This window comes from Pseudogemmobacter bohemicus (genome assembly GCF_003290025.1).
Taxonomy (GTDB): Bacteria; Pseudomonadota; Alphaproteobacteria; order Rhodobacterales; family Rhodobacteraceae; genus Pseudogemmobacter; species Pseudogemmobacter bohemicus.
Window position 1 is genome coordinate 445866 of sequence record NZ_QNHG01000004.1, and the last position, 56453, is coordinate 502318.

The 56453-nt window shown below is 62.8% G+C and carries 57 protein-coding genes, 3 tRNA genes and 3 pseudogenes (2 of these 63 cut by a window edge); 31 read left to right on the forward strand and 32 right to left on the reverse strand.

What is annotated here, in order from left to right; all coding sequences use genetic code 11:
- The 9 genes from DRF71_RS21210 to DRF71_RS21240 form a co-directional block, all read left to right on the forward strand.
- Window positions 1-68, forward strand: partial view of a hypothetical protein gene (locus DRF71_RS21210; RefSeq protein WP_112312519.1) — the 3' end only. The gene continues 154 nt to the left of window position 1, outside the view; only the last 68 of its 222 coding nucleotides appear in the window; the start codon falls outside the window, past its left edge; the stop codon is at window positions 66-68.
- 97 nt (window positions 69-165) lie between these two features.
- Window positions 166-330, forward strand: a complete 165-nt coding sequence (locus tag DRF71_RS27680; RefSeq protein WP_157971228.1) for a hypothetical protein — start codon at window positions 166-168, stop codon at window positions 328-330.
- Complete coding sequence (locus tag DRF71_RS21215; RefSeq protein WP_112312520.1) at window positions 330-599, forward strand: hypothetical protein; 270 nt, start codon at window positions 330-332, stop codon at window positions 597-599. The genes DRF71_RS27680 and DRF71_RS21215 overlap by 1 nt, the downstream gene beginning before the upstream one ends.
- Window positions 600-637: 38 nt before the next feature.
- Window positions 638-1867, forward strand: coding sequence for a tyrosine-type recombinase/integrase (locus DRF71_RS21220; protein WP_112312521.1), 1230 nt, complete (start codon window positions 638-640; stop codon window positions 1865-1867).
- A complete protein-coding gene (locus DRF71_RS21225) occupies window positions 1864-2616 on the forward strand; it encodes a hypothetical protein (protein WP_157971229.1) in 753 nt (250 codons plus the stop codon). The genes DRF71_RS21220 and DRF71_RS21225 overlap by 4 nt, the downstream gene beginning before the upstream one ends.
- Window positions 2603-2725, forward strand: coding sequence for a hypothetical protein (locus tag DRF71_RS29105; RefSeq protein WP_269814394.1), 123 nt, complete (start codon window positions 2603-2605; stop codon window positions 2723-2725). The genes DRF71_RS21225 and DRF71_RS29105 overlap by 14 nt, the downstream gene beginning before the upstream one ends.
- On the forward strand, window positions 2722-2961 hold the full coding sequence (locus DRF71_RS21230) for a hypothetical protein (RefSeq protein ID WP_112312523.1): 240 nt from the start codon (window positions 2722-2724) through the stop codon (window positions 2959-2961). Before DRF71_RS29105 ends, DRF71_RS21230 begins: the two co-directional genes overlap by 4 nt.
- Window positions 2958-3587 (forward strand): HNH endonuclease signature motif containing protein, encoded by a 630-nt coding sequence (locus DRF71_RS21235; protein WP_232831620.1) that lies wholly within the window; start codon window positions 2958-2960, stop codon window positions 3585-3587. Before DRF71_RS21230 ends, DRF71_RS21235 begins: the two co-directional genes overlap by 4 nt.
- On the forward strand, window positions 3580-3825 hold the full coding sequence (locus DRF71_RS21240; RefSeq protein ID WP_112312524.1) for a hypothetical protein: 246 nt from the start codon (window positions 3580-3582) through the stop codon (window positions 3823-3825). The genes DRF71_RS21235 and DRF71_RS21240 overlap by 8 nt, the downstream gene beginning before the upstream one ends.
- Window positions 3826-3935: 110 nt before the next feature.
- Here the strand turns inward: DRF71_RS21240 and DRF71_RS21245 are convergent.
- Together DRF71_RS21245 and DRF71_RS21250 are read right to left on the reverse strand one after the other, a co-directional pair.
- Window positions 3936-4012: transfer RNA gene (locus DRF71_RS21245), tRNA-Arg, on the reverse strand.
- Between the two features lie 58 nt (window positions 4013-4070).
- Window positions 4071-5474 (reverse strand): sensor histidine kinase, encoded by a 1404-nt coding sequence (locus DRF71_RS21250; protein ID WP_232831621.1) that lies wholly within the window; start codon window positions 5472-5474, stop codon window positions 4071-4073.
- Window positions 5475-5882: 408 nt separating this feature from the next.
- On the opposite strand from DRF71_RS21250, the gene rpmH reads away from it, so the two are divergent.
- The 13 genes and pseudogenes from rpmH (at window position 5883) to DRF71_RS28795 (ending at window position 15797) form a co-directional block, all read left to right on the forward strand.
- A complete protein-coding gene (gene rpmH / locus DRF71_RS21255) occupies window positions 5883-6017 on the forward strand; it encodes a 50S ribosomal protein L34 (RefSeq protein WP_092895917.1) in 135 nt (44 codons plus the stop codon).
- Window positions 6018-6058: 41 nt separating this feature from the next.
- A complete protein-coding gene (gene rnpA, locus DRF71_RS21260; RefSeq protein ID WP_112312526.1) occupies window positions 6059-6589 on the forward strand; it encodes a ribonuclease P protein component in 531 nt (176 codons plus the stop codon).
- Window positions 6586-6882 carry a membrane protein insertion efficiency factor YidD gene (gene yidD / locus DRF71_RS21265; protein WP_112312527.1) on the forward strand — a complete coding sequence of 99 codons (297 nt, stop codon included), beginning with the start codon at window positions 6586-6588 and terminating at the stop codon, window positions 6880-6882. The genes rnpA and yidD overlap by 4 nt, the downstream gene beginning before the upstream one ends.
- The gene (locus DRF71_RS21270) at window positions 6879-7235 is read left to right on the forward strand and encodes a fluoride efflux transporter FluC (protein WP_112312528.1); all 357 of its coding nucleotides are present in this window, start codon (window positions 6879-6881) and stop codon (window positions 7233-7235) included. Before yidD ends, DRF71_RS21270 begins: the two co-directional genes overlap by 4 nt.
- The gene (locus tag DRF71_RS21275; RefSeq protein WP_112312529.1) at window positions 7232-8284 is read left to right on the forward strand and encodes an RluA family pseudouridine synthase; all 1053 of its coding nucleotides are present in this window, start codon (window positions 7232-7234) and stop codon (window positions 8282-8284) included. Before DRF71_RS21270 ends, DRF71_RS21275 begins: the two co-directional genes overlap by 4 nt.
- Before the next feature lies 1 nt (window position 8285).
- Window positions 8286-8993 carry an ATP12 family chaperone protein gene (locus DRF71_RS21280; RefSeq protein WP_112312530.1) on the forward strand — a complete coding sequence of 236 codons (708 nt, stop codon included), beginning with the start codon at window positions 8286-8288 and terminating at the stop codon, window positions 8991-8993.
- Window positions 8994-9222: 229 nt separating this feature from the next.
- Complete coding sequence (locus tag DRF71_RS21285; RefSeq protein WP_112312531.1) at window positions 9223-10239, forward strand: amino acid ABC transporter substrate-binding protein; 1017 nt, start codon at window positions 9223-9225, stop codon at window positions 10237-10239.
- A 143-nt stretch (window positions 10240-10382) separates the two neighbouring features.
- Window positions 10383-11972: an amino acid ABC transporter permease gene (locus tag DRF71_RS21290; protein ID WP_112312532.1), complete on the forward strand. Its 1590-nt coding sequence runs from the start codon at window positions 10383-10385 to the stop codon at window positions 11970-11972.
- 1198 nt (window positions 11973-13170) lie between these two features.
- A pseudogene (locus tag DRF71_RS21295) lies at window positions 13171-13815 on the forward strand (amino acid ABC transporter permease); the annotation flags it as partial.
- Window positions 13816-13826: 11 nt separating this feature from the next.
- Entirely contained in the window at window positions 13827-14597 is a 771-nt protein-coding gene (locus DRF71_RS21300; protein ID WP_112312533.1) for an amino acid ABC transporter ATP-binding protein, read from the forward strand.
- 121 nt (window positions 14598-14718) lie between these two features.
- Window positions 14719-15039, forward strand: coding sequence for a hypothetical protein (locus DRF71_RS21305; RefSeq protein ID WP_112312534.1), 321 nt, complete (start codon window positions 14719-14721; stop codon window positions 15037-15039).
- 90 nt (window positions 15040-15129) lie between these two features.
- Window positions 15130-15285 carry a hypothetical protein gene (locus tag DRF71_RS27685; RefSeq protein WP_157971230.1) on the forward strand — a complete coding sequence of 52 codons (156 nt, stop codon included), beginning with the start codon at window positions 15130-15132 and terminating at the stop codon, window positions 15283-15285.
- A gap of 125 nt (window positions 15286-15410) precedes the next feature.
- Entirely contained in the window at window positions 15411-15797 is a 387-nt protein-coding gene (locus DRF71_RS28795) for a hypothetical protein (RefSeq protein ID WP_232831622.1), read from the forward strand.
- 209 nt (window positions 15798-16006) lie between these two features.
- On the opposite strand, the gene tuf is transcribed toward DRF71_RS28795, so the two are convergent.
- From tuf to secE, 14 genes are all read right to left on the reverse strand, one after another.
- Complete coding sequence (tuf, locus tag DRF71_RS21315) at window positions 16007-17182, reverse strand: elongation factor Tu (RefSeq protein ID WP_112311926.1); 1176 nt, start codon at window positions 17180-17182, stop codon at window positions 16007-16009.
- Between the two features lie 76 nt (window positions 17183-17258).
- Complete coding sequence (gene fusA, locus DRF71_RS21320; RefSeq protein WP_112312535.1) at window positions 17259-19382, reverse strand: elongation factor G; 2124 nt, start codon at window positions 19380-19382, stop codon at window positions 17259-17261.
- A gap of 9 nt (window positions 19383-19391) precedes the next feature.
- The gene (gene rpsG / locus DRF71_RS21325; protein WP_112312536.1) at window positions 19392-19862 is read right to left on the reverse strand and encodes a 30S ribosomal protein S7; all 471 of its coding nucleotides are present in this window, start codon (window positions 19860-19862) and stop codon (window positions 19392-19394) included.
- Window positions 19863-19882: 20 nt separating this feature from the next.
- The gene (rpsL, locus tag DRF71_RS21330) at window positions 19883-20254 is read right to left on the reverse strand and encodes a 30S ribosomal protein S12 (protein WP_092895889.1); all 372 of its coding nucleotides are present in this window, start codon (window positions 20252-20254) and stop codon (window positions 19883-19885) included.
- A gap of 290 nt (window positions 20255-20544) precedes the next feature.
- Window positions 20545-21414, reverse strand: coding sequence for a DMT family transporter (locus tag DRF71_RS21335; RefSeq protein ID WP_112312537.1), 870 nt, complete (start codon window positions 21412-21414; stop codon window positions 20545-20547).
- Between the two features lie 153 nt (window positions 21415-21567).
- Window positions 21568-25806 carry a DNA-directed RNA polymerase subunit beta' gene (gene rpoC / locus DRF71_RS21340; RefSeq protein ID WP_112312538.1) on the reverse strand — a complete coding sequence of 1413 codons (4239 nt, stop codon included), beginning with the start codon at window positions 25804-25806 and terminating at the stop codon, window positions 21568-21570.
- Complete coding sequence (locus DRF71_RS21345) at window positions 25803-26183, reverse strand: hypothetical protein (protein ID WP_157971231.1); 381 nt, start codon at window positions 26181-26183, stop codon at window positions 25803-25805. Before DRF71_RS21345 ends, rpoC begins: the two co-directional genes overlap by 4 nt.
- Window positions 26184-26263: 80 nt before the next feature.
- A complete protein-coding gene (gene rpoB, locus DRF71_RS21350; protein ID WP_112312540.1) occupies window positions 26264-30400 on the reverse strand; it encodes a DNA-directed RNA polymerase subunit beta in 4137 nt (1378 codons plus the stop codon).
- Window positions 30401-30646: 246 nt separating this feature from the next.
- Window positions 30647-31018: a 50S ribosomal protein L7/L12 gene (gene rplL, locus DRF71_RS21355; protein WP_112312541.1), complete on the reverse strand. Its 372-nt coding sequence runs from the start codon at window positions 31016-31018 to the stop codon at window positions 30647-30649.
- A gap of 82 nt (window positions 31019-31100) precedes the next feature.
- Window positions 31101-31616: a 50S ribosomal protein L10 gene (gene rplJ / locus DRF71_RS21360; RefSeq protein ID WP_112312542.1), complete on the reverse strand. Its 516-nt coding sequence runs from the start codon at window positions 31614-31616 to the stop codon at window positions 31101-31103.
- Window positions 31617-32134: 518 nt separating this feature from the next.
- Entirely contained in the window at window positions 32135-32833 is a 699-nt protein-coding gene (gene rplA, locus DRF71_RS21365; protein ID WP_112312543.1) for a 50S ribosomal protein L1, read from the reverse strand.
- Between the two features lie 5 nt (window positions 32834-32838).
- Entirely contained in the window at window positions 32839-33291 is a 453-nt protein-coding gene (gene rplK, locus DRF71_RS21370) for a 50S ribosomal protein L11 (RefSeq protein ID WP_112312544.1), read from the reverse strand.
- 105 nt (window positions 33292-33396) lie between these two features.
- Window positions 33397-33930 carry a transcription termination/antitermination protein NusG gene (gene nusG / locus DRF71_RS21375; RefSeq protein WP_112312733.1) on the reverse strand — a complete coding sequence of 178 codons (534 nt, stop codon included), beginning with the start codon at window positions 33928-33930 and terminating at the stop codon, window positions 33397-33399.
- A 183-nt stretch (window positions 33931-34113) separates the two neighbouring features.
- On the reverse strand, window positions 34114-34305 hold the full coding sequence (gene secE / locus DRF71_RS21380; RefSeq protein ID WP_112312545.1) for a preprotein translocase subunit SecE: 192 nt from the start codon (window positions 34303-34305) through the stop codon (window positions 34114-34116).
- Window positions 34306-34754: 449 nt separating this feature from the next.
- Here secE and DRF71_RS21385 point away from each other — a divergent pair, with 449 nt between their 5' ends.
- From DRF71_RS21385 to DRF71_RS21395, 3 genes and pseudogenes are all read left to right on the forward strand, one after another.
- Window positions 34755-35048, forward strand: coding sequence for a hypothetical protein (locus DRF71_RS21385; protein ID WP_112312546.1), 294 nt, complete (start codon window positions 34755-34757; stop codon window positions 35046-35048).
- A 414-nt stretch (window positions 35049-35462) separates the two neighbouring features.
- Window positions 35463-35600 (forward strand): annotated as a pseudogene (locus tag DRF71_RS21390) (IS3 family transposase); the annotation flags it as partial.
- 1 nt (window position 35601) lies between these two features.
- The gene (locus tag DRF71_RS21395) at window positions 35602-36135 is read left to right on the forward strand and encodes a tyrosine-type recombinase/integrase (RefSeq protein WP_332872075.1); all 534 of its coding nucleotides are present in this window, start codon (window positions 35602-35604) and stop codon (window positions 36133-36135) included.
- Window positions 36136-36179: 44 nt separating this feature from the next.
- Here DRF71_RS21395 and DRF71_RS21400 read toward each other — a convergent pair.
- The 6 genes and pseudogenes from DRF71_RS21400 to DRF71_RS21425 all read right to left on the reverse strand — a co-directional run bounded on the left by DRF71_RS21400 (window position 36180) and on the right by DRF71_RS21425 (window position 40260).
- Window positions 36180-36255, reverse strand: a tRNA-Trp gene (locus tag DRF71_RS21400).
- Window positions 36256-36291: 36 nt separating this feature from the next.
- Entirely contained in the window at window positions 36292-36441 is a 150-nt protein-coding gene (locus tag DRF71_RS28800; protein WP_232831623.1) for a hypothetical protein, read from the reverse strand.
- Window positions 36422-37534, reverse strand: a complete 1113-nt coding sequence (locus DRF71_RS21405) for an integrase (RefSeq protein WP_232831624.1) — start codon at window positions 37532-37534, stop codon at window positions 36422-36424. Before DRF71_RS21405 ends, DRF71_RS28800 begins: the two co-directional genes overlap by 20 nt.
- 325 nt (window positions 37535-37859) lie before the next feature.
- Window positions 37860-38239 (reverse strand): annotated as a pseudogene (locus tag DRF71_RS21415) (hypothetical protein); the annotation flags it as partial.
- 383 nt (window positions 38240-38622) lie between these two features.
- Window positions 38623-39096 carry an Hsp20 family protein gene (locus DRF71_RS21420; RefSeq protein ID WP_112312734.1) on the reverse strand — a complete coding sequence of 158 codons (474 nt, stop codon included), beginning with the start codon at window positions 39094-39096 and terminating at the stop codon, window positions 38623-38625.
- Window positions 39097-39309: 213 nt separating this feature from the next.
- Window positions 39310-40260 carry a trypsin-like serine peptidase gene (locus DRF71_RS21425; protein ID WP_112312549.1) on the reverse strand — a complete coding sequence of 317 codons (951 nt, stop codon included), beginning with the start codon at window positions 40258-40260 and terminating at the stop codon, window positions 39310-39312.
- Between the two features lie 302 nt (window positions 40261-40562).
- Here DRF71_RS21425 and DRF71_RS21430 point away from each other — a divergent pair, with 302 nt between their 5' ends.
- The 5 genes from DRF71_RS21430 (at window position 40563) to DRF71_RS21450 (ending at window position 46625) form a co-directional block, all read left to right on the forward strand.
- Window positions 40563-41450 (forward strand): LysR family transcriptional regulator, encoded by an 888-nt coding sequence (locus DRF71_RS21430; RefSeq protein WP_112312550.1) that lies wholly within the window; start codon window positions 40563-40565, stop codon window positions 41448-41450.
- 272 nt (window positions 41451-41722) lie between these two features.
- Window positions 41723-42940: an FAD-dependent oxidoreductase gene (locus DRF71_RS21435; RefSeq protein WP_269814397.1), complete on the forward strand. Its 1218-nt coding sequence runs from the start codon at window positions 41723-41725 to the stop codon at window positions 42938-42940.
- The gene (locus DRF71_RS21440) at window positions 42930-43364 is read left to right on the forward strand and encodes a YbaN family protein (protein ID WP_112312552.1); all 435 of its coding nucleotides are present in this window, start codon (window positions 42930-42932) and stop codon (window positions 43362-43364) included. The genes DRF71_RS21435 and DRF71_RS21440 overlap by 11 nt, the downstream gene beginning before the upstream one ends.
- 95 nt (window positions 43365-43459) lie before the next feature.
- A complete protein-coding gene (locus DRF71_RS21445; protein WP_112312553.1) occupies window positions 43460-44656 on the forward strand; it encodes an efflux RND transporter periplasmic adaptor subunit in 1197 nt (398 codons plus the stop codon).
- Between the two features lie 10 nt (window positions 44657-44666).
- Window positions 44667-46625 carry a MacB family efflux pump subunit gene (locus tag DRF71_RS21450; RefSeq protein ID WP_112312554.1) on the forward strand — a complete coding sequence of 653 codons (1959 nt, stop codon included), beginning with the start codon at window positions 44667-44669 and terminating at the stop codon, window positions 46623-46625.
- Window positions 46626-46835: 210 nt separating this feature from the next.
- Here DRF71_RS21450 and bfr read toward each other — a convergent pair whose 3' ends face one another.
- From bfr to DRF71_RS21490, 9 genes are all read right to left on the reverse strand, one after another.
- Window positions 46836-47321 carry a bacterioferritin gene (gene bfr, locus DRF71_RS21455; RefSeq protein WP_112312555.1) on the reverse strand — a complete coding sequence of 162 codons (486 nt, stop codon included), beginning with the start codon at window positions 47319-47321 and terminating at the stop codon, window positions 46836-46838.
- A gap of 155 nt (window positions 47322-47476) precedes the next feature.
- Entirely contained in the window at window positions 47477-47734 is a 258-nt protein-coding gene (locus DRF71_RS21460) for a (2Fe-2S)-binding protein (protein ID WP_112312556.1), read from the reverse strand.
- 20 nt (window positions 47735-47754) lie between these two features.
- Window positions 47755-48999, reverse strand: coding sequence for an imelysin family protein (locus DRF71_RS21465; protein ID WP_112312735.1), 1245 nt, complete (start codon window positions 48997-48999; stop codon window positions 47755-47757).
- A 523-nt stretch (window positions 49000-49522) separates the two neighbouring features.
- Window positions 49523-49897, reverse strand: coding sequence for a LysR family transcription regulator (locus DRF71_RS21470; RefSeq protein ID WP_157971233.1), 375 nt, complete (start codon window positions 49895-49897; stop codon window positions 49523-49525).
- A gap of 65 nt (window positions 49898-49962) precedes the next feature.
- Window positions 49963-50109, reverse strand: a complete 147-nt coding sequence (locus DRF71_RS27690) for a hypothetical protein (protein WP_157971234.1) — start codon at window positions 50107-50109, stop codon at window positions 49963-49965.
- A 280-nt stretch (window positions 50110-50389) separates the two neighbouring features.
- Window positions 50390-50465: transfer RNA gene (locus DRF71_RS21475), tRNA-Arg, on the reverse strand.
- Between the two features lie 371 nt (window positions 50466-50836).
- Entirely contained in the window at window positions 50837-52846 is a 2010-nt protein-coding gene (locus tag DRF71_RS21480; RefSeq protein ID WP_112312558.1) for a M3 family metallopeptidase, read from the reverse strand.
- Window positions 52847-53037: 191 nt separating this feature from the next.
- Window positions 53038-53814, reverse strand: a complete 777-nt coding sequence (locus DRF71_RS21485; protein WP_112312559.1) for an amino acid ABC transporter permease — start codon at window positions 53812-53814, stop codon at window positions 53038-53040.
- Window positions 53815-53892: 78 nt separating this feature from the next.
- Window positions 53893-54624 (reverse strand): transporter substrate-binding domain-containing protein, encoded by a 732-nt coding sequence (locus DRF71_RS21490; protein WP_232831640.1) that lies wholly within the window; start codon window positions 54622-54624, stop codon window positions 53893-53895.
- Between the two features lie 275 nt (window positions 54625-54899).
- Here DRF71_RS21490 and DRF71_RS21495 point away from each other — a divergent pair, with 275 nt between their 5' ends.
- Window positions 54900-55493, forward strand: coding sequence for a 5-formyltetrahydrofolate cyclo-ligase (locus tag DRF71_RS21495; protein ID WP_112312560.1), 594 nt, complete (start codon window positions 54900-54902; stop codon window positions 55491-55493).
- A gap of 75 nt (window positions 55494-55568) precedes the next feature.
- On the opposite strand, the gene DRF71_RS21500 is transcribed toward DRF71_RS21495, so the two are convergent.
- On the reverse strand, window positions 55569-56453 hold the 3' portion of the coding sequence (locus DRF71_RS21500; RefSeq protein ID WP_232831626.1) for a HesA/MoeB/ThiF family protein. 150 nt of this gene lie beyond the right edge of the window; the window shows 885 of its 1035 coding nt (coding positions 151-1035); its start codon lies beyond the right edge, outside the window; its stop codon occupies window positions 55569-55571.

Sequence of the window (56453 nt, forward strand, 5' to 3'; positions counted from 1 at the left end):
AAAGCAGCGGCGGCATGATGGCCAGCATGGCCGCAGGCCTCGCCGTCACCATCGGCTGCCCCGACTGACCCTTCCCGGGGTCGCCCGGCGGTTGCTGCTCGCCCCGCCCCCTTCCCGGTCCCGCGCGTCGGGCGACACGCGCCAGACCTGCCACAGGAACCAGCCATGCAGGCCATTCTTCTCGGCTTCAGCTTCATCTTCACCGTCGCGGCGATCCTGATCCTGCGCCACGCCCTGCGCCTGCGCCGCCACCATGACCGCGAGCCGGAAAGCCAGGATGATTTCACCCTCGCCATGCAGAGCTGGTCAGATCTGGAGGGCAATCGCTGATGTCCCTGCCCGCTTTCATCACCTCTGAACAGGTCGCTGGCGTGATCGGCCTTCCCGATGCCGGCGCCTTCCTGCGGATCCGCCCCCGGCTCGAGCGTGAAAACCTCTTCCCCCTGCCGATGCCGACCAGCCGGCGCCCGATGCGCTGGCGCCATGACGAGGTCGCCGCATGGGTGGACCGCATGGGCCGCAGCACCGGCCCCGAAATCGACCCCGACGACATCGCCACCGGCCGTGTCGTCATGCTGCAGATGTCGCGCACCGCCTGAGACCACAGCCTGACAACAGGCCCGAAAGGAAAGACCCCATGGCCCGCCGCCCCGAAGATCCCCCCGTCATTGCGCCAAAGGATGGCCTGCGCCAGCGCCGGCGCAGCGACGGAGAATGGCGCATCTGGTGGGAACCGACCAAACGCCAGCGCGAGATCGGCGCGAAGCCGGTCGAATTCCAGGCCCGCCAGCCCGGCCATGCGCAGCGCGAAGCCACGCGCCTCGCAAACGAATGGTCCGCCCGGGCGGAAGGCAAGCCGGTCACCGCCCGCCGCGACGGCCGCTCGACCTCGGCCCTGATCGAGGACTATCGCCGCAGCCGCCACTACACGCAGCTGCGCGAGACCACCCGGCGCAGCTATGACACTGATCTGCGCGCGATCGAGGATAAATGGGGCCCGCAGCCGGTCTCCCTCTTCGATCCCGTGATGATGGATCAATGGTATGACGCGCTGCTCACCGCCAAAAGCGTCACCCGCGCCCGCGCGATCCTGACCATGATGCGCACGCTGCTGAAACATGCCGAGCGCCGGGGCTGGCGGACGAAAGGTTCGAACCCCGCCCGGGATCTCGACATGCAGCGCCCCGAAGGCCGCTCGCGCGTCGGCACCTGGGCCGAGCTGGACGCCCTGCTGGACGCCTGCCGCCAGCTCGCGCGGGGATCGGACGCCGCTGGCCGCATCACCTGGCGCGGCATGCGCCTTGCGATCCTGCTGACCACCCTTGCCGGCCAGCGCCAGACCGATGTGCGCGAGGCAAAGCCCGACGGCTTTGGATCTGCCATGATGCAACTGGCCGGCATGCCGGCGCCGCGCCGGATCTGGGTCTGGGCGCTGATCCGCTCGAAACGTCAGAATGAGGGCCAGATCGGGCTTCACCCGATGATCGTGCCGGCGCTCCGCCTGCAGCTGCGGCTCGCAGCCGATGGCCCAGGCACCCTGATCTGGGATCAGGCCACCGGCAACCCGCTTTCCAAGCGCCTCATGTGGGATCGCTGGCAGAAGATCCGCGACCTCGCGGCCGAGACGGTGCCCAGCGTGACGACCATCCAGTGGCGCGACCTGCGCCGCACCTTCGGCAACCTCGCCCGCGCCGGCGGCGCCGACAAAAGCGACGTGGCGGATGTCCTCGGCAACACCGCCGACACCGATGCGACCCTCGCGAAAATCTACATGGAGCCGCAGGTGGCCACCACCTGGCGCGCCGCCACCGCCATCGCCCGGCCAGCGCCGGTTGAACAGGAAACCCCGAAAAGGAGGAAAGCGTGATTGGATTTGAGCACTACGTTTCCGGAAGCGAGATCGGGTTGGATGCCGATGATGTCATCACCTGGCTCCTGACCCAGATAATCGACCCGATGCGCAAGGGGCAGTCTCATACCATTGCAACCTGGCTGAAGGTCGCAGGGCAGCGCCCGGGCGCCGCGCGCCGGCTCTTTGGTGAGGATGCGTTCGCGGGTGATGCCGATCGGGCGAAGATCGCGAACCGCTATCTGGCGGCCTATGGGCTGCGCGTGATCGGCTCGGCCGAGGCGCCGGTGCTGTTCGTCGCCACTAAGCAGATGGCGGGGCTGAAGGCGCTCTTTGAGAAGTCGGACTGGGCGGGTGGCGCCTGGACGCAGTCCCTGCAGCGCGTGCCGGGTGCTGCGGCCTCGACGACCTCGCGCTACCTCGAGGGGATCCAGACGCGCGGCTTAGAGATCCCATTTCAATCAATGCCGAGCCTTATGGTCAAGGATACACCAACGCGTGACACCCCCCCCAGCTGGGGCACCCGCCCCTTTGCCGAGCTCTACACCGCCGCGAACGCGCTGCGCACCCTGATCCGTCAGGAAGGCAGCCCCCTGATCCAGTCCGCCTGGGACGAGGTCGAGCCCTTCTTCGATGTAATCCTCGCCCGCCCGGCGCCGGCCGCGCCGATCGATGGCACCGCCCCGCGCTTCGACTGGCTGAACGAGGCCCATGCGCAGGCGCTCGACGCGATGGCACAGGAGGGCGCAGATCATGGCCAGCATTGACCACATGGTTCGCTCCGAGATCCGCAAGCTCGCCCGCCAGGGCAGGCTGCTCGAAACCTTCCACGCCCGCACAGTCGAGGCCGCGAAGGCGAAGGGGGCGACGCAATGAGCGGTAAGCTTGCCGACCTGAACAACCACCTCTTCAGCCAGCTGGATCGTCTGTCTGCCGGCGACATCTCGGCCGAGCAAATCGCGACTGAGGTGAAGCGCACCGAGGCGATGGTGGCGATTGCCGACCAGATCACAACCGCAGCCGATCTTCAGCTGAAGGCCGCGAAGCTATTTGGCGACTACGGTGCCGCTGTATTGCCGCATCTGCCGATGATCGGAAAGGCCCAGGAGTGAAAGGCCATCCTATCACCTGGTTCCCTGAGGAGATGGCCTGGCTCGAGGCACGCCAGGACTGGCCGCGCGCGGAACTGCACAAGGCCTTCTGCTGGTTCTGGAAACGCGATGACTTGACCGTTCACGCGATCAAAGCCCTGTTCCAGCGCAAAGGGTGGAAGACGGGCCGCACCGGCTGTTTCGTGAAGGGGCAGACGCCCCCGAACAAGGGCAAGAAGATGCCCCACAATGAGAACAGCGCCCGAACGCAGTTCAGGAAAGGGCAACGACCCCACACATATCGCGGCCCGGGGCATGAGAGCATCGACAACAAGGACGGCTATGTCTGGCTTATTGTCGAGGAAACAAACCCGCATACCGGCGCTGCGACGCGCCGGGTGCAAAAACACAAATGGCTATGGGAGAAGCTCAACGGCCCGGTGCCCGAAGGCCATGTCCTGAAGTGCCTCGACAGCGACAAGACGAATTGTGACCCGTCGAACTGGGAAGCCCTGCCGAAGTCCATGCTGCCCCGCCTGAGCGGCAGATGGAACCTCGGCTACGACGAAGCCTCGCCAGAGGTGAAGCCGACGATCATGGCGATCGCGAAGCTTGAGCAGAAGGCGCGTGACCTAAAAAATGGCTGAGCCCGCCCGCATCGAGATCCGCGGCAAAAACGTGGACTTTTACATACTGCAGAACGACCAGATCCTGCCGCGTCGGTTCTGGTCCTATGACAGCGCTGCTGTCGCAGCTCAGCGCCTGGAAGAGAAGCAGCTGCACCGAGGCGCAATGATCCGCCCCTGCATCTGCTGCCTTCAGATCTTCAGCTCGAGCCACCGTTTCAATCGGCTCTGCACCCGCTGCAGCGAGGAGATCGCCTGATCTCTGGTCTGGGGGTCTCCGGACAGTATTGGCGTCCGACGCCGGACACATCGGATCATCGGACGGAACAATCCAACCCATTCCGTAACTTACTGATTTTCTGGATAAAATGGCGGACCCAGAGCGATTCGAACGCCCGACCCCCAGATTCGTAGTCTGGTGCTCTATCCAGCTGAGCTATGGGTCCGCTGTGAGGCGGGTATCTAGAGGGCGCCGCGCGACGATGCAAGAGACAAAATGCAGTCTCACTCTATTTGCTGTGGATCGGCGATCACCGGAACTTTCGGGAGGTGGATCATAAACTCAGTTCCCTCGGAATCGCTGTGCAAAAGCTCGATCCGGCCACCATGGCCGCGTACCAGCTCGGACGAGATCGCGAGGCCAAGCCCGGTGCCGCCTTTGCGTACGCCACCCTGAAAAGCCGCAAAAAGATGCTCGCGCGCTTTTGCGGGCAGGCCGGGGCCGGTATCGCCCACCCGAATCCACCACTCAGAATCGCTCTCGCCGGCAGAAATCTCGATCGTACCGGCCTGTCCGGTTGCCTCGATGGCCTGGCGTGCATTGCGGATCAGGTTCGAAATTACCCGGTAAAGCTGCTCCCGATCCGCGCGAAGCGTCAGATTCGGTGCGATATCTGTAAGCGCGGCCACCAGCGCATCCGGCGGCGCCTCGGGCGATGCGGTCTCGCTCCTGGTGAGGCCCTCGCCCTCGGTCACCTCATGAACAAGCCCGGCCAGCGGAAAGCGGGTCAGCTGCGGCGGTGCCTCTTCCGCTTTGCCGAAGGTCAGCGTCGCCTCGCAAAGGCTGACCGCCCGGCTGATCGAACCGACCAGCTTCGGGGCCGAGCGCGCCACGACCGGATCGGCGCTGCCTTCGATCCGGTCGGCAAAAAGCTGCGCCGTGGTCAGGATATTGCGCAGATCATGGCTGATCTTCGCCACCGCACCACCCAGCTGCGCCAGCCGTTCGCGCTGCTTCAGCGCGCCGGTCAGCTGTCGCTGCATCGTGGCCAGCATTTCCTCGGCCTCGCGCAGTTCCTCGACCCGGGCCGAGGGCTCAATCACGGTGCGCGCATCCTCGGGCGCCTCTGAATAGGCCTTCATATGCAAGACCACCCGGCGGATCGGATGCACGATCAGACGCTGCGCCGCGAGGAACAACAGCACCGCCATCACCGCCGAAATCAGCGCCGAAAACAGCAAAAGCCGCCAGGCGTAAAGCAACATCGCCTTGCGCAGCGGCTCTTGCGGCATGGTGATTTCGATCAGCTGGCCGCCCTCCTGCACCGGGCTGCCGATCACCCGCACCACCCGGCTATCCCCATCGAAGAGCGTCGATAGCGCGTCGCGGATCAGCTCCCACGGGCCGGAAAGCCGCAGGTCGTAATCGGCATGGACCGGCTCGGGGACCGGCGAGGACAGCACCAGCTCGCGGATATCGTCGCGCCGCAGCACCACGTTATAGACCCCGGCATTGGCCAGCAGCTCGGCCTCCAGCTCGGGCGAGACGCCACTGTCGGAAGCCAGCTGGGTCAGCGCAGCGATCTGGGCCTGGCGCAGCCGTTCCAGCAGGAAATCGGCACGGTAGCGGGCCAGTGAAGGCACAAAAATCAGCACATCGGCCAACAGCACGAAAATGACTGTCAGCATGAGGAAACGGCCGGACAAGGTCCGTAAAAACCGCCGCCGCCGCTGCTTCTCGGTCACCCTGCCCTTCCTTCCGGCCCGGCCATCGCATCTGTGGGGCCGCATGGCCCCGTTATTTCAGGCAGATATCTAGCAAATCCCGGGCCGGTTGCACAGTATGGGAAGACTCATGGAAAAGCCGCAAATGGCGCGGTTTTCCCCTGGTTTTCGGTCGGGAAGCGTTGACTTGGGCGCCGCCTGCCCCTATAGGCCGGGCTTCAGGATCAATGTCAGCGAATCCCGCGCCGGCCTGGCGCCAGTGGGAAGAGTGCTGCGGGCATCCGAATGAGATATGGCCGCAAGGCCCGAGGATATGGCCGCAAGGCCTGGAAACAGGCCCATGGCCACAACAAACGCAGAAGGAATGCCGCAATGAAGCGCACCTATCAACCCTCGAAGCTGGTTCGCGCCCGTCGCCACGGCTTCCGCGCCCGTATGGCCACCAAAGGCGGCCGTCTCGTGCTGGCCGCGCGCCGCGCCAAGGGCCGCAAGGTTCTTTCGGCCTGATCTGCCGCCGCCCTGCATCCGCAGGGCAGGAGGAACGGAACATGGCACCGCCGGAGGCAAAGGGCATGAGGCAATTCGCCGGACAGCCCGAAGAGCCTCCGGCGGTTTCCGTTTTGGAACATCCACCTGCTTGCGGATTGGGGATTTCCGTGACGGAATTGCAGAAATCGAACAATTCGGCCCTGGTGGTGATCCCGCAGCGCAAGGATTTCCTCAAGGCGGCCTCGGCGCGGCGTCAGGCGACCTCGTCCTTCCTGTTGCAGGCGCGCGACCGTCGTGATGGCGATCCGGTGACCCGGATCGGCTTTACCGCATCGAAGAAGATCGGCAATGCGGTGGCGCGCAACCGGGCCAAGCGGCGGATGCGCGAAGTGGCGCGGGCGGTGCTGCCCGATCTTGGCCGGGCCGGCTGGGATTATGTGCTGGTCGCACGGCCCGGGGCGACCATCGCCCGCCCCTTTACCGGACTGATCGACGATCTGCGCGGCGCTTTTGCATCGGTCCATCGGGAACGCCCCGCCCGTGCCTCCGGCGGATCCGCAACCGCAACGCCCGCAGGAGAGCGGCAATGACACCGCTTGCCTTTGCCCTCTCGCTTCCCGTCCGCGCCTATCGGCTGCTGCTGAGCCCCTGGGTCGGCCATGGCTGCCGGTTTCAGCCAAGCTGTTCGGCCTATGCGATGGAGGCATTGTCGCGTCATGGCGGCCTGCGCGGAGGCTGGCTGACTGCGCATCGTCTCTGCCGCTGTCACCCCTGGGGTGGCCATGGTTACGACCCGGTGCCCGGCGCCGACCCGGAATTTGATGAAATGTTGGAAAACTGTAATTCCTCTGCGCAAAACCCGGCTGTGAAGGAGCAGAAATGACGCATTTTTCTGGTCTTGCCGCTCTCGCCCTTGGCGGTGCCGCCGGCACCCTGCTGCGCCATTTCGCTGTCGCCACCTTGGGCGCCCCCTGGGCCGTGGCCGCGATCAACGTCACCGGCAGCTTTCTGATCGGCCTCGCCTGGGTGCTGATCGGCCAGCGCGAGCTGATCGGCCCGGCTGTGATGACTGGCCTTCTGGGCGGCTTCACAACCTTCTCGGCCTTCTCGCTCGATACGCTGAAACTGATCGAGGCCGGCCGCCTGATCGAAGCCCTGGCCTATGTCGCGGCATCCGTCATTCTTTCCCTCTTCGCCGTCACCCTCGGCGTCACACTAGCGAGGCAGCTGTCATGAGCGGCGTTCAACTGATCCAGGTCACCGAGGACGAGGGTGAGCAGCGGCTGGATCGCTGGCTGAAAAAGCGTTTTCCGCAGATGACGCAGGGCGCAATCGAAAAGATGTGCCGCACCGGGCAGATCCGTATCGAAGGCGGCCGCGCCAAAGCGGCCGACCGCGTCCAGCCCGGCGAGACCATCCGCGTGCCGCCGCTGCCTGTGGCCGAGGCCCCGATCCGCGAACAGACAAAGGGCGTCTCTGACGCCGATGCAAAGATGATCCAGGCCTGTGTGCTCTGGAAGGATGAGCATATCATCGTGCTCAACAAGCCGCCTGGCCTGCCCTCGCAAGGCGGCTCCGGTCAGGGCGACCGCCATGTCGACGGGCTGACCGAGGCGCTGAAATTCGGCTATAAGGACCGGCCGAAACTGGTGCACCGGCTGGACAAGGACACGTCCGGCATCCTGCTGCTGGCCCGCACCGACCGCATCGCGCGGGCGCTGTCCGAGGCGCTGCGCCACCGGCTGACGCGCAAGATCTACTGGGCGGTGGTCGCCGGGGTGCCGCATCCGAAACAGGGCTCGATCAAGTTCCATCTGATGAAGGCACCGGGGCGTGGCCGTGGCGGCGAGGGCGAGAAGATGATCGCCATCCATCCCGCCCAGGCCGGCGATTACCCCGACGCGAAACGCAGCCAGACCGATTATTTCACCCTCTGGTTCCTTGGCACGCGGCTGTCCTGGATGGCGCTGGAGCCGGTCACGGGCCGCACCCATCAGCTGCGCGCCCATATGGCGGAAATCGGCCATCCCATTCTGGGAGATGGGAAATATGGCGGCTCTGACATGGATAATGCGGGCGATGGCTGGGGTGCCGGCATCGGCGGCGATCTTTCAAAGAAGCTGCATCTCCATGCCCGTTCAATCGGCTTCGAACACCCGATCACGAAGAAGGAGATGACCTTCCAGGCGCCATTGCCCGAGCATATGAAACGCACCTGGAAGGCGCTGGACTGGAAAGAGGACGATGTGCCTGCCGACCCGTTCAAGACTTTCGGGGGGCGTTGAGATGAGCGCCTGGGCCCCGAAACGGTTCTGGAAAGAGACGGTCGTTACAGAGACGGAGGGTGGGTTTACCGTCCATCTTGACGGGCGCCCGATCCGCACGCCGCAAAAATCGGCGCTGACCGTGCCGACGCGGGCCATGGCCGAACTGATCGCTTCGGAATGGGAGGCGCAGCAGGGCAAGATCGCCCCCGAGACCATGCCCGCCACCCGCGCCGCCAATTCCGCGCTCGACAAGCTGAGCGTGCAGCGTGAGGCGGTGGTTGCCATGCTGGCGGCCTATGGCGAGACGGATCTGCTGTGCTACCGCGCCGAGCGGCCGCTGCAACTGGTCGCGCGTCAGGCCGAGATCTGGAACCCGCTTCTGACCTGGGCGGCGGAAACGCTGCAGGCACCGCTGCAGGTCACCGAGGGCGTGCTGCCGGTGGCCCAGCCCGCCGCCAGCCTTGCCCGGCTGACCGCCGGGATCGCCGCTCTGGACGATTTCCGGCTGACCGCTTTCCATGACCTCGTGGCGATTTCGGGCTCGCTGGTGCTTGCGCTGGCGCTGATCTCCGGCCAGATTGACGTTGCGGAAGCCTGGGCCGCCTCGCGCCTTGACGAGACCTGGCAAAGCGAACAATGGGGCATCGACGAGGAGGCGGCGGCAACCGAGGCCGCAAAGCGCGCTGCCTTTGAGCAGGCGTGGCGATTCTACGGATTGTGCGGGTAACAATTCAGGCCAACTTCCCGCGAAAGCCCGTTTCGGCAGCATTTTTCCGGCGCAAAGCCCGGAAAAACGGCGATTTTCCCGCATTCTTACCTCACCTATTGACCGATCTGTAACCTTGCTCTGAAAATATGCTCATCGGGCGATCAAAGACCCGAGAGACAGCCTGCACATACCAGGCGACACCCCCGCCGCGGATCAACCGATGGCGGCAGCTCAGGAAGAGGTAATTATGAAGAAATCAGCAATCATCGGCGCGCTCGCGGCCAGCACCTTGCTTGCCGGCGCGGCCAGTGCTGCCACGCTCGATGATGTGAAGGCGCGGGGCGAGCTGAATTGCGGCGTCAATGTCGGCCTCACCGGTTTCGGCATGGCGGATGCGAATGGCACCTGGGTCGGTTTCGACGTCGATCTGTGCCGCGCTGTCGCCGCCGCCGTTCTGGGCGACCCGACCAAGGTGAAATTCGTCCCCACCACCGGCGAGACCCGTTTCACCGCGCTGGCTTCGGGCGAGATCGACCTGCTGGTCCGCAACTCGACCGCCACCTTCACCCGTGACGTCGATCTGAAATTCGATTTCGTCGGCATCAACTACTATGACGGCCAGGGCTTCATGGTCAAAAAAGAGCTGGGCGTTTCTTCGGCGAAAGAACTCGATGGTGCCACCGTCTGCATCCAGACCGGCACCACCACCGAACTGAACCTCGCCGATTTCTTCAAGGCCAATAACATGACCTATACCCCGGTCACGGTTCAGGACGATTCGGAGGCGCAGCGCCAGTATCTCGCCGGTGCCTGCGACGCCTATACCACCGATGCTTCGGGCCTGGCGGCCGGCCGCGCCACCATGGCGGATGCCGATAACCATATCATCCTGCCCGAAATCATCTCGAAAGAGCCATTGGGCCCGCTGGTCCGCCATGGCGACAACGTCTGGGGCGATATCGTCCGCTGGACCTTCAACACCCTGCTGATCGCCGAGGAAAAAGGCATCACCAAAGCCAATATCGAAGAGGTTGCCGCCTCTTCGACCGACCCGGAAGTCCGCCGTCTGCTGGGCCTGGAAGGCGATATGGGCAAGATGTTCGGTCTCGACAATGAATGGGCCAAGCGCGCCATTGCCGCCAACGGCAATTATGGCGAGATCTTCGAGACCAATCTCGGCACCGGCACGCCGATCGGTCTGGCGCGCGGTCTGAACGCGCTCTGGACGCAAGGCGGGCTGCAATACGCCTGGCCGATGCGCTGATACTGCCCCGGGGGCGCGTCTGACCGACGCGCCCCTGCTTCTTTACCGGAACAATTCAGAACAACCACGACCAAGGGCTGCCGCGCAGGCGTCAGCACCATAACCGGCACAAGCCGGAACAGGGTCGGGCTCAGGGGGAATACATGGCCTTTGCCACCAGTCGGGCGGAGGCGTCGAAGGGCGGATTCCGCCTTTCGATGCTGATTTACGACACCCGCTTCCGTGCCATCACGCTCCAGGTGGTCGCACTGATCCTCTTTCTGCTCTTCATCGGCTGGCTGACGGATAACGTGATCCGCAACCTTGATGCCAAGGGCAAGGACATCAATTTCGGCTTTCTCTGGGTCCGGGCCGGCTATGATATCGAACAGACCCTGATCCCCTATACCAACGATTCCAGCCACGGCCGCGCCGTTATCATCGGGTTGCTGAACACCCTGGTGGTGGCCTTTTTCGGCTGCATCCTCGCGACCGTGATCGGGGTGATTGTTGGCGTGCTCAGGCTGTCGAACAACTGGCTGATCTCGCGGCTGATGACGATCTATGTCGAGATCTTCCGCAACGTGCCACTTTTGCTGTGGATCCTGCTGACCTTCGTGGTGATTTCCGAGACCATGCCGGCACCGGCGGCCTTCAAGATCACCCCGGCGATTCTCGAAAGCCGTGCCGCGCTGGAAGGGATCGAGGCCCAGGCCGGCGGCAACGGGTTCTGGTCGCGTATCACGGGGCTCCAGACCCTTTCCCTGCCCTTCTTCCTCTGGCTGCTGGCCCTTATCGGCATCTCTGCCTCTGCCTGGCAATATGCGCGCAGCCGGCTTGATGCCGGCAAGGCGGCGCTGATCGCGGCAATCCCGGCGGTTTTGTGGATCGTGGCGGCGCTGACCGTCTTCAGCCCGTCCCTTTCGCCGGTGCTGGCGGACAGCGAGGCCAGCGCCATCGGCCCGACCGAGCCCGCTGCCTCGAAATTCTTCTTTGATTCCATCGCGCTGACCAATCGCGGCACCAATGTTCCGGCGCCTTTGCTGGATCGCCCGCTGGGCGGCACCGAAATCGTCTCCGTGCCGGTGAATTACTCGGTGCTGGCGGTGATTGCGGTGATCATCGTCTCGGTGCTTGCGAACCGTTCGGTGATCCGCCGCGCCAATAAGCTTCAGGAGACCACCGGCACCCGACCCACCACCTGGTGGATATCGCTGCTGATTCTGTTCCTGCCGCTGATCCTTTTGCTGGTGGCACTTGGGTTGCATTGGGAAGTGCCGGCTTTCCCGGTCAATGACGAGGGGGTGAGCCAGGGCTTCAACTTCCGGGGCGGCATCCAGGTGATGCATTCCTTTACCGCGCTTCTGATCGCGCTGTCGCTCTACACCTCTGCCTTCATCGCCGAGATCGTGCGCGCCGGTATTCAGGCCATTTCGCGCGGCCAGTCCGAGGCCGCCGCCGCCCTGGGTCTGCGCCCGGGTCGCACGATGAAACTGGTGATCCTGCCCCAGGCGCTGCGGGTGATCATCCCGCCACTGATCAGCCAGTATCTGAACCTCACGAAGAACACCTCGCTGGGGATCGCGGTCTCCTACCTTGATCTGCGCGGCACGCTGGGCGGCATCACGCTGAACCAGACCGGACGCGAGCTGGAATGTATGCTCCTGATGATGCTGATTTATCTGACGATCAGCCTGATCATCTCCTCGGGCATGAATGCCTTCAACTCCGCCGTGAAGCTGAAGGAGCGCTGAGATGACCGATACATCCCATCTCTGGGTCCGTGAGGAAATGCTGCGCCCCGAGCCGCCGCCTTTGCGCGAGGCGGGGCTGGTGAAATGGGTGCGCGAGAACCTGGTCTCCTCGCCCGTCAACACGCTGCTGACCGTGGCCGGATTGCTGGTCGCGGTCTGGGGCATCTGGACCGCTTTCCCCTGGTGGTGGCATTCGGTCTGGAACGCCAGTTCACTGGGCGAATGCCGCGAGATTGTCGCAGCGGCAGGCGGCGAAAGCGGCGCCTGCTGGGCGGTGATCAAAGCGCGCTGGCATCAGTTCCTGTTCGGCTTTTATCCGCCCGAACATTATTGGCGCCCGATCCTGACCGGCGGGCTGCTCTTTGCCGCGCTGGCGCCGGTCCTGTTCTGGAATGATCGCAAAAGCGCCCATATGGTCGGCTTTGCCGGCATCGCCACCCTCGCCGCGCTTTATGCGGTTTCCGCCAACAGCCTGGCCTTTGCCGCCACCGCCGTGATCTTCGCGGTGATCTGGGTGGCGGCAAGCCTGCGCCCGGCCTCGTTGATCTGGGTGACGGGGCTGTTTCCCTTCATCTCGATCTGGCTGATCTGGGGCGGCTCGTTCTGGAACCCGGTCAATCAGCTGCTGGCCATCGCGCTTGGCGCCCTGGTGGCCCGGGTCTATTACAACAATACCAGCAAATGGCTGAATGACGCCTTCGCTCTGGTGATCGCACTGGCGGCGGCTTACGTCGCCTCGGTGGTGATCGGCTATAGCGATGCCATCTCGACCGATTTCTTCGGCAAGCTGCGCGAGGCGAGTTTCTGGCAGGGCTTTGGCCAGCAAAGCGACAATGTCTTTTCCATGGTCTTCGGCGCCCTCGCCTCGGTCCTGGTGATGGCGCTGACCGCTGCGATCTGGCTTTTGCTGGCGATCACGTATGTGTTCAGCGCGGTGCTGAATTACAATCTCGCCGATCTTGCGGGGCTGATCTGGGGCGAGACCCCGCCGGAATGGGCGGGCTCGGCCTGGGCTGGTATGATCAGCCTTGGCGCATTGCTGGCCTTCGCGCTGGTCTTTGTCGCGGCGCGCAACCGTTCGGTGGTGATCGGCATCCTCGCCGGCCTGCTGGCGGGCGGAGGCTGGCTTTTGTACCAGGCGCCGAAAATGGTCACCTATATGGCGACCGATCTGCCGCTGACGATTGCGCCGGTCAGCTCGAATATGATCGGGGGCTTTTTGCTCGCGCTGATCATCGGGGTGACGGCCATCGCGGCCTCGCTGCCTTTGGGGATCATGCTGGCGCTTGGGCGGCGGTCCGATATGTGGCTGATGAAGGTGCTCTCGGTCGGCTTTATCGAGTTCATCCGGGGTGTGCCGCTGATCACGCTCCTCTTCACCGCATCCCTGCTCTTGCAGTACTTCCTGCCGCCGCAGACCAATTTCGACCTGATCCTCAGGGTGATCATCCTCGCCGCGCTCTTCTCGGCCGCCTATCTGGCCGAGGTGATCCGCGGCGGTCTCGCAGCCCTGCCCCGCGGCCAGTATGAGGCCGGTGACAGCCTTGGCCTGACCTATTGGCAGGCACAGCGCCTGATCATCATGCCCCAGGCGCTGAAGATCTCGATCCCCGGCATCGTCTCGACCTTTATCGGGCTTTTCAAGGATACAACGCTGGTTTCCTTCGTCGGCCTCCTCGATCCGCTGAGGGGGGTCACCACCACCGTGCGCGCCGATATCAACTGGAAGGGCATCTACTGGGAGCCCTATATCTTCGTCGGCGCCATCTTCTTCATCATCTGCTTCGGCATGTCGCGTTACTCGATGTATCTGGAACGCAAGCTGAAAACCGATCACCGGTAAGGATCTGATCCATGACAACCGCACAGAAACAACTGCAGATCCCTGGCGAAATCGCCATTGAAATCCGCAAGATGAATAAATGGTATGGCCAGTTCCATGTGCTGCGCGACATCGACCTGACGGTGGCGCGCGGCGAGCGGATCGTGATCTGCGGGCCTTCGGGCTCGGGGAAATCCACCATGATCCGCTGCATCAACCGGCTCGAGGAACACCAGTCCGGCGATATCATCGTCGACGGGACCGAGCTGACCAATGACCTGAAAAACATCGACAAGGTGCGTTCCGAGGTCGGGATGGTGTTCCAGCATTTCAACCTCTTCCCGCATCTGACGATTCTGGAAAACTGTACCCTGGCGCCGATCTGGGTCCGAAAAATCCCGAAGAAACAGGCGGAGGAAACCGCGATGCATTTCCTCACCAAGGTGAAGATCCCCGATCAGGCGTTGAAATATCCGGGCCAGCTTTCGGGCGGGCAGCAGCAGCGCGTCGCCATCGCGCGCTCCCTGTGCATGCGGCCCCGGATCATGCTCTTTGACGAGCCCACTTCGGCGCTGGACCCCGAGATGATCAAGGAGGTGCTCGACACGATGATCGAGCTCGCGGAAGAGGGCATGACCATGCTCTGCGTCACCCACGAAATGGGCTTCGCCCAGGCGGTGGCGAACCGGGTCGTCTTCATGGATCAGGGCCAGATTGTCGAGCAGAACGCCCCGAAAGAGTTCTTCTCGAACCCGCAATCCGAGCGGACCAAGCTCTTTCTCAGCCAGATCCTCGGTCACTGATATCCGCTCCCTTGCACAGAAAACCCGCCCCACGGGCGGGTTTTCGCTTTTCACAGGAATTTTCCTTACAATCACGGGCTTGCCGGGTCAGTCTGCCGCGATACTGAAGAAGGAGCCTCCCATGTCCCGCCTCTCCCCGACCCTTTCTGCCCTCGGCCTGAGCCTGATCGCGCTGCCCGCTTTCGCTGCCCTCCCCCCCTATTATGATCGGGTCGAACAGATCCAGACCATCCTCTCCAGCGAAGCCGTTGCCGATCGCCTGGGTGGCCGCCCCATTGATTCGCTCGACTATGAGCGCCAGGAATCCGATGGCAGCGTGAATTGGGAGATCGACACCAATGGCTGCGACATTGATATCTGGCTGGTACCGCAGCCGATGCCCGAAGGCATGACCGGCAAGGTGACCTATGAGGTTCGCACCCCGATTGGCCGCTGCGACTGATCTCTGTGCCCGATTACTGGCCGCCCTTGCTGTATCTGCGGCAGGTCTCAGCGTGAGAACCACTGCAGCAACCCGCCCGGGAGGCTTTGAATGGGCGACGAAGCGGAAATCCAGGCGAAAATCAATGAAATCAACGCCCCTCTGTTTCAGAATTGTCCCCGACAAATCAGGAACAAAGGGGGGGAAATTTCAACCTCTGTCCTGGCGCGAATCGCGACATTCGACACTGTTCGTCACTCAACCTGAGGGGTGATGCAAAAATTTGGCGACAGGCATGGGCAACATCATCTCTGTCACAGCATCGCATCGCTGCATCGCCCCGGTAAAACACTGCTCATGCTGCACGCGATAGCGTAGCAATAAGTGTGACCATGGACGACAGCATCAAACGCTGGACGGCAAAGCGCAAAACCGCGCTGGTGATTGAGATCATTCTGGGCAAGACGACGGTGGCAGTGGCAAGCCTGTCCTCCGACTTTTCCCCTTCGGAGATTGAGGTCTGGGTGGGCGACGCCAGACGGGGGATGGAGAATTCCCTGCGCGCGATCCGGGTCGCGAATGCGGGTGAGTTGGCTGCCCCACGAGAGGAAGGGCCGCGTGCGATTGCCGCCTTGCATCAGGATCTGGCGGCGCAGCAAGACAAGATCGAGCGTCGTATCGAGGTGGCCAGGGCGGAGCGATCTTCACGGATTTGCAATCCGTCCTTGCGGCTCGAGCCACCAGGGGATCAAACCAGGGATAGAACGGCCGATCATTGAGCTGGCTCCTTCTGGCTGCGGCAAACAATCCGGCGCGCCCCAGCACGCACCACCCGCGCCTCTGGCCACTGTGGACCGCTCTGCGGGGAGTATTTGGGTCAGGAGGAAAGCGGCATTTCCTCTTGACCCAAATACTCCCGCCGGAGGCATCGGACGGAAAAGGCCGCCCCGTGGGGCGGCCTTTGGATCATCGGGCCTCAGGCCTCAGATCACTTGAGGATTTTCGCAACAACGCCGGCGCCGACCGTGCGGCCGCCTTCACGGATGGCGAAGCGCAGTTTCTCTTCCATCGCGATCGGTGCGATCAGTTCGACTTCGAACTTCAGGTTGTCGCCCGGCATCACCATTTCAGTGCCTTCCGGCAGCTTGACCATGCCGGTCACGTCGGTGGTCCGGAAGTAGAATTGCGGACGGTAATTCGCGAAGAACGGGGTGTGGCGGCCGCCTTCTTCCTTGGTGAGGATATAGGCCTCAGCCTCGAAAGTGGTGTGCGGGTTGACCGATTTCGGCTTCGCCAGAACCTGACCACGCTCGACGCCATCACGGTCGACGCCGCGCAGCAGCGCGCCGATATTGTCGCCGGCCTCACCGCGATCCAGCAGCTTGCGGAACATTTCCACACCGGTGCAGGTCGATTTCGAGGTCGGGCGGATGCCGACGATCTCGACTTCGTCGCCAACGTTGATCACGCCGCGCTCGATACGGCCGGTCACAACCGTGCCGCGGCCCGAGATCGAGAACACGTCTTCGATCGGCATCAGGAAGGGCTGGTCAACAGCGCGTTCCGGGGTCGGGATGTAGCTGTCGACGGCCGCGATCAGCTCGCGGATCGAATTCTCGCCGATTTCCGGGTTGGTGCCGTTCATCGCCGCCAGAGCCGAGCCCTTGATGATCGGGATATCGTCGCCCGGATATTCGTAGGACGACAGGAGCTCGCGGATTTCCATCTCGACGAGTTCCAGCAGCTCCGGATCGTCGACCTGGTCGACCTTGTTCATGTAGACGACCATGTAGGGGATACCCACCTGGCGGCCAAGAAGGATGTGCTCGCGGGTCTGCGGCATCGGGCCGTCAGCTGCGTTCACAACGAGGATCGCGCCGTCCATCTGGGCCGCGCCGGTGATCATGTTCTTCACATAGTCAGCGTGGCCGGGGCAGTCGACATGGGCGTAGTGACGGGCTTCCGACTCATATTCGACATGAGCGGTCGAGATCGTGATGCCGCGCGCGCGCTCTTCCGGTGCTCCGTCGATCTGGTCATAGGCTTTGAATTCACCAAAATATTTGGTGATCGCGGCCGTCAGCGTCGTCTTGCCGTGGTCAACGTGGCCGATCGTGCCGATATTGACGTGCGGTTTGTTCCGTTCAAACTTTGCCTTTGCCATTTGGCAGCTCCTTCAATTCATATGCCGCGAGATCACGGCCATTGGGTGTGGAGGGCGCGGACGCCCTCCCGCCGGATCAGGCGTGTTTCTTCTGGATTTCCAGCGACAGGTTTTCCGGCACGGCGTCGTAATGGTCGAATTCCATCGAGAACACCGCGCGGCCCGAGGACATGGAACGCAGGTTGTTGATATAGCCGAACATATTGGCCAGCGGGACCATCGCGTTGATCACATTGGCATTGCCACGGGTATCCTGGCCCTGCACCATGCCGCGACGCGAGGTCAGATCGCCGATGATGCCGCCGGTATATTCTTCCGGGGTCACCACTTCGACTTTCATCACCGGCTCAAGCAGCTTTGCACCGGCTTTGCGCAGACCTTCGCGCATTGCAGCACGCGAAGCGATTTCGAAGGCCAGAACGCTCGAGTCGACATCGTGGAAAGCACCGTCGATCAGAGCGACTTTGAAGTCGATAACCGGGAAGCCTGCCAGCGGGCCCGAATCCATAACGGATTTGATGCCTTTTTCGACGCCGGGGATATATTCCTTCGGAACCGCACCACCAACGATCTTCGACTCGAACGAGTAGCCTTCGCCCGGCTCGGTCGGTGAGATCACCAGCTTGACGCGGGCGAACTGACCCGTACCACCGGTTTGTTTCTTATGCGTGTAGTCGATCTCGTATTCCGACGAGATCGTCTCACGATAAGCCACCTGCGGCTGACCGATATTCGCCTCGACCTTGAACTCGCGACGCATACGGTCGACGAGGATGTCGAGGTGAAGTTCGCCCATGCCCTTCATGATGGTCTGGCCCGATTCCAGGTCAGTTTCCACGCGGAAGGAGGGGTCTTCAGCAGCCAGACGGGCGAGAGCGATGCCCATCTTTTCCTGGTCAGCCTTGGTTTTCGGCTCGACAGCGATCTCGATAACCGGGACCGGGAAGGTCATGGTTTCCAGAACGACCGGGTTTGCCGGGTCACAAAGCGTGTCGCCGGTGGTGGTCTCTTTCAGACCGCCAAGCGCGATGATGTCGCCTGCGAAGGCTTCGGTGATTTCCTCACGCTCGATGGCGTGCATCATCATCATACGGCCAACGCGCTCTTTGCGCTGCTTGGTCGCATTCATCATCGCGTCGCCCTTGCCCAGCTTGCCCGAATAGATCCGGGTGAAGGTCAGCGAGCCGACGAAGGGGTCGTTCATGATCTTGAACGCGAGGCCCGAGAAGGGCTGATCGTCATCTGCCGAACGCGCGATATTGCGCTCTTCAGCTTCGTCACCCGGTGCAAAGCCCATATAGGCCGGCACGTCGAGCGGCGACGGCAGGAAGTCGACCACAGCGTTCAGCAGCGGCTGCACGCCTTTGTTTTTGAACGACGAACCAGCCAGAACCGGGATGAAGTCGATCGCGAGGGTTGCCTTGCGGATCAGACCGCGAAGCGTTTCCGCATCCGGCTCATTGCCTTCCAGATAGGCTTCCATCGCGGCGTCGTCCTGGGAAACAGCGTTTTCCAGGAGGTTCATGCGCCAGGTTTCAGCGTCGGTTTTCAGCTCTTCACGGACCGGCTGGCGAACCCAGGACGCGCCCAGATCTTCACCCTGATAGACCCATTCTTCCATGGTCACGAGGTCGATGATGCCTTCGAGCTTGTCTTCGGCACCGATCGGCAGAACCACCGGAACGGCATTGGCGCCGGTGCGGTCCTTGATCATCGTCACACATTTGAAGAAGTCCGCGCCGGTCTTGTCCATCTTGTTGACAAACACGATCCGGGGAACCTTGTAGCGGTCAGCCTGACGCCACACGGTTTCGGTCTGCGGTTCCACACCGGCGTTACCGTCAAGCAGAACGACCGCGCCGTCGAGAACGGCCAGCGAACGTTCGACTTCGATGGTGAAGTCAACGTGGCCGGGGGTGTCGATGATGTTGAAGCGGTGCTTCTCATCAGCCGGACCCACGGCGCCCGCGTCGACGGTGCGGTTCCAGAAGGTGGTGGTAGCCGCAGAGGTGATGGTGATCCCCCGCTCCTGCTCTTGTTCCATCCAGTCCATGGTGGCGGCGCCGTCATGGACTTCGCCGATCTTATGGGACTTGCCGGTATAGTAAAGAATGCGCTCGGAGGTCGTGGTTTTGCCCGCGTCGATATGGGCAATGATCCCGAAGTTCCGATAGCGTGTAAGCGGATAGTCGCGTGCCATAAAGCCCTCTTACCAGCGGTAATGGCTGAACGCTTTGTTCGCGTCGGCCATTTTGTGGGTGTCTTCGCGCTTTTTCACGGCGGTGCCGCGGCCATTGACGGCGTCCGACAGCTCAGCTGCAAGGCGCTCTTCCATGGTGTTCTCGTTGCGCTTGCGCGCAGCGATGATCAGCCAGCGGATCGCGAGAGCCTCACGGCGCTCGGTGCGGACTTCGACCGGAACCTGGTAGGTCGCCCCACCAACGCGGCGCGAACGCACTTCGACCGAAGGTTTCACATTGTCGAGGGCTTCGTGGAAAGCCTCGATCGGCGAACGCTTCAGACGGGTTTCAACGCGGGTCAGCGCGCCGTAAACGATGGACTCGGCGACGGATTTCTTGCCGTCGAGCATCAGGTTGTTCATAAATTTGGTCAGAACGCGGTCGCCATATTTGGCGTCCGGGAGAATTTCGCGCTTCTCTGCGGCGTGACGACGGGACATGTCTCTCTACCTCTCCAGGATCACTTCGGACGCTTGGCGCCGTATTTCGAACGACGCTGACGACGATCTTTGACGCCCTGGGTATCCAGCACACCGCGAAGGATGTGGTAACGGACACCCGGAAGGTCTTTCACACGGCCGCCGCGGATCAGAACAACCGAGTGCTCTTGCAGGTTGTGCTTTTCGCCGGGGATATAGGAGATGACCTCGAAACCGTTGGTCAGGCGAACCTTTGCCACTTTCCGCATAGCGGAGTTCGGTTTTTTCGGAGTGGTGGTGTAAACGCGGGTACAAACCCCACGCTTTTGCGGGCAGGATTCCAGGTGCTGGGACTTGGACTTGCTCGGCTTATCTTCCCGGGGTTTCCGGATAAGCTGTTGAATCGTCGGCATTCACGTTCCTCGTTTCGATACTCGCACCTTATGCCTTATGGTGCGCCGCTTCTCGAGTGCCTTGCGCGAATCGCAAAACACAAAAACCGCATTCATCCGCCGTGTGGTGGATGACGCGGGTGGTTCTCCAGAGGATCGGACTGGGTCCGGTCCTGAGCTTTCAGGACGCTCTGACCCTGGCGGCACATGGCAGCCCCGCAAGGGTGAGCGGGCTATAGGTGGAATCGCCCCGGGTGTCAACTGCGCCCCCCTGCCCGCAGCGCCGCCCCCTGCCTGCCCGGGGTCGCGTGTCACGCCCGGCGCCGCGCCTCGCGCAGGATGGTGAAAACGCCCGAGGCCACGATCAGCGCGGCGCCGCCAAGCGTCACCAGATCGGGCAAATGGTTAAAGGCGATCCAGCCCAGCAGCGTCGCCCATAAGAGCTGGCTGTAGCGCAAGGGTGCCGTCAGTCCGACATCGCCGATCTGCAATGCCGAGACCAGCGCGATGAACGCCACGCTCAGGCAGGCGGCGCCCAGTACGGCCGCGACCAGGTTCTGACTGGTGACCGGCTCCCATGGGATAAAAGCCGACCAGAGCAGCCCCAGGCACCAGACCAGCGCCGCCGCGCAGAGCCCGGTCAGCGCCGGAGCGACATCGCGGCTCATCTTGCGCGTAACGAGGTCGCGAAACACCACGCAGGCAACCGAGACAAGGCCCAGCAAAGCCCAGGGGCTCAGCCCCTCCTCATTTGGGCGGATCACGATCAGGACGCCGATGAAGCCGACCGAGACCGCCAGCGTCCGGCGCCAGCCCACCTTTTCGCCCAGGAAAAGCGCGGCGGCAAAGGTCGCGGCCAAAGGCACCGATTGCAGGATCGCGGTCAGATTGGCCAGCGGCATATGGGCCAGCGCGGTCAGGAAGGTCACGGTCGCCAGGACCTCGCCCAGACTGCGCAGCAGCAGGAGTTTGCGGTCGCGCCCCTGAGGCAGATGCGCAAAAGCCCCGGCGCGCCAGGCAAGGAAGCCCAGCATCAGACAGGCCGGCACCCCCCGGACAACCAGCGCCTGCGGCAAGGGCAGATTGACCAGCAGCAGCTTCATAAAGGTGTCATTGGCGGCGAAGGCAAACATCGCCAGCATCATCAGCGCGATCCCGCGCAGCCTGTCATTCTTCAGCATCGTCCTGCCGCGCGCATCCTGCCTGCCCGTCCGGGACTCTCTATTCCTGCCGCAAGGGAAGGGAAAGGCCGCATGCGTGAAAGAGAAACCCCGCCGGCTTTCACCGGCGGGGTTCTGGTCATTTTGTCAGGCGGCAGCCCGGATCGGTCGGGATCAATCCCGGCTTTCCAGATCGTCCGCGATCACGCTGGCCAGATCCGGCTGCGCAGCCGGGATCGGGGCTGCCAGAGCGGCGGCCTCTTCGGCCTCGCTGCGGCGGGCCTCGATCACCGTCGAATCGCGCTCGGTCGCGATGGACTTCACGCGGCGGGTTGCCCCACCGGTGCCGGCCGGGATCAGACGGCCGACGATGACGTTCTCTTTCAGGCCCTGCAGCTTGTCGCGCTTGCCCTGAACCGACGCCTCGGTCAGCACCCGGGTCGTCTCCTGGAAGGAGGCCGCCGAGATGAAGCTGCGGGTCTGCAGCGACGCCTTGGTGATCCCCAGCAGGACCGGCTCGGCTTTCGCCTCGCGCAGACCGCGGCCACGGGCTTTGAGGTTTTCTTCCTCCAGCTCCTGACGCTCGACCTGCTCGCCTTTCAGGAGCGTGGTATCCCCCGAATCCAGCACTTCGAGCTTCTGCAGCATCTGCCGCACGATCACCTCGATATGCTTGTCGTTGATCTTCACGCCCTGCAGACGATAGACGTCCTGGACCTCGTCGATCATGTAGTTCGCCAGCGCTTCGACACCCATGATGCGCAGGATGTCATGCGGCGCGGGGTTCCCGTCCATGATATAGTCGCCCTTCTGGACGAAGTCGCCTTCCTGGACGGGGATATGTTTGCCCTTGGGCACCATATATTCCATCGAGGTAAGGGTCTCGTCCACCGGCTCGACCGTGATGCGGCGCTTGTTCTTGTAGTCCTTGCCAAAGCGCACATAACCATCGGCTTCCGCGATGATTGCGTGATCTTTCGGGCGACGCGCCTCGAAGAGTTCCGCCACGCGGGGAAGACCCCCGGTGATGTCCTTCGTCTTGGTGCCTTCGCGCGGAATACGCGCCACGATATCGCCCGGGCGCAGGTCCTGACCGTCTTCGATCGAGAGAACCGCATCCACCGACATCGCATAGGTGATCGGATTGCCAGAGTCGCCGCGCACCGGCTCGCCCGTTTCCGGGTTCACCACCAGGATCTCGGGCTTGAGATCCGAGCCGCGCGGTGCCGCACGCCAGTCAGACACGATCTTCTGCGTCATGCCGGTTGCGTCATCGGTATCCTCGCGGACCGAGATGCCGTTGATCAGGTCCTTGAACCGTGCAGTACCGGCTTTTTCAGCCACGATCAGCAGGTTGAAGGGGTCCCATTCGAACAGCTTATGGCCGCGCTTGACCTCTTCGCCTTCCTTCACATGAAGCTTGGCGCCATAGGTCAGCTTATGCACCGCGCGCTCGTCGCCATTGGCGTCGATGATCGCAATGGACATGTTCCGGCCGATCACCACCTGCTCGCCGGCGACGTTCAGAAGGAGGTTCGCGTTGCGGAACTCGATCTTGCCCTCTTGCGAGGCTTCAAGGAACGACTGCTGGCCACCCTGGGCCACGCCGCCGATGTGGAAGGTCCGCATCGTCAGCTGCGTGCCCGGCTCACCGATGGACTGGGCGGCGATGATGCCGACCGCTTCACCGATATTCACCTGGGTGCCGCGGGCAAGGTCGCGACCATAGCACTGGGCGCAGACGCCTTCCTCGGCCTCACAGGTCAGCGGGCTGCGGATGCGGGCGACCGGCACATTGTGCTTGCCGATCAGATCCGATTTGCGCTCGTCGATCAGCTCACCCTTGGCCACCAGCACCTCATCGGTGCCCGGGATCAGGATGTCTTCCGCCACGACACGGCCCAGCACCCGTTCCGACAGCGGAGCGGTTTCCTGGCCTTCTTTGACAGCGGCAGAGGCCGTGATCGAGTTCTCGGTGCCGCAATCATGCACGCGAACGATGCAATCCTGCGCCACGTCGACCAGACGGCGGGTCAGGTAGCCCGAGTTCGCCGTCTTCAGAGCGGTATCCGACAGACCCTTCCGGGCGCCGTGGGTCGAGTTGAAGTATTCAAGAACGGTCAGACCTTCCTTGAAGTTCGAGATGATCGGCGTCTCGATGATCTCGCCGTTCGGCTTGGCCATCAGGCCGCGCATCCCGCCCAGCTGCTTCATCTGCGTGACCGAACCCCGGGCACCGGAATGGGCCATCATATAGACCGAGTTCGGTTCTTTCTCGGCGCCATTGTCGTCGTATTTGGTGGCCGAGATCGTGGACATCATGCCCTCGGTCACCTTGTCGTTACACTTCGACCAGGCATCGACGACTTTGTTGTATTTCTCGCCCTGAGTGATCAGGCCGTCGAGATACTGCTGTTCAAAATCGGCAACCAGGGCCTTCGTCGCATTGACGATGTCCCATTTGTTGTCGGCGATGACCATGTCGTCCTTGCCGAAGGAGATCCCGGCCTTGAACGCCTCGCGGAAACCCACGCCCATGATCTGGTCGCAGAAAATGACCGACTCTTTCTGACCGCAGTAGCGGTAGACGGTGTCGATGACGGTCTGCACGTCTTTCTTACGCAGAAGACGGTTCACCAGTTCAAACGGCGCTTTGGCGTTTTGCGGCAGGATATTGCCGATGCGCAGACGGCCAGCGGTCGTCTCGTAACGCTTCCAGACGATATTGCCTTCCTCGTCGACCTGCTTCAGGCGCGCGGTGATCTTCGCGTGCAGATGCAGCTCGCCTGCGGCCAGAGCATGTTCGACCTCGTCGATATCGCGGAAGATACCGCCTTCGCCTTTCATGCCCTCGCGCTGCATGGTCACATAATAGATGCCGAGAACCATATCCTGCGACGGAACAATGATCGGCGCGCCGTTGGCGGGCGACAGAACGTTGTTCGTCGACATCATCAGAACACGGGCCTCAAGCTGGGCTTCCAGCGAGAGGGGAACGTGAACAGCCATCTGGTCGCCGTCAAAGTCGGCGTTGAAGGCCGAGCAGACCAGCGGGTGCAGCTGGATCGCCTTGCCCTCAATCAGGATCGGCTCAAACGCCTGGATACCCAGACGGTGCAGCGTCGGCGCACGGTTCAGAAGGACCGGATGTTCGCGGATGACCTCATCGAGGATATCCCAGACTTCCGGGCGCTCTTTTTCCACGAGCTTCTTCGCCTGTTTCACGGTGCTGGACAGGCCCTTGGCCTCCAGCCGCGAATAGATGAAGGGCTTGAAGAGTTCCAAAGCCATCTTCTTCGGCAGACCGCATTGGTGCAGCTTCAGCTCCGGACCGGTCACGATGACGGAACGGCCCGAGAAGTCGACGCGTTTACCGAGCAAGTTCTGACGGAAGCGACCCTGCTTACCCTTCAGCATATCGGACAGCGATTTCAGCGGGCGCTTGTTGGTGCCCGTAATCACGCGGCCACGACGGCCGTTGTCGAACAGCGCGTCGACGGCTTCCTGCAGCATCCGCTTTTCGTTGCGCACGATGATGTCAGGCGCACGCAGCTCGATCAGGCGCTTCAAACGGTTGTTCCGGTTGATGACGCGGCGATAGAGGTCGTTCAGGTCCGAAGTCGCGAAACGGCCACCATCAAGGGGCACGAGCGGACGCAGTTCCGGCGGGATCACCGGAAGCACGGTCAGGATCATCCATTCCGGGCGGTTGCCGGATTCGTAGAAGCTCTCGACGATCTTCAGACGCTTGATGATCTTTTTCGGCTTCAGCTCGCCGGTGGCTTCTTTCAGCTCTTCGCGAAGCGTCTCGGCCAGTTGGCCCAGATCAATCGCGGCCAGCATTTCGCGGATCGCTTCGGCACCGATATTCGCGGTGAAAGCATCGGCGCCATACTGGTCCTGCGCGTCAAGGAACTCTTCCTCGGTCATCAGCTGACCATAGGTCAGATCGGTCAGACCCGGCTCGATAACGACGTAGTTTTCGAAGTAGAGGATGCGTTCCAGATCCCGCAGCGTCATGTCCAGCATGAGGCCGATCCGGGACGGAAGCGACTTCAGGAACCAGATATGCGCGACAGGCGCCGCCAGCTCGATATGGCCCATGCGCTCACGGCGGACCTTTTGCAGCGTGACTTCAACGCCGCATTTCTCGCAGACAACGCCGCGATACTTCATCCGCTTATATTTGCCGCAAAGGCATTCATAGTCTTTGATCGGCCCGAAAATCCGGGCGCAGAACAGACCGTCGCGCTCGGGTTTGAAGGTCCGGTAGTTGATGGTTTCCGGCTTTTTGATCTCGCCGTAAGACCACGAGAGAATACGCTCCGGCGATGCCAGAGAGATCTTGATCTCGTCAAAGGTCTTGACCGGAGCAACCGGGTTGAACGGATTGTTCGTCAGTTCCTGGTTCATTGTGTTTCCTTCTCTGCCTCAGGACAGCGGAAAAAATAATCTCTATGGAAGTAAATGGCTGGCCCCCGTTTCAAATCCACCGCCGCAGCGGATGGGGTCTGAGTGAGTCCGCACCTTTTCCTGGCGATCAGAAGGGTTCTTTGCTGGCCAGCGTCATGGCGGTTGTTGTCAATCCGGGAAAGCGTAACGCGGTAATCAAAGCGCTCAACCTCCTCGTCCGTGAAACTCGGGACGTCCAGTTCGAGCCGCTTGGCGGCAGCATCGAAATTCGCGATCCGTGCAGGCCTGCTCACTCCGTAACGTTTAGGGAGAGCATAGTCTTCAAGTTCACTCGGGCCGAGATACACCACAGATTTGTGCGTAGCCTCGGCTGTCACGGGTGTGACAACCGGAGTGCCACACCCGGCGAGACCTGCAAAAGCAGATCCCGCAACAACCAATCTTGCTGGCCAACCAGTCAACCTTCCTCCTCGGCATCCAGGAGTTCCATGTTCAGGCCGAGGCCGCGGACTTCCTTCACGAGAACGTTGAAGCTCTCAGGCACACCTGCCTCGAAGTTGTCCTCGCCCTTGACGATCGATTCATAGACCTTGGTCCGGCCTGCAACGTCATCCGACTTCACCGTCAGCATCTCTTGCAGGGTATAGGCGGCGCCGTAAGCTTCCAGAGCCCAGACCTCCATCTCCCCGAGACGCTGACCACCGAATTGCGCCTTACCACCCAGCGGCTGCTGGGTAACAAGCGAATAGGGACCGGTCGAACGCGCATGCAGCTTGTCATCGACCAGGTGGTGCAGTTTCAGCATGTATTTCACGCCAACCGTGACCTTGCGCTGGAACTTCTCGCCCGAACGACCGTCAAAGACATCCGACTGCCCCGAAGTGTCGAAACCGGCACGGCGCAGAGCGTCGTTCACATCCGACTCTTTCGCGCCGTCGAAAACCGGGGTCGCAACAGGCACACCGCGGGTGACCGTGCCGGCGCTTTCAATCAGGGCTTCGTCCGAGGCCTCACCAAAAGCCTCGTCATAGGTCTCATCGCCATAAGCAAAGCGCATGGCTTCCTTGACCGGAGTCATGTCGCCGTTGCGCTTATAGTCCTGCAAGGCATCGTCGATCCGGATGCCCAGGCCGCGTGCGGCCCAGCCCATATGGGTTTCCAGAATCTGCCCGACATTCATCCGCGACGGCACGCCGAGCGGGTTCAGCACGAGGTCGACATGGGTGCCGTCAGCCAGGAAGGGCATGTCCTCGATCGGCACGACCTTCGAGATAACACCCTTGTTGCCGTGACGACCGGCCATCTTATCGCCCGGCTGCAGCTTACGCTTCACCGCGACGAAAACCTTGACCATCTTCATCACGCCCGGAGGCAGATCGTCACCGCGACGGACCTTCTCGACCTTATCCTCGAAGCGCGCGGTCAGAGCGCGTTTCTGGGATTCATACTGGTCGTGAAGCGCCTCGATCTCTTTCGCCTGGGCCTCTTCGGCGACAGCAAGCTGCCACCACTGGCCACGGCTCAGAGTGCCAAGGAGTTCCTCGTCGATGGTCGAACCGGCGCGGACGCCTTTCGGGCCTTTGACAGCTTCGCGGCCGATGATCAGGGCCTTGAGACGCGAATAGATGTTGCGCTCCAGGATGGTCATTTCGTCGTCGCGGTCGCGGGCGAGGCGTTCAACTTCCTCACGCTCGATCTGCAGCGCACGTTCGTCCTTGTCGACGCCGTGACGGTTGAAGACCCGCACTTCGACGATGGTACCATAAGCACCCGGCGGCAGACGCAGCGAGGTATCGCGGACGTCAGACGCTTTTTCACCAAAGATGGCGCGCAGAAGTTTCTCTTCCGGCGTCATCGGGCTTTCGCCCTTGGGGGTGATCTTACCAACAAGGATGTCGCCCGGCTGCACTTCGGCGCCGATATAGACGATCCCTGCCTCGTCGAGGTTGCGCAAGGCTTCCTCGCCAACGTTCGGGATGTCGCGGGTGATCTCTTCCGGCCCAAGCTTCGTATCGCGGGCGGCGACTTCATATTCCTCGATATGGATCGAGGTGAAGACGTCATCCTTGAGGATCCGCTCGGAAATCAGGATCGAGTCCTCGTAGTTATACCCGTTCCAGGGCATGAAGGCCACGATCACGTTCCGGCCAAGCGCCAGTTCACCCATATCGGTGCAGGGGCCATCAGCGACCACTTCACCCCGGATGACCGTGTCGCCCACCTTCACCAGCGGGCGCTGGTTGATGCAGGACGACTGGTTCGAGCGCTTGAATTTGCGCAGACGGTAGATGTCCACGCCCGGCTCGCCCGGCTCAAGGAGTTCGGTCGCGCGGATAACGATACGCTGCGCATCGACCTGGTCGATCACGCCCGAACGGCGCGCCATGATGGCGGCACCCGAGTCACGCGCAACCACGGCCTCGATCCCCGTGCCCACGAAAGGCGCATCGGATTGCAAGAGCGGAACCGCCTGACGTTGCATGTTCGAGCCCATGAGGGCGCGGTTGGCGTCGTCATTCTCAAGGAACGGGATCAGCGATGCCGCAACAGAGACGAGCTGTTTCGGCGAAACGTCGATCAGATCGACGGCTTCCGGCGGGTTCAGCATGAACTCGCCGCCCTTCCGCGACGAAATCAGATCGTCGGTGAAGTGACCTTCCGCATCCTGCGATGCGTTGGCCTGAGCAACGGTGTGCCGCATCTCTTCGGTTGCCGACATATAGACCACATCATCGGTGACCTTGTTGTCGACAACTTTGCGATACGGGGTCTCGATGAAGCCGTATTTGTTCACGCGGGCGAAGGTTGCCAGCGAGTTGATCAGACCGATGTTCTGACCTTCCGGCGTTTCAATCGGGCACATCCGGCCGTAATGGGTCGGGTGGACGTCACGAACCTCAAAGCCTGCGCGCTCGCGCGTCAGACCGCCCGGCCCGAGAGCCGAGAGACGACGCTTGTGGGTGACTTCCGACAGCGGGTTCGTCTGGTCCATGAACTGCGACAGCTGCGACGAGCCGAAGAATTCACGCACCGCAGCCGCAGCCGGTTTCGCGTTGATCAGATCCTGCGGCATGATCGTGTCGATCTCGACCGAGGACATGCGCTCCTTGATCGCGCGTTCCATGCGCAACAGGCCAACGCGATACTGATTTTCCATCAGCTCGCCGACCGAGCGCACCCGGCGGTTGCCGAGGTGGTCGATATCGTCGATCTCGCCCTTGCCGTCCCGCAGTTCCACCAGCGCCTTGATGCACTTGATGATATCGTCACGGTCCAGCGTCCGCTGGGTGTCGGGCTTCGCGACGTCCAGGCGCATATTCATCTTCACCCGGCCAACAGCCGAGAGATCATAGCGGTCTTTATCGAAGAACAGCGTGTCGAAGAGGCTCGATGCGGCCTCGACGGTCGGCGGCTCACCCGGGCGCATCACGCGATAGATATCCATCAGCGCGGTATCGCGGTTCCAGTTCTTATCCGCCGCCATGGTGTTACGCATGTAGGGGCCGACATTGATATTGTCGATGTCGAGAACCGGGATCTCGGTAATGCCCTGGTCGAGCAGGGTTTTCACCGTGCCGCCCTTGACCTCGCCGTCGCGGTCCAGTTCCCAGGTCAGCTCATCGCCGGCCTCGGCCCAGATCGCGCCATTCTCGTCATCCACGATGTCATGCGCGACGAAACGGCCCATGATATGGTCGAACGGCACCAGCAGCTCGGTCACCTGGCCTTCGTCGATCCATTTCTTGACCATACGCGGCGTGGCTTTCTCGCCGGCCTTCAGGATCACCTCACCGGTGGCGGCGTCAACCAGATCCCAGGTCGGACGGGTGCCACGAACGCGGTCCGGGAAGAAGCGGGTGACCCAGCCCTTGTTCTTAACATATTTGAAGGTGACGGTGTCGTAATAGGCCTTCATAATCGCGTCCTGGTCGAGACCAAGCGCGTAAAGAAGCGTCGTCACCGGCAGTTTGCGGCGACGGTCGATGCGGGCAAAAACGATGTCCTTGGCGTCGAATTCGAAATCGAGCCAGGAGCCGCGATACGGAATGATCCGGCAGGCGAACAAAAGCTTGCCCGAGGAATGGGTCTTGCCCTTATCGTGATCGAAGAACACGCCCGGGGAGCGGTGCATCTGCGACACGATAACCCGTTCGGTGCCGTTCACGATGAACGTTCCGTTCGGCGTCATCAGGGGCATATCGCCCATATAGACGTCTTGTTCCTTGATGTCTTTCACCGACTTGTTGCCGGTGGTCTCGTCGATATCGAACACGATCAGGCGCAGCGTGACCTTCAGCGGCGCCGCATAGGTCAGATCGCGCTGCATGCATTCATCGACGTCGTATTTCGGCTTTTCCAGCTCGTAACGGACGAATTCAAGAACAGCGGTCTCGTTGAAATCCTTGATCGGGAAGACCGACTTGAACGTGCCCTGGATGCCCTCATCGTCGCTCGGCTTATCGCCGCCGCCCGAATTGAGGAAGAGATCGTAGGAGGATTTCTGAACCTCGATAAGGTTCGGCATCTCAAGGACTTCGCGGATCTTGCCGTAATAGCGGCGGATACGCTTCTGGCCAACATAAGCTTGCGCCATGTTCGTGGTCACCTTTCATCGTTTCGCCGGCGCGCGTCCCGTCGGGGCACAGGCACACGCCAACTGGCGAGAGGGGATATCCGGTTCCATACCTGCCATCTGTCCCGTCAGACGGCTCCCGAACCGATATCGCACCCGGAGAGAGGATTTCTCAAAATCCCCTTTCAGGACGCGAATGGCAGGAGGCGGATTGCTCCGCCCCCTGCCTGATAATCACACCTGCGGGAGAAGCCCCCGCATGGCAGATTACTTGAGCTCGACCTTGGCGCCAGCCGCTTCGAGCTTTTTCTTGATTTCCTCAGCGTCAGCTTTCGGCGCGCCTTCTTTGACTTTGCCGCCGGCTTCCACCAGGTTTTTCGCCTCAACGAGGCCCAGGCCGGTGATGGCGCGGACTTCTTTGATGACGTTGATTTTGTTCGCGCCGGCTTCGACGAGAACGACGTCGAATTCGGTTTTCTCTTCTTCTGCAGCAGCAGCCGGGCCAGCAGCAGCCATGACGACAGCGCCGCCAGCAGCCGGCTCGATGCCGTATTCGTCTTTCAGGATGGTCTTCAGTTCCTGAGCTTGCAGGAGGGTCAGGCCAACGATTTGTTCGGCGAGAGCTTTAAGATCAGCCATTTTTTCACATTCCGTTCAGTTAAGATGGGGTCCAACGATGTGTTGATCAACCCTACGAATGACATTGGGCAATGCCGGGGCCTCAGGCCGCGGCTTTGTCCTCGATGGTCGACAGGATGCCAGCGATGTTCGAAGCAGGCGCGCCAATCGCACCGGCGATGTTGGAAGCCGGAGCGCCCAGCATCGACGCGATCTGAGCAAGAAGCTCTTCACGCGACGGCATGGAAGCCACGGTTTTAACACCGGCCTGGTCCAGAACCGTGTCGCCCATGGCGCCGCCGAGGATCACGAACCTGTCGTTGTCCTTGGCATAGCCGTCGGAGACCTTGGCCGCAGCCACGGGGTCTTCCGAGAAGGTCAGCACGGTCATGCCCGTAAGGAGGTCACCCATCTTGGCGATGGACTTCCCTTCAAGGGCGATCTTGGCGAGCGTGTTCTTGGCAACGCGAACGGAGCCGCCGACAGCGCGCATGCGCCCGCGGAGGTCCTGCATCTGTGCAACCGTCATGCCTTCGTAATGGGCAACCACTACGACGCCAGAGCTTTCAAAGATCTGGCCGAGATCCTCGACCAATTTCTCTTTCTGGGCTCTATCCACAGTTTCACTCCAAGTTTGGGGTTTCCCCCGGCTCAAGTCAGCCCGGGCCTCACGGCCAGGGCATTCGGGTCCATGATGTCGTCCCGAGAGCCAAAATCACCCGAGGCAAGCCCCGGAAAAAATCGTCCCGAACTCCATCTCAGGCCGGATATTAAGGTGTTTGCGCACCACCAGCCTTCTCGGACAAAGCTGTTGGGGCTGCGTGACGAATCACACAGCCCCAACAGGTTGCGTATCTACCCCGTTGTGCCGCAGAAGCCAAGCCCGGAAGCGGGGAATGCAACAGGCCCCTGTGTCATACTGCCTGGCTGGTGGCAGAAAGGGGGCCCTGCCCCCTCGCGGCTTTGCCGCTCACCCCCGGGATATTTCAGGACAGATGAAAAGAAAAAAACCGCCTGATTTCATCTGTCTCTAAATATCCCCGCCGGAGGCTCCCGCAATCGTGCAAAGGCGCGCAGGCGCCCAAAAGCAAACCGCCGCCCCGAAGGGCGGCGGTTCTGGTATCAGTCGACAGGCAATCAGGCCGAAGCGGTGGTCGCCAGATCCAGTGAGACGCCCGGGCCCATGGTCGAGGAAAGCGAGACTTTCTTCACATAGGTGCCTTTGGCGCCGGCCGGTTTGGCTTTGCTCACGGCGTCAACGAAGGCGCGGACGTTTTCAGCCAGCTTCTCTTCGGTGAAGGACACTTTGCCGATCCCGGCATGGATCACGCCGGCTTTTTCGACCTTGAACTGGACTTCGCCGCCTTTGGCATTGGTCACAGCGGTCGCGACATCCATAGTCACCGTGCCGACTTTCGGGTTCGGCATCAGGTTCCGGGGGCCGAGAACCTTACCCAGACGGCCGACCAGCGGCATCATGTCCGGGGTTGCAATGCAGCGATCAAAATCGAGCATACCGCCCTGGATTTTCTCCAGCAGGTCTTCGGCGCCGACGATTTCCGCGCCGGCGGCCTTGGCTTCATCAGCCTTGGCGCCACGGGCGAAAACAGCGACACGCACGGTTTTGCCGGTGCCGTTCGGCAGCTGCACCACGCCACGGACCATCTGGTCAGCGTGACGCGGATCAACGCCGAGGTTCATCGCGATTTCCAGGGTCTCGTCGAATTTCGCCGAAGCGGCCGATTTGATCAGCGCAACAGCAGCTTCAACTGCCAGCAGGTCTTTGCCGGCGAAGGCCTCTTGCGCCTTCTTCACACGTTTTGCGAGCTTTGCCATGTCGATCAGCCCTTCACTTCGATGCCGCAGGACCTGGCCGAGCCAAGGATGATGTTCATCGCCGCATCGACCGAATTGGCGTTGAGGTCTTTCATCTTGGTTTCGGCGATCTTGCGCAGTTGTGCGGTGGTGATCGAACCGGCCACGGTGCGGCCGGGCTTGTCCGAACCCTTGGTGCGGTTGCGCTTGCCGACCGGTTTCAGGCCAGCGGCTTCTTTCACGAGGAAAGCGGCCGGGGGCGTCTTCAGCTCAAGACTGAACGACTTGTCCTGGTAATAGGTGATGATGGTCGGGATCGGGGTTCCCGGCGGGAAGTCAGCGGACTTCGCGTTGAATTCCTTGACGAAAGCCATGATGTTCAGACCGCGCTGACCCAGAGCCGGGCCGACGGGCGGCGACGGGTTCGCCTGTTGTGCTTTCACCTGCAGCTTGAGGCTGCCCATAATCTTCTTGGCCATCTGGCCTTCTCCTTTGTCACGGCGCCCAAAAGGCGCGTTTAGCGGTCCGGTCCGTCACCCCATAACGGGGCGCTCGCCTCCCGCAGATGCACTCGGCCCTGAAGGTCAGCCCTTCACGACCTGAGTGTATTCCAGCTCGACCGGGGTGGCCCGGCCGAAGATCGAGACCGAGACCTTGAGACGGCTTTCCGCCTCATCGACCTCTTCGACCATCCCTTCAAAGCCGTCGAACGGCCCGTCGGTAACCTTGACCTTCTCGCCGATATCGAAGCGCACCAGGTTGCGCGGCGCGACCTCGCCCTTCTGGGCGTTGGTGCTTTGCATCCCGGCGACTTCGGCATCGCGCATCGGCATCGGCTTGCCCTGGGGACCAAGGAAGCCGGTGACGCGGTTGATCGACGAGATCAGATGATACCCGCGCGAGGTCATTTCCATATGCACCAGCACATAGCCCGGCATGATGCGACGCTCGGAGGTCACCTTCTTGCCGCGACGCACCTCGATCACCTCTTCGGTGGGGACAAGGATTTCGTCGATTTCGTCCTGCAGGGCCGCTTCTTCCACGGCGGTGCGGATCTGCTCGGCAACCTTCTTCTCGAAGTTCGAGAGGACGCTCACCGAATACCAGCGTTTTGCCATGGCCTCGCTTCCACCTTCTGTCTGCGCGGAGGACATATGCCCCCGGAATCCCATTGCCGGTGCGACCGGCGCTAACAAAAAACAGCGCGCATCCCGAATCGATGCGCGCCTGTTATCGTGACTTCGGCGCGGGATATCCGCTCACGCTGCCCCGATCAAGTCAAAACCGCCGGCACCGCCCGATCAGACGCCGATGATCAGCTCCAGCCCCCAGCGGATCAAAAGATCGGTAAGGCTGAAAAATGTCGCCGCCAGCGCCGAGAGGATGAAGACCATGATCGTCGTCAGCACCACTTCACGGCGTTTCGGCCAGTGGATCTTGGCGACTTCGCCGCGCACCTGCTGGAGGAACTGAAGAGGATTGGTCGTCGCCATGACTGCGGTATCCCGAGATATATCCCAAGGCCAGGCGGCCGGGAAACCCGGACCAGACGGCCATTCGCGCCGAGATACGGGCTTGGGGCCGGGAATTCAAGTCATTCCGCCCGGCGCGGGGAAATTCCGCAAAAATGGCGGCATAAGCGGGCCTGGCAGTGCGCCAGGATAAAGCCCCGCTCGCGACATATCCCTGCCACATTCCATGCCCAGTTTCGCATCATGGCGTACGCTGGCATGTCCTGCATGCCGTAATAGCAAGAATGCGCCGCGCCCCTGCTTCAGCTCCGGTCGTTCCGGGGTCATAAACCTGTGGATTGCTGGCCGTTTCCGTTTATGCGCCAGTTCGTTTCCATGTTCGCCCCCTGGATTTACCAGTAATTTACTGGACTCAGGATTGCACAGGGCGCAAAAGTCCTCAGATCAGTTTTAATGACCGGAGTGCCAGAATGTACAAACTCCCGACAGTTGCGGCCGCGGTCGCCTGCCTTGCTGTTCCCGCCGCCGCACAGAATACCTGGGTTTTCGAACAACCCTGCAATCGCGGCCCGGTGCCACAATGGGCCATCATCAACGAAACCCATTCGGATTTCATTGATTTCATTCAGGAAGTTCGCCCGAACATGCCGCGTGAACAGGCGAGCTATATCGCTTATCAGGTCTGTTCCGACATGAGCATCGTCGGCAATTCTGAAGAGCTGACCAAGCGCCTGAACCTGCTGATCCGCAAAAGCGGCTACTGAACCCTGAGCCGGGCAGGCCCGGCCGGACCTGAGTCGGCCAGGCCTGCCCGGCTGACTTTGGCTTTCCGACAAGGCTATGGCAGCGCCCGGCGTTGCCATAGCCTTTTCCGTGACACCTGTCCGTCGGATGGGGGCCGTTTGCCCGCCATTCCCGTTCTCACACTTGTCGCCGCCAGAGCCCCGATCAGCAGAGGAGCCCGGCAACCCACCCCGATATCCCGGCGGGGCAAAGCAGCGCTCGATCTTGCGGCGCCGGTCACTGCCGGTTCCGGCTCTGTCAGCGCCCCGGCACCACGATTTTCGGGAAAGGACCGGCGGTCTTCGGGCAAGCTGAAGCAGATTACCGGCACGACCTGGACAAGCATGGGTTTCAGCGCGAGCTGACGTAAAACGGTTGCGGCATCGAATGTGGCGGGCCTGATCCACCACAGCGACAGGGGCTCGCAATACCTGTCTATTCGCTACACTGAACGTTTGGCAGAAGCCGGGATCGAACCCTCGGTGGGCAGCGTCGGCGACAGTTACGACAACGCCTTGGCCGAGACGATCAACCATTCCGGGGCCACGGTCCCCTTCATATGTTCAAGGCTGGCTTGCTTATATGCTGGCGGTATGGACGGGCCAGCGGCAGGGCGATCTGCTGAAACTGACATGGAGCGCCTATGACAGCAGCCATATCCGCCTGCGCCAGAGTAGGACCGGAAGGCGTGTGGTTATCCAGGTTGGAGCGCCCCCTAAAGATTTGCTGGACGCCACTCAGAAAGCGGCGGTAACGATCCTGACGACAATCACCGGAACCGCCTGGACAAGCATGGGGTTCAGTGCGAGTTGGCGTAAAGCCGTTGCTGCATCAAAGGTGACGGATCTCACCTTCCACGATCTGCGAGGCACCGCAGTCACCCGACTTGCGGTCGCCGGCTGCTCGGGGGCCGGGATTGCGACGATCACCGGACACAGCCTAAGAGACGTGGGCGCTATCCTCGACGCGCACCATCTGAGCCGCGATTCGCGGATGGCGGATAGTGATGTTCAGAAGCTGGAAAGGCACAGGAAGGGAACGAAAGCTCCTAACCGATCTCCCAACTGACAGGATTTGGCAGGAAGGAGTGAACCGTAAGCCCTTGGTTCTATTGGCAGGGGCAGCAGGGCTCGAACCCGCGACCTACGGTTTTGGAGACCGTCGCTCTACCAGCTGAGCTATACCCCTGTCGTGCGGTTTCATTAGGTTTTTTCATTCTGCCCGTCAATCTGTATCAGTTGCTGTATCAGGTTCTTTTTTTGGACCGTATCTGTTCTCCCGCTTTTCAGCCGCCGTTTCTGCCCTCATTTGCTGCCGTGCGATCCCGGCATATTTGCTCACCATTTCCTTGGTATCATGGCCGCTGTAGCTCATTATCTCGTCGTCGTCGCAGCCCGCCCAAGCCAGCTCCATCACCCCGCGATAGCGCAGCGCGTGAAGGTCGTAAGCCGCCAGCTTGAAGGCGGGCGCGCGCCTTGCGCATGATCTGCGCCAACCCGCTGTAAATCATGCATGAGCCGCCGGCCGCCTTAAGGATCGCACCCGCGCCACCGTCAGCCGGGCGCGCCCGATCCGGCACCGCCGCCAGCTCGGGCGTGACCGGCAGCAACAGCACCTTGTCCGTTTTCCCCTGGACGATCCGCAACCGCCCGCCCTCATAGTCCAGCCAGTCGAACCGGCACCAATCGGCAGGCCGCTGGACGGACCCGAGGTCAAGCTCAAAAATCAGCCGCTCCCGATCCGTGGCACCCGCCCGGAAGGCCGCAACCGCCGCATTCGTCCAGGGCAAATATGGTGCCTTGCGCTCCTCCGGAACCTCGCGCTTGCGCAGGCCCCGGAACAGGTTTTGCTTGATCCAGTGCAGCTCTGTCCGCGCATACTCAGCCAGCACAGACATGGTGGACACAACATAGTTTCCAAACCGAACCCGATGCGCGTTCGCATTCATCGCCGCAGTCGCATCGCGCGCGCTGGCAAGGGTCATATCCTTTTGGCCGTTCTTCTCGACTATGTAGTCAAAGCACTTCTCATAGTCCTGCCGCGTCCGGAGCTTGAGCTTTGCCCACAGGTCAGACTTGCGGTATTCCTCGATCAGCGCCGCCCAGGTGGTGCGAGGCGTCACCCTGCCCCGCATGATTTCCCAATATTCCGCGTCAAAGCCCGGCGTTCCGGGCGGGGCCATGATACGCTGATACTTGCCCTTGCGCCTGACGAACCAGCGCCGCCCGTCAGGCGTCCACAAGAACCGCTTTTCGGCAGGCTTTACCATTCCATAGCCCCGCCCTGTGCCGATCCTGTCACCCCACAGCACCGCCGACAGCCCGGCAATGTCAAAGCGTTCCAGATCACCGATGCGCCGGGGCCCCGGCAGGTGAGCCGCCGCAACCATCGCCCGCAGATCGACGGGCTTCATGTCCAGCAGGCGCGCGGCGGTGCGCCCGGATGCAAAGAGAGGATCAGAGGTCATGCATCCAGCTCGCAAAACGGGCGCGCTGCATCGCCACGGGAAAGACCGGGCGAAGCACGGCAGATGTGTCGCCAGCACGCCCAGAAGCCCCAAGGGCGCAAGTCAGGAACCCCCGTGCTTACTGCTGACCACGAACATAGGCGAGGATCGGATAATCCCAGAAATACACGCGCCCACAGTCGCAGCGCTCCCACCCACGATATCGCGGTAAGCCAAGAGGCTGCGACCTTCCCACTGCTGGATCATCGGCAGCGCCATGGCGAACACCCCGGCCACCGCCGCCCCGCCAATCATCTTGCCCTTAGGGTCAGGACTCGTTCTCGGCTCATAACCAGAAGATGACGGTCGCTGCGAGGGCTATGGCTGACAGGAAGACGATGGGGCACCTGTCGTATCGGATTGCAACGTGTGAGGAGGATCAGAAAACAGTCCAGTGGACTGTTTTCCCGACGATTGGCCAGTCCTTGAGCCTTCCGAACATGATCCCGATGCGGTTGCGGCGCTTGTAACGGCGTTGTCGTGCCTGATGGCTTTCTTCCTGCCCCTCCGGTCGGGGATGCATGCCTTTATCTCCTTGTCTTTCAACGCCTCTCTGAACCAGTCGGCATCGCAGCCCCGGTCGGCCAGCATCCACTCTGCCTGCGGCAGGCTGCTCAGCATGGCAGCGGCGCCAGTGTCATCGCTGACGGGGCCTGCGGTGACGAAAGCACCGGCATAAGCTGGCCTGCGATAGCAGCCCTGCGCGTCAGAGGCACCGGTCAGCGCTTTCAGGTCCAGCTCGGGCGCACGATCCGCGAGGCGACGTTAGGCCCGGAAGTCTGAAAGAAGCATCGGGCTTGTTCTGGCGCAGCTTCGGAGTTGCTCTGTCACAGGCGCCCCCAAGTGCGGCAGTCGTGGATTTCAGTAAGACGCGCTGATCACAAGCCCCTGCCCGGTGTTTTCGTCCCGCCTCCGGGCAGCGCCCCCTGCCCGGGCCGTCGGGCAGGTATGGGCAGCGATATAACGAGAAAAGGCGCATCGGTTGCCCGATGCGCCTTTGTTTTGGGCCTCTGGCCCGGGCCTCAGGGGCTCCGGCGGCTGACAGGGGGTCAGTTGACCTGGTCGGCCTTTGCCTCAAGCGCCGGGGTTTCCGCCCTGGCGGGACCGGCGATCTCGATCCGGCGCGGCTTCATCGCCTCGGGGATCTCGCGCGACAGCTCGATATGCAGCATGCCCAGCTCATGGGTTGCACCGGTGACGCGGACATGATCGGCCAGCGCGAAGCGGCGTTCAAACGCGCGGGTCGCGATACCGCGATGCAGGAAGCTGCGGGGCGCCTCGTCGGTGGCTTTGCGGGCGGTCACGAAGAGGCTGCCATCGCGCACCTCGACCGAGAGATCCTCGGGCGCGAAACCGGCAACGGCGACCGAGATGCGATAGGCATCATCGGCGGTTTTCTCGATATTATAGGGCGGGTAGCCGGGCTGGGCGCCATCGGATGTCAGAACCCGGTCCATCAGATCGGCGACGCGGTCAAAGCCGACAGTGGCGCGGTAAAGCGGTGCAAAATCATAGCTGCGCATGATCATCCTCCTTGGGAAGCGATGCTCTTTGGGTCAACCCTCCCCTTGCGAGGCCGGGCGGTTCTGCCGGACCCATCATGGCGCCCGGTATGATCCCGATCTGGGAAGCCGGGCCCGAACAGTCAAGGGGAGCGGCACTGAGAGCTGCGGGTCACTTCCGCGTGAGGCTGCGCCACTACCCGGCGCGCAGCGGCCGCCGGTTATGGCCGCCCGCTATGGCCTGATGAATTTCGCGCCGCCGGCAGAGTTGCCGGACACCGCACCATCCACCGCTTCACCGGCCTCAGCCGGCGCAGTCTGCGCCGCCGCGCCGCCCCTGGCCTTCGCCGCCCCGCCCGAGATCACCCGTACCCCGGCCGCACCGCCGGCGGAGGCCTGACCGGGCACATCACGGCCCAGCTCGTCGCGCAATTGCCGCAGCGGCGCGTCCACCGCCACCGCCAGCGCCACTTTCCGCCCGTTGTAATCCGCCTTGGCCGAGATCACCGCGACCACCTCGGGCTGCCCGTCCCGGATCGCGAAAACCGGCGCCCCGGAGGAGCCGAAATCAATGTCGCAGCTCAGAACCAGTGCCGCGCTGTCCGTGGCCAGCACCGAACAATCGCGCTCCAGCGAGGGCACTTCGGCGCGGTCCATCGCATAGGAAACCACGCTGACCGCCGCATCGCGCGCGGGCGCGGTGCCGGTGGCGAAAGGGCTGATCTGCGGCAGCATGATCGGCTTGTCGAGTTCCAGCAGCGCCAGATCCCAGGCCACCCGCCCGAGATTGTCGCTGCCGGAATAGATGTAATCGGGATGCGGCACCGATCTGCGCACGCCGCGATAGGCCTCGGCGCGACCATTGCGCCAGCCGGCCTGGAAGGTGATCTGCTCATCCCTCAGCCGCGCGCCGGTTTCCTTGTCGAACAGGCAATGCGCCGCCGTCAGCACCAGCTGCCGGTCGATCAGCACGCCGGTGCAAAACCCGCGCTCGCCCAGCACCAGCTTGCCCACCGGCTGCCAGCCCCGCGCCTCATCGGCGGTCTGCATGGCGATCACCGCTTTCGGATCAGCCGCCACCGGGCCGGGCAAGGCAAATCCCATCACTGCAAGCCCCGGCAGCGACGCAGCCAGCAGGCCCCGCACGAATGCCTTCACGACAAGGAATTTCGGCAAGCTGATCATCGCTGGTGTATTCGCCTCAGATGGCGCCCCCGGTATAGCGCCCCGTATGGCGCCCTGTCTGGTCTTTCGGAATGCCACACCGGATTCCGCCCGTGCCTGACGGTCGGCAAGCTGCAGCCATCCGGGCAAGCTCCTGCATCATTCTGGTGAATTTGCGGCAAAAGCAACCCAATCTCCCCCCTGTGGCAATTTCCTCATACCGGCTGTGTCCTCGTGCTCAGAGGCCCCCTTGCCTCCGGCGCCAATCCGTAATCATCTGTGCGCTGACGCACAGAGTGCTCCACAGCCAGCCGGAACAAAGAATGGAAAACTGGGACGAAATCCGTACCGCCTTTCAGGTCGCCCGCCTTGGCACGGTTTCAGGCGCGGCCGAGGTGCTGGGCGTCCATCATGCCACCGTGATCCGCCATATCGACGCGCTGGAAAAGCGGCTCGGGACGCGGCTCTTTCAGCGCCATACCCGCGGCTATACGCCGACCGAGGCCGGGCGCGACCTGCTGACCGTCGCCCAGACCACCGAAGAGCAATTCGCCCAGCTCGCCTCGCGCATCAAGGGTCATGGCGAAACGGTGCAGGGCGAATTCATTCTTACATCGGTCGCCGGGCTGTCGGGCCTGCTGGTCCCGGTACTGGCAGAGTTCCAGCGCCAGCATCCGGCCGTGATCGTGCGGCTTTTGACCGATATGCGCATCTTCCGGCTGGATTACGGCGAGGCCCATGTGGCGATCCGCGCCGGTGCAGCACCCGAAGAGCCGGACAATGTCGTGCAGCCGCTGATCCGCATCCGCTATGGGCTTTATGCGTCGAAGAAATACATCGAAACCTATGGCAAACCGGAATCGGAACATGATTTCGCCGGCCACCGCTTTGTCATCGCCGAGAGCGAAGGCAGCCGCGCTGCCTTTTTCCGCTGGCTCAGGGACAAGGTGTCGAATGACCAGCTCACCTTCCGCTCGACCGAGCCCGCCGCCTGGGATGCGGCGCTTGAGGAAGGGGTGGGCATCGGCTTCCTCCCGGCCTGGGAAGCCTCGACCCGCTCGGATCTGGTCGAGGTGCTGGCGCCGCGCCCGGAATGGGATTCGCCCTTGTGGATCGTTACCCATGTCGATCTGCACCGCACCCGCAAGGTGCAGGCCTTTGTCGGGCTGTTGAAGGAAAAGGCCCGCAGCTGGCCGCAATGCGCTGGCTGAAACGGGGCTCAATGTCGCAGATAGGGCTGGCGGCGGGCTCTGGCAAAGCGCCGCCTTCCATGCGAGGATGAACCCGTTCGTTCAGCCAGCCAGGCCTTCTGACGGGCGGCCTGTTGCAGAAGGGCCGGTGCAGGGGAACCCGCACCCGCTTTCGCCAGAACGGCAGCGCCCGGTTGCGGGCGGCAGGCGGAGAAGGGACGATGCCCGAAGAGACAGCGCCAGAAGAGACGGCTCCCAGGCTGGCAGGACCTGACCAGAAAGGGCCTGCACAGATACAGGATCAGGATTGCGTGATCGCAGGGGCCGGGCCGGCCGGGATGATGGCCGGGCTTTTGCTGGCCCGCGCCGGTTGCCGCGTCACCGTGATCGAGAAGCACCCCGATTTCCTGCATGATTTTCGCGGCGACACCATCCATCCCTCGACCTTGCAACTGATGGCCGATCTCGGCTGGCTTGATGAATTCCTGACCCTGCCGCATCAGAAAGCCCCCGATCTTCATGCCGAGATCGCCGGCCGCCAGGTCACCATCGCCGATTTTCGCCGGCTGAAAACCGAATGCCGCTATATCGCCTTCATGCCGCAATGGGATTTCCTGAATTTTCTTGCCGCCAAGGCCGCCGCCTTCCCCGGTTTCACCCTGTTGATGGGGCATTCCGTCACCGGGCTCCTGCGCGAGGGCGGCCGGGTCTCTGGCCTCAGCTGGCAATCCGGCGCCGAAAGCGGTGAGATCCGCGCGCCCCTGGTGATCGGCGCCGATGGCCGCCATTCGGTGATCCGGCGCGAGGCCGGCTTTACCGTCACCGATTTCGGCTCGCCGGTCGATGTGGTCTGGCTGCGACTGTCGCGCCGCCAGGATGACCCCGCTCCGGCGATGAGCCATGCCGGCCCGGGCCAGGGCCTCGTGCTGATTGATCGCGGCGATTACTGGCAATGCGGCTATGTGATCCGCAAGGGCTCATTCGAGGATCTGAAAGCTGCCGGCCTGCCCGCCTTCCGCACGAGCCTGGCGGCGCTGGCGCCGATCCCGGCCGCGCGGTTTGACGAGATCACCGCCTGGGAGCAGATCCATCTGCTGTCGATCCGGATGGACCGGCTGACGCGCTGGTGGGCACCGGGGGTGCTGTGTATCGGCGATGCTGCCCATGCGATGTCGCCGGTCGGCGGTTTCGGCGTCAATCTGGCGATCCAGGACGCGGTGGCGGCGGCGAATATCCTTGCCGCGCCGCTGCGCGAGGGGCGGCTCAGCCCGCGCGACCTTGCCCGGGTCGAGGCACGCCGCCTTTTCCCCACCCGCGCGACGCAAGGGCTGCAAAAGATGATGCGACGCAAGCGCAAACCCGATGGTCAGGCGGCAAAGCGCCCGCCGGGTTTCATCCGGCTGATCGCGCGCTGGCCGGTTTTGTCCCGACTGATGGGGCGGCTGATCGGCATCGGCTTCCGCCCCGAACGGGTCGCGCCGCTGAAACGAGGGCTGGCCGATGAGCGCTGACCGCCAGCCGGAAGACATCACTCCGCGAGGCCCCGTCAGCCGCGCCGCCACCACCAAAGCCGCCGCTTACCGCGCGCTCTTCATGGCGCTTGGGCTGTTCTTTACCGGCCTCGGTTTTGTCGGGGCCTTGCTGCCGGTGCTGCCGACCGTGCCCTTCCTGATCCTCGCCGCCGCCTGCTTCACCCGCTCTTCCGAACGGCTGGAGCGCTGGCTGATGGACCACCCCCGCTTCGGCCCGCTTTTGCGCGACTGGCGCGACAAGGGCGCCATCCCGCGCCGCGCGAAATGGATGGCCGCTGCCGGTTGTACCGTCGGCTTCCTGCTGTTCCTCTGGGGCAGCCATCCCGGCTGGCCCCTGATCCTTGTCGTGGCCGCCATCATGGTCTTTGGTGTCTTCTTCGTCTTCACCCGCCCCGATGCCTGAGCGGAATTTCCGCCGCCCGCCCGCGACGGAACCGCCGCGCCCCCGCGTATAATCCGGCAAGAAACGAGCAGTTCCATCAAGCCGGACAAAGCCAGATGCGCAAAATCCTTTGGACCACCCTGATCCTTGCCCTTGCCGGCGGTGCGGGCTTTGGCCTGTGGCGAATGCAGGCAAGCGAGGGCGCCGCCCAGGCCGCTCCGCTCTCGGAAACCGTGACGCGTGGCACCTTCCGCAAGACCGTGCTGGCCACCGGCGTGATCGAGGCGGCAAGCCTCGTCTCGGTCGGCGCCCAGGTCGGCGGCCAGATCCAGTCGCTGCCGGTGCAGCTGGGCCAGAAACTGGCGGCGGGCGATCTGGTGGCGCAGATCGACCCCGAGGATCAGAAGACCGACCAGCTGCGCGCCGAGGCCTCGCTGGCGCAGATCCGCGCCCAGATCGCCGCGCAGGAGGCCAGTATCGAGGAAGCCCGCCTCGGGCTGGAGCGCCAGCGCGAGCTGAACAGCCGCAATCTGGCCACCACCCAGACGCTCGAGGCCAGCGAAGCGCAGTTCAAGGTTGCCGAGGCCAATCTCGCCGCGCTGAAGGCCAGCGAATCCCAGGCCGGGCTTGCCGTCCAGGCCGCCAATATCGCGCTGGAACGCACCCGGATCACCGCACCTTCGGCCGGGACCGTGGTGGCGCTGGTGGCTCGCGAGGGGCAAACCATCAATGCCAACCAGGCCAGCCCGACGCTGATCAAGCTGGCCGAGCTGGACCGGATGATCATCAAGGTCGATATTTCCGAGGCCGATGTGATCGCCGTCCGGCCTGGCCAAAAAGCGAGTTTCACGCTGTCCGGCGCCCCGACCATGCGCTTTGACGCCGTCTTGCGCGATATCGAGCCCGCGCCGGCCTCGATCGCCACCGCCGATGAGGTCGATACCAGTTCCGCCATCTATTACCGCGCGATCCTCGAAGTGCCGAACCCGGAGGGCATCCTCAGGATCGGCATGACGGCAGAAGTCGTGATCATCATGGAAGAGATCCCGGACGCGCTGATGGTGCCCAGCTCGGCCGTGATCACCGCCCGCAACGATGCAAGGAAGGTGCGGGTGCTCGACCCGGCCAGCGGCGCGGTCGAGATGCGCGATGTCGAAACCGGCGCCGCAACCGCCAGCCAGACGGTGATCCTGTCGGGCCTGAACGAGGGCGAGCGCATCGTGACCGCCGCAACCGGCGACGCTCCGCGCGGGGCGGGTCAGGCCGGCCGGATGCCCGGTACAACACACCGGCCCTCGGGCGGGCTGTTCTGAGGCCCGCAGCATGGATGACAGGTTCAAAAGCGGCCCGCCGCTGATCGAATTGCGCGGTGTCAGCCGCAGCTTCACCACCGGCGGGGAAACCCTGACCGTTTTGCACGATGTCAGCCTGACCATCCGCGCCGGCGAGATGGTGGCGATTGTCGGCACCTCCGGATCCGGAAAGTCGACGCTGATGAATATTATCGGCTGCCTCGACCGCCCGACAACAGGCCGCTACCTCTATGACGGCGAGGATGTGACCGCCCTGCCCGAGGAAGGCCGCGCCCGGCTGCGCCGCCTGCATTTCGGCTTTATCTTTCAGCGGTATCAGCTGCTTGCCGATCTGGATGCCACCGGCAATGTCGAGGTCCCTTCGATCTATGCCGGGCGCCCGGCAGGCGAAAGATCCCGCCGGGCAAAGGATCTCCTCAGCCGGCTGGGCCTTGGCGAGCGCAGCGACCACCGCCCGGGTGAGCTTTCCGGCGGCCAGCAACAACGCGTCTCAGTGGCGCGGGCGCTGATGAATGGCGGCGAGGTGATCCTCGCCGATGAGCCGACCGGCGCGCTCGACAACCGCTCGGGCAAGGAATTGCTGGCGCTGCTCGATGAGCTGAACGCACGCGGCCATACGATCATCATCGTCACCCATGACCGCGACGTGGCCGCGCGCGCCGGCCGGGTGATCGAGACTTCGGATGGCGCGATCGTCTCGGACAGTGGCCCTGCCCCGGTCAGCGGCGCCCAGCCCGATACCGCCCCGCCCGAGAAAGCCGGCCCGCTGGCGCGTCTGGGCCGGCTGCGCGATGCTTTCGCGATGGCGCTGCGCTCACTGAATGCACACAGGCTGCGCAGTTTCCTGACGATGCTGGGGATCATAATCGGCATCGCCTCGGTGGTCTCGGTGGTGGCGCTTGGCACCGGCTCGCGTGAGCAGGTGCTGGAAAACATCGCCTCGCTTGGCACTTCGACCATCACCGTGCGCCCCGGAACCGGCTTTGGCGACCGCAATGCAAGGCGGATCACCACACTGATCGACAGCGATGCCACCGCCCTGGCCGAACAGCCCTTCACCGCCTCCGCCTCGCCCGAAATATCCACCAGTTCGAACGTGACGCGCGGCGCGGTGACAGCGAGTCTCTCGGTGCGCGGCATCGGCGCCGGCTATTTCGATGTCGGCGGGTTTTCCGCCATAACCGGGCAGCTCCTGACCCGGATCGCCATCGACAGCCGCGCCCAGGTCGGCGTGCTGGACAGCGATGCGCGGGATGCCTTTTTCGCCCCGGGCGAGGATCCGGTCGGAAAAGTGCTGCTGATCGGGCGGGTGCCGGTCGAGGTGATCGGCGTCGTCAGCGCGACGGGGCAAAGCTTCGGCCCCTCCACCCCCCGGATCTTCCTGCCCTATACCACGATGAGCCAGCGCATCACCGGCCAGAACCGGGTGGATTCGATCACGGTCCGGGTACATGACAACGCCGATATGGCCGAGGCCGAGGCAGGGATCACCCGGCTTTTGACCCAGCGACACGGGAAGGAAGATTTCTTCCTGACGAATTCCGACACGATCCGCGAGAATCTCACCGCCACCAACCGCACACTCACGCTGCTGATCGCGTCCATCGCAGTGATTTCGCTGATCGTGGGTGGCATCGGCGTGATGAACATCATGCTGGTCTCGGTGACGGAACGAACGCGCGAGATCGGTGTGCGTATAGCGGTCGGGGCGCGGCGCTCCGACATCATCGCGCAATTCCTGATCGAGGCGGTGCTGGTCTGTTTCATCGGCGGCGTGCTGGGAGTGGCGCTGGCCCTCGGCGGCGGCTGGATCGCCGGGCAGATCGGCCAGGAAATCCGGCTGAGCTATTCCACCCTGACGATTCTCGCAGCCTTCATATCCTCAACGACAATCGGCATCGTCTTCGGCTACCTGCCGGCGCGCGCGGCCTCGAAACTCGACCCCGTAGTGGCACTGGCGCGGGAATGATCCGGCCCACCCCTGCCCGACTGCGGAAGCCTCCGGCGGGGATATTTGGAGACAGATGAACAGCCAATGTCGTGTTGATTTCATCTGTCCGAAAATATCCCGGGGGTGAGCGCGGCACGCGCGAGGGGGCTGGCCCCCTCTCCACCACAAACAAAAGCGCCGCGGCTGGCAATGCAGGCGCGGCGCTCAAACTCTGGTCAATAGAGCGATTTACCCGGCTTCGTTTGCCGGAGAGGCGTTCAGCAGGCCGTAATTCTTGTCGCCCAACTCCTTGAACAGACCCAGCTGGGTTTCGAGGAAGTCGATATGACCTTCCTCATCGGTGATCAGCTCGTCAAACAGCGCGCGGCTCACATAGTCGCCGGCCTCGTCGCAATAACGGCGCGCTTCGATGTAAAGGTCGCGGGCACCATGCTCGGCGGCGAGGTCCGCTTCGAGGATCTCTTTCACAGTCTGGCCAATGCGCAGGCTGTCCAGCTTTTGCAGATTCGGGTGGCCTTCGAGAAAGATGATGCGGGTGATGAACTTATCCGCATGCTGCATCTCTTCGATCGACTCGGCGCGCGCTTTTGCGGCCAGTTTGCCATAGCCCCAGTCGTCGAGCAGGCGGTAATGCAGCCAGTACTGGCTTACCGCGGTCAGCTCGGAGCGCAGGCCCGCATTCAGATATTCGATAACTTTCTTGTCGCCCTTCATGGCAAAACCCCAAATCGTTGCGCAGGCAACAGCCCGGCTTGCTACGGATGGGAGCACCGTAAATCGCCCCATGGCGCCTGTCCATGGGGTGAAGGAAGTTTTTTAGAATAATTCTAAATCTGACAAAAATGCCCGGAGATATTCGTCAAAAAAACTTAGCCCAACCGGCGCGCGCGCATGCGTTTCAGCATCGGGATCGCCGGTTTTGCCGGGTCATCCGCCACGCCAAAGCTTTCACAGCCCCGCATCGTATCGAGGAAAACCGGCATACAGCCGCCGCAATCCGCCTTCTTGCCAAGCGCGTGATAAACCTTGCCCGGCGTGATGATGGTCGAAGGATCCGCCGCCCGCATCCAGTCAACGGCCGCGCGGATCTCATGGTCCGAGATACTCATGCAGTGACAGACGATCATGGCGGCGGCTCTCTCTCAGCTCACTGGAAGACGGCGTTGGGATTGTCGAGGCTGTCGGAGCCCTCGAAGTCGATCTTCGAAAGGCCCAGCACGGACACAGCGCGCTCGATCGAGGCAGTCTGCGTCACCAGCGCATTGACCGCGCCCATGATCAGCTTCTCGCCCTTTTCATTGCCGGCTTCGAGCATCTGGTCGTATGCAAAACCCTCTTCGGCAGCGGTCCTGATCGCGTTCAGCGCCGCGACCGAGCTGTCAAGCTCGGCCTTCAGCTGGGTGTCGACGGATGCATCCTTTGCCGCCACCAGTTCCGAGACCGAAGGCCCGGTCAGCGTGCTGCCATCAATGCGGGTATATTCGCCCAGATAGACATTCCGGATGCCGACGCCATCATAGTAATGGCTGTTATGGGTGTTGTCCGAGAAGCAATCATGCTCTTCTTCAGGGTCACCCAGCATCAGGCCCAGCTTCATCCGCTCACCGGCCAGCTCCCCATAAGAGAGCGACCCCATCCCGGTCAGGATCGCCATCAGCCCGGCTTCAGGATCGGAGACAACCGCCTTGCGGGCCTCGCCCTCGGCGCCCCACTCGCCGGTCATCTCTTCCAGATCCGAGATCAGAAGATCCGAGGCCGCGATCAGATAGGCGGCGCGGCGGTCGCAATTGCCGCCGGTACAGGCCTCGCCGGTGGCGTAATCGGTCCAGGGCCGGTTGCCGGCACCCGGGCCGGTGCCGTTCAGATCCTGGCCCCAGAGCAGGAATTCAATCGCATGATAGCCCGACGCGACATTGGCCTCGATCCCGTCGGCCTCTTGCAGCACATCGGCAATCAGCGCAGGCGTGATGGTGGTCGCGTCGATCTCATTGCCGGAAAGGGTGAATTTCGGGTTGGCGATCACATTCAGCGTGGCGAAAGGGTTCTCTTCGCTTTCGCCATAGCTTGCGGCATCGACATAGTCGATCAGGCCCTCATCCAGCGGCCAGGCGTTGACCTTGCCCTCCCAGTCATCGACCAGGGCATTGCCGAAGCGGAAGGCTTCGGTCTGCTGATAAGGCACGCGGGCGGCAAGCCAGGCGACGCGGGCGGCATCCAGCGTCTCTTGCGAGGGCTGCGCGACCAGGTTGCCAAGCGATTCCCTCAGCGCCCGCGCGGTGGCGAGGCTGTCGCTGTAGCCGGCCTCGGCGATATCGGCGTAATGCGCCACGACACCGGCCGGATCAGCGGCGAAAACAGGGGCCGCAAGCGCGCCGGTAAGCGCGGTTGACATCAGAACGGCGGCGACAAGACGCGGATTTTTCAAGGTTTCACTCCGAACCGGAAGAGCTGAGGCAGGTTGAGCTGGGCGGAAAGGACCCGGCAGCAGCCGCGCAAACAAGGCACCGATGCCAGGCATCGGGCGGGCGAAAGCGGAACGGGAACTGCGCTGACCGGTCATAATGCCTCGCTGAGGCGGCGGGGACGAATTGAACCGCCGTCTGGCTGCCGGAATGGATGACAAGTTTTCTCGGGAAAGTAAAGGTGAGAGTTTTGCCTGGTTTACCTCTGCCGCTTATCAGGCCCCGAGTGGCAGCCGGGATCCGGGTGTGAAACCCGGCTGCGCAACCCGCCAGCCGCACCGCTGGCAAAGGCGTAAAAAAGGGCCGCCGCAACATCCGGGGAGCTGGGCTCCGACGGCCCCGGAACTGGTCACTGCACGCGTCCTATCGCGGACAAGCCTCAGAGCAGGATGGGAATTTTCGCAGATCCGTCCCCCGACCCTATCGGAAAACGCGCGGACCTATGCCCCGGCCTCACTCCGCGCAGGAGAGCGTTGCAAGGGCGCTGGCCAGCAGAGCCGCAATCTCGCCGGTCTCGCCCTTGCGGCTGTGCCGCTGGATGACGGAACAGGTCATGGCGGGCAGCCGGGGCAGCAAATCGGCCGGCAGCGTCGGCAGTGCCATCCCCGGCGCGCTCCGGCAGGTGATACCCAACCCGGCCTGCACGGCGGAGCGCAGCCCATCCAGCCCTGGCGTAACCAGCGCCATCCGCCGGGGCAACCCGATCCGGTCCGGCGCCTGTTGCGCGGCGCTGAGACAGGGACAGGGCGGCGTGATCCCCCCAAGCGGGCTGACCTCTGCTGCCGCAAGCTGCGGGGCGTCAACCCAATGCGTCGCAAAACGATGCACCGCCACCGCCGCCGCGGCCTCACCCGCATAAGGGCGGTGTCGATGCGGTCCTCGCCCATGGCCTGCTAAAGCCCGGCGCTGCTGCCGATCACCAGGGCAAACATGCGGCGGCTGGCCTCAGGTCGCAGCAGGGCCAGCGCGGTTTGCAACACACTGTCGACAAAATCCTGGGCAATGCCGATCCGGACCGGCGGCGCCACCAGCGCACTCATCTCGGCCCGCGTCGCGTCGATCCGCCCCAGAATGGCGCGGGCAAGCGCGTCGGCAATTTCAGCCGCTCAAAAAGGAGCGCGCACGCGGTCAAAAAATGATCGATGAGTAAGCCTGAAACCAAGCATAATTGTTCCTCATCGGGGACAGGGCGGAAGCTGGTGGCTACCAGCACAGATGGCGGATATCTGGCTTCGATGCCCTCTGCAAAGGATGCTCGCCTGACGAAAACAGGCCGCAAGCCTGCCCGGACCCTCAAAAAACATCCTTAAATCAAGATATTGGTGCGCCGTGGAGGAGTCGAACCTCCGACACCCTTCTTAGGAGGAAGGTGCTCTATCCACTGAGCTAACGGCGCATCTGTCCTTCATAGCCGGTCATCGTAAAAAAGGAAAGATCTGAACAATTCTCAAACATTTACCGCGATCTTACAACAGCCCAGCTGCCTCCGCCCCGCAGACCTCGCATGACCAGTTGGCTATACTCATCACACCATCAGGGCGCCCGACTTTAGCAACATCACCAAAAAATACCAAATATATTTCAGCATGTTACAGCATTTAACAGGGCAACAGGGGGGATATTCGCCCAATCCAGCTGAGCCAGGGGCCCAGCCGCCCTTTCAATGCATAAATTCCCACGCCATGGCAACCACTGTGGCCTTCCATGGCGCGGGAAATCTGCGGCAGGCTGACGTGTCGGGCTTCAGGCCGGCTCGCAGGCCCGCGTTCAGACGGGTTCCAGCAACCCCCGGCCCTTCAGCAAGGCCTCGACCCCCGGCATGGCGCCACGGAATTTCAGGTAGAGCTGCTCGGGATCCTCGGATCCGCCGGCCGAAAGGATGAACGTCTCCAGCCTGGCGGCGGTTGCCGGGTCAAAGGCATCCCCCGTCTCCTCAAAGGCGGCAAAGGCATCAGCATCCATCACCTCGGACCACATATAGCTGTAATAGCCCGAGCTATAGCCATCCCCCGAGAAGACATGCGCGAATTGCGGCGTCGCGTGCCGCATCGGGATCGCATGGGGCAGGCCGATTCCGGCCAGCACTCCGGCCTGTTTCTGCATCGGATCCTGCGGCGCGGGGCCAGAATGGAATTCCAGATCGACCAGCGCCGAAGCAAGGAATTCGACAGTGGCAAAGCCCTGATCATAGGTCGCGGCCCCCAGCAGCCGGTCGCGCAGATCCGCCGGCATCGCCTCGCCGGTCTGGTAATGGCGGGCATATTGCTCCAGCACTTCGGGCACTTCCAGCCAATGCTCGTACAGCTGGCTGGGAAGCTCGACGAAATCGCGCGCCACGCTGGTCCCCGAGATGAACCCATAGGTCACATCCGACAACATCTGATGCAGCGCATGGCCGAATTCGTGGAACAGCGTGCGCGCATCGTCATAGGACAGAAGGCAGGGATCGCCTTTGGCAAAGTTGCAGACATTGACCACAATGGGGCGCTGATCGCCGCCCAGACGGCGCTGCGAACGGATCGCCGAACACCAGGCGCCCGAACGTTTCGAGCCGCGCGCGAAATAGTCACCAAGGAAAACAGCGACATGCCGGCCCTTGCGGGTCACCTCCCAGCCACGCACATCCGGGTGGTAAAAGGGGCCGTCAATCTCGCGGAATTCCAGCCCAAAAAGCCGCGTCGCGCAGCCGAACATCGCTGCCAGCATCGCATCAAGCGAGAGATAGGGCTTGATCGCCGCCTCATCGAGATCATGTTCCGCCAGCCGCCGCTTCTCGGAATAGTAGCGCCAGTCCCAGGGTTCCAGCGGGCCCGCAATACCGTCTGCATGCAGCATGGCTTCCAGCACCTGGCCATCCGCCAGTGCCTTGCGCTTTGCCGGCGCCCAGACCCGCATCAAGAGATCGCGAACCGCCTCGGGCGTCTTCGCCATCTCGGGTTCCAGCTTGAAATGGGCGAAATCCTGGTAGCCGAGCAGTTTCGCCCGCTCCGCACGCAGCCAAAGCGTCTCGGCCGCGACGCTCCGGTTATCGGTCGCGCCGCCATTGGCGCCGCGCAGAACCCAGGCCTCCCACGCCTTTTGCCGCAAAGACCGACGCGGCGAGAATTGCAAAAACGGCACAATCAGCGAGCGAGACAGCGTCACAATCGGCCCAAGCCCGCGCTCCGCCCCGGCCGCGCGCGCGGCACCGGTCACGAAATCCGGCAGGCCTTCCAGATCGGCCTCGGCCAGTTCCATGAACCAGCTGCGCTCATCGGCCAGCAGATTTTGGCTGAAAGTGGTGCCAAGGCTTGCCAGCCGCGCTTTCACCTCGGTCAGCCGCGCGGCCTCGTCGCCCTCCAGCCCCGCCCCCGAGCGCACGAACATCCGCCGGTAAAGCTCCAGCACCCGCAGCTGCTCGGCGGTCAGATCAAGCGCCTCCCGCCCCTGCCACAGCGCGTCGATCTTCGCGAAAAGCCCCTTGTTATTGGTGACTTCCGAGGAAAACGCACTCAGCTTCGGAGCCAGATCGCGCTGCAAAGCCTCGCGCGCCTCGTTGGAATCCGCGCCGGCGAGATTGTAAAACACTCCCGCCACCTGGTCGAGCTCCTGCTCCGCCAGCTCCAGCGCCTCGATCACCCCCGCGAAATCTGCCGCATCCCCCGCGCCAATCGCGCGGGTCCGCCCGCGCGCCACCTCCAGCGCCGCATCGAAAGCCGGTGCGAAATCCTCGTCCCGGATCTGCGCAAAAGGCGGCAGGCCGAAAGGCGTATCCCATTTCTCCAGGAGAATATTCATCGCGAAACCTCTGCCCTTTTCATCTGTCTCTAAATATCCCGGGGGAGGCGCCCCGCAAGGGGCGCCGGGGGCAGCGCCCCCAATAAACGGTTCGGCTGGCAGCGCCCCCAATAAACGGTTCGACCGGCAGCGCCCCCAGTAAACGGCTCGGCCGGCAGCGCCCCCAGTAAACGGCTCGGCCGGCAGCGCCCCTAACCCGGCCGCGCCGCCAGCCGCCGCTCGATCCAGCGCAACACCAGAGACAAGCTCAGCGTCATCACCAGATAGAGCATCGCCGCGACGTTATAGGTCTCCATATAACGGAAATTGGCCGAGGCCGCGACCTTGGCCAGCTGCGCGATATCGGTGACGCCCAATACCGCCACCAGCGAGCTGTCCTTCACCATGGCGATGAAATCATTGCCCAAAGGCGGCAGGATCAGCCGGAAGGCCTGGGGCAACACCACCAGCCGAAAACGCTGCCAGCGGCTGAGGCCAAGCGCATCCGCCGCCTCGATCTGCCCCTCGCCCACTGCCGATATCCCGGCACGGAAGATCTCGGCCAGAAAGGCGGAATAGGCCAGAACCAGCGCCAGCACCGCCCGCCACAGCAGCGGAAAATCCCGCGTGGTCAGCGGATCGGCCCCGATCCGGCTGCCCACTCCGTTCACCGCCAGGATCAGCAAAGGCGCCAGCGCGAAGGCCACATATAAAAGCAGCACCATAATCGGGATGCCACGCATCAGCTCGATATAGAACCGCGCAATCTGCCGGAGCCAGACGCGCCGCGACAGCGCCATCATCGCCAGAACCAGCCCCAGCAGGCAGGCGCCGACATAAGCGATGATCGAAACGAGAACCGTGATCCCGATCCCGTCCGAGAGCATCACCAGCGCCGCGCGGTAATGCTCATCCGACAGGATGCCGGCAAAGCCCCAGCCCAGCAGCACCCCGATTGCCACCAGCCACCAGGGGAAGTCGCCCCCCACGCGCTGCCCCGCCCCGTGTGCCGCCCCGTGCGCCGCTCTGAGCCCCCCTCTGTGCCCCGCACCATCGCCGCCCGGGCCTCAGCCGCCTTCCTTCGTCTCAAAGAACCATTTGCGGTTCAGTATCTCCAGGGTGCCATCGGCCTCCATCGCACGGATCGCCGCATCAAACGGCGCCACCAGGTCCGAGCCCTTCGGGAAGATGAAGCCGAATTCCTCAGACCCCAGCGGCTCGCCAATGATCTTCAGCGCGCCGCCCGAGGCATCGACATAGCCATGCGCAGCGGTGCTGTCCGACAGAACCAGATCGACATCGCCGGTCTGCAACGCCGCCAGCCCGGCGCCGAAGGTCTCGAATTTCACGATGCGCGGATTTTTCTCGTCACCGTCCAACACGTCATAGACGCCGACATAGAAGGGCGTGGTGCCCGGCTGCGCCGCCATCAGCAGGCCCGGATCGGCGGCAAATGTCGCCGCATCGGTAAAGCGGTTCTCATCGCCCCTGACCACCATCAGCATCTGCGACAGCATATAGGGCTGCGAGAAATCCACCGCCTCCAGCCGCTCTTCCTTGATGGTGATGCCATTCATCGCAACATCATATTGCCCGGCCGAAATCGCCGGGATCATCGCATCCCAGCTGGTATTCTCATATTTCACCGAGAGGTTCAGCCGTTTCGCGATCTCGGTGACGGCATCATATTCCCAGCCGACGGGTTTACCCTCATTCCCGATGTATTGCAGCGGCGGATAGGTGTTCTCGGTCGCCACCACGATCTCGCGCCCGGCCAGATCCGGCGGGGTCTCTGCCATCGCCACCGACACCAGCGCGGTCCCGGCCGCGCCGGCCAGAAAAAGCGCGGCAAGGGCTGTCCTGAGGGTCTGAGCGGGCATCATCGGCATACTCCTGCGGCTGGGTGGCGCGACTATGCCGATGGGGCCGCCCCCTGGCAAGCCCGTGCAGGTGCCGGGAAAAGGGCGGAAATGACCGCAAAAGCCGCGTATATGAACCGCATCCCTGCCGGAAAGATGCTATTGCGGGCATATGCCGCATCTTGCGGCGGCACAGCCCTGCAAAGGGGAAAGCCATGACGGAAATCCTGGCCGAAAACGATCTTCCCGCCTGGCGGCGGCACAGGCGCGCGGCGCTGCTGGCCGCCCGCGACACCCTCCCGACCGCGAGGCGGCAGGAGGTGGCCCTGGACCTTGGCCGCCATCTCGATCAGTTCCTGGCCGGGCGCGGGCTTTTGCGCCCCGGCATCATACTCTCGGGCTATTGGCCGATCAAATCCGAACCCGATCTCAGGCCCTGGATGCTGCGGCTTGAGGCGCAGGGCATCCGGCTGGCGCTGCCGGTGGTTGAGACCCGTGCTGCACCGCTGGCCTTCCGCCCCTGGACCAAAGGCGCCGCGATGGAGCGCGGGCACTGGAACATCCTCGTCCCTGCCACAACAGACCATGTGATCCCCGATATCACGCTGGCGCCACTGGTAGGATGGGACCGGTCGGGCTACCGGCTCGGCTATGGCGGCGGCTATTTTGACCGCACGCTGGCGGCACTGAACCCGCGCCCGGTTGCGATCGGGGTCGGCTTTCAGGAGGCGGAACTCGCGACCATCCACCCGCAGCCGCATGATATCGGGCTTGATGCCATCCTTACCGAAGCGGGGCAGCAGGTCTGAGCCGCAGGAAGGAAGGCCACCACAACCCCGCCTGCAGCCGCCACAGCCCCGCTCTCAACCGCCGCAGCCCCGTTCTCAGCCGCCACAGGCGGGGCAGCCCTTGCGCTTTTTCACCCGGATCATCCGCGTCTCGGCGTAAAGCGCGTCATGGATCATCAGCCGGCCCATCAGCCCCTCACCGGCACCGGTGATGTGCTTCACCGCCTCCAGCGCCATCATCGCGCCAATCACCCCGGGCAAGGGCGCCACCACCCCCGCCCCGGCACAGGACGGCACCATGCCGGGCGCCGGGCGCTCGGGGAAAACGCATTCATAACAGGGCCCGCCTTGCGCCGGATCCCAGAGCGACAGCTGCCCCTCCCATTGCGTCATCGCGCCCGAGATCAGCGGTTTTCCCAGCCGGGCGCAGACCCGGTTCACGAGATAGCGGGTGTCGAAATTATCCGTCCCGTCCAGCACAAGGTCGTAATCGGCGATCAGCGCCTCGGCCACATTCTCATCAAGCCGCCGCTGATAGGGGCGGATCTCGACAAAAGGGTTCAGCGCCTTCATCGCGGCCTCGGCCGAGAAGACCTTGGGCGTGCCGATCCCGGCATCCGTATGGATGATCTGGCGCTGCAGATTGGGCAGTTCGACCAGATCATCGTCGATCACGCCGATCTCGCCCAGCCCGGCCCCCGCCAGATACAGCAGAACCGGAGAGCCGAGCCCCCCCGCCCCCACCACCAGCACCTTCGCCGCTTTCAGCTTTTGCTGACCGGGGCCGCCGATCTCGCGCAGAAAAAGGTGGCGGGCATAGCGGCTGACCTCGGCCTGGGAAAACGGCCCCTCGGGCAGCGGCATCCCGGCTTCAGCCACCCGGTTGCCGGCCCCGGCGCGCAGATAGCGCAGGAGGTGGCGGTAGCACTGGATCAACACCACCACCGATCCCAGCACGAGGAAATACCGGATATCCCAGCC

Coding starts and splice junctions, on each gene's coding strand:
- DRF71_RS27680 (WP_157971228.1), top strand. CDS start 166: ATGCAGGCCATTCTTCTCGGCTTCAGCTTCATCTTCACCGTCGCGGCG.
- DRF71_RS21215 (WP_112312520.1), top strand. CDS start 330: ATGTCCCTGCCCGCTTTCATCACCTCTGAACAGGTCGCTGGCGTGATC.
- DRF71_RS21220 (WP_112312521.1), top strand. CDS start 638: ATGGCCCGCCGCCCCGAAGATCCCCCCGTCATTGCGCCAAAGGATGGC.
- DRF71_RS29105 (WP_269814394.1), top strand. CDS start 2,603: ATGGCCAGCATTGACCACATGGTTCGCTCCGAGATCCGCAAGCTCGCC.
- DRF71_RS21230 (WP_112312523.1), top strand. CDS start 2,722: ATGAGCGGTAAGCTTGCCGACCTGAACAACCACCTCTTCAGCCAGCTG.
- DRF71_RS21240 (WP_112312524.1), top strand. CDS start 3,580: ATGGCTGAGCCCGCCCGCATCGAGATCCGCGGCAAAAACGTGGACTTT.
- DRF71_RS21250 (WP_232831621.1), bottom strand. CDS start 5,474: ATGCTGACAGTCATTTTCGTGCTGTTGGCCGATGTGCTGATTTTTGTG.
- rpmH (WP_092895917.1), top strand. CDS start 5,883: ATGAAGCGCACCTATCAACCCTCGAAGCTGGTTCGCGCCCGTCGCCAC.
- rnpA (WP_112312526.1), top strand. CDS start 6,059: ATGGCACCGCCGGAGGCAAAGGGCATGAGGCAATTCGCCGGACAGCCC.
- yidD (WP_112312527.1), top strand. CDS start 6,586: ATGACACCGCTTGCCTTTGCCCTCTCGCTTCCCGTCCGCGCCTATCGG.
- DRF71_RS21270 (WP_112312528.1), top strand. CDS start 6,879: ATGACGCATTTTTCTGGTCTTGCCGCTCTCGCCCTTGGCGGTGCCGCC.
- DRF71_RS21275 (WP_112312529.1), top strand. CDS start 7,232: ATGAGCGGCGTTCAACTGATCCAGGTCACCGAGGACGAGGGTGAGCAG.
- DRF71_RS21280 (WP_112312530.1), top strand. CDS start 8,286: ATGAGCGCCTGGGCCCCGAAACGGTTCTGGAAAGAGACGGTCGTTACA.
- DRF71_RS21285 (WP_112312531.1), top strand. CDS start 9,223: ATGAAGAAATCAGCAATCATCGGCGCGCTCGCGGCCAGCACCTTGCTT.
- DRF71_RS21290 (WP_112312532.1), top strand. CDS start 10,383: ATGGCCTTTGCCACCAGTCGGGCGGAGGCGTCGAAGGGCGGATTCCGC.
- DRF71_RS21300 (WP_112312533.1), top strand. CDS start 13,827: ATGACAACCGCACAGAAACAACTGCAGATCCCTGGCGAAATCGCCATT.
- DRF71_RS21305 (WP_112312534.1), top strand. CDS start 14,719: ATGTCCCGCCTCTCCCCGACCCTTTCTGCCCTCGGCCTGAGCCTGATC.
- DRF71_RS27685 (WP_157971230.1), top strand. CDS start 15,130: ATGGGCGACGAAGCGGAAATCCAGGCGAAAATCAATGAAATCAACGCC.
- DRF71_RS28795 (WP_232831622.1), top strand. CDS start 15,411: ATGGACGACAGCATCAAACGCTGGACGGCAAAGCGCAAAACCGCGCTG.
- tuf (WP_112311926.1), bottom strand. CDS start 17,182: ATGGCAAAGGCAAAGTTTGAACGGAACAAACCGCACGTCAATATCGGC.
- fusA (WP_112312535.1), bottom strand. CDS start 19,382: ATGGCACGCGACTATCCGCTTACACGCTATCGGAACTTCGGGATCATT.
- rpsG (WP_112312536.1), bottom strand. CDS start 19,862: ATGTCCCGTCGTCACGCCGCAGAGAAGCGCGAAATTCTCCCGGACGCC.
- rpsL (WP_092895889.1), bottom strand. CDS start 20,254: ATGCCGACGATTCAACAGCTTATCCGGAAACCCCGGGAAGATAAGCCG.
- DRF71_RS21335 (WP_112312537.1), bottom strand. CDS start 21,414: ATGCTGAAGAATGACAGGCTGCGCGGGATCGCGCTGATGATGCTGGCG.
- rpoC (WP_112312538.1), bottom strand. CDS start 25,806: ATGAACCAGGAACTGACGAACAATCCGTTCAACCCGGTTGCTCCGGTC.
- rpoB (WP_112312540.1), bottom strand. CDS start 30,400: ATGGCGCAAGCTTATGTTGGCCAGAAGCGTATCCGCCGCTATTACGGC.
- rplL (WP_112312541.1), bottom strand. CDS start 31,018: ATGGCTGATCTTAAAGCTCTCGCCGAACAAATCGTTGGCCTGACCCTC.
- rplA (WP_112312543.1), bottom strand. CDS start 32,833: ATGGCAAAGCTCGCAAAACGTGTGAAGAAGGCGCAAGAGGCCTTCGCC.
- rplK (WP_112312544.1), bottom strand. CDS start 33,291: ATGGCCAAGAAGATTATGGGCAGCCTCAAGCTGCAGGTGAAAGCACAA.
- nusG (WP_112312733.1), bottom strand. CDS start 33,930: ATGGCAAAACGCTGGTATTCGGTGAGCGTCCTCTCGAACTTCGAGAAG.
- secE (WP_112312545.1), bottom strand. CDS start 34,305: ATGGCGACGACCAATCCTCTTCAGTTCCTCCAGCAGGTGCGCGGCGAA.
- DRF71_RS21385 (WP_112312546.1), top strand. CDS start 34,755: ATGTACAAACTCCCGACAGTTGCGGCCGCGGTCGCCTGCCTTGCTGTT.
- DRF71_RS28800 (WP_232831623.1), bottom strand. CDS start 36,441: ATGAGCTACAGCGGCCATGATACCAAGGAAATGGTGAGCAAATATGCC.
- DRF71_RS21405 (WP_232831624.1), bottom strand. CDS start 37,534: ATGACCTCTGATCCTCTCTTTGCATCCGGGCGCACCGCCGCGCGCCTG.
- DRF71_RS21420 (WP_112312734.1), bottom strand. CDS start 39,096: ATGCGCAGCTATGATTTTGCACCGCTTTACCGCGCCACTGTCGGCTTT.
- DRF71_RS21425 (WP_112312549.1), bottom strand. CDS start 40,260: ATGATCAGCTTGCCGAAATTCCTTGTCGTGAAGGCATTCGTGCGGGGC.
- DRF71_RS21430 (WP_112312550.1), top strand. CDS start 40,563: ATGGAAAACTGGGACGAAATCCGTACCGCCTTTCAGGTCGCCCGCCTT.
- DRF71_RS21440 (WP_112312552.1), top strand. CDS start 42,930: ATGAGCGCTGACCGCCAGCCGGAAGACATCACTCCGCGAGGCCCCGTC.
- DRF71_RS21445 (WP_112312553.1), top strand. CDS start 43,460: ATGCGCAAAATCCTTTGGACCACCCTGATCCTTGCCCTTGCCGGCGGT.
- DRF71_RS21450 (WP_112312554.1), top strand. CDS start 44,667: ATGGATGACAGGTTCAAAAGCGGCCCGCCGCTGATCGAATTGCGCGGT.
- bfr (WP_112312555.1), bottom strand. CDS start 47,321: ATGAAGGGCGACAAGAAAGTTATCGAATATCTGAATGCGGGCCTGCGC.
- DRF71_RS21460 (WP_112312556.1), bottom strand. CDS start 47,734: ATGATCGTCTGTCACTGCATGAGTATCTCGGACCATGAGATCCGCGCG.
- DRF71_RS21465 (WP_112312735.1), bottom strand. CDS start 48,999: ATGTCAACCGCGCTTACCGGCGCGCTTGCGGCCCCTGTTTTCGCCGCT.
- DRF71_RS27690 (WP_157971234.1), bottom strand. CDS start 50,109: ATGAGTGCGCTGGTGGCGCCGCCGGTCCGGATCGGCATTGCCCAGGAT.
- DRF71_RS21480 (WP_112312558.1), bottom strand. CDS start 52,846: ATGAATATTCTCCTGGAGAAATGGGATACGCCTTTCGGCCTGCCGCCT.
- DRF71_RS21490 (WP_232831640.1), bottom strand. CDS start 54,624: ATGGCAGAGACCCCGCCGGATCTGGCCGGGCGCGAGATCGTGGTGGCG.
- DRF71_RS21495 (WP_112312560.1), top strand. CDS start 54,900: ATGACGGAAATCCTGGCCGAAAACGATCTTCCCGCCTGGCGGCGGCAC.